At 67.0% G+C, this 57,195-nt stretch carries 51 protein-coding genes and 1 pseudogene (1 of these 52 only partly in view); 24 read left to right on the top strand and 28 right to left on the bottom strand.

Going from position 1 to position 57,195, the window contains the following annotated elements; all coding sequences use genetic code 11:
* A protein-coding gene (locus KDW55_RS09135) for a cytochrome ubiquinol oxidase subunit I (RefSeq protein WP_212161265.1) crosses the window boundary here: on the bottom strand, window positions 1-247 show its beginning. It extends 1,154 nt beyond the left edge of the window; only the first 247 of its 1,401 coding nucleotides appear in the window; the start codon lies at window positions 245-247; its stop codon lies beyond the left edge, outside the window.
* A 739-nt stretch (window positions 248-986) separates the two neighbouring features.
* Here KDW55_RS09135 and moaA point away from each other — a divergent pair.
* The 3 genes from moaA to moaD are packed head-to-tail and all read left to right on the top strand — an operon-like array spanning window position 987 to window position 3,024.
* A complete protein-coding gene (gene moaA / locus KDW55_RS09130) occupies window positions 987-2,108 on the top strand; it encodes a GTP 3',8-cyclase MoaA (protein ID WP_212161290.1) in 1,122 nt (373 codons plus the stop codon).
* A gap of 43 nt (window positions 2,109-2,151) precedes the next feature.
* Window positions 2,152-2,715 carry a molybdenum cofactor biosynthesis protein MoaE gene (locus KDW55_RS09125; protein WP_212161267.1) on the top strand — a complete coding sequence of 188 codons (564 nt, stop codon included), beginning with the start codon at window positions 2,152-2,154 and terminating at the stop codon, window positions 2,713-2,715.
* A gap of 51 nt (window positions 2,716-2,766) precedes the next feature.
* Window positions 2,767-3,024, top strand: a complete 258-nt coding sequence (gene moaD / locus KDW55_RS09120) for a molybdopterin converting factor subunit 1 (RefSeq protein WP_038570608.1) — start codon at window positions 2,767-2,769, stop codon at window positions 3,022-3,024.
* 21 nt (window positions 3,025-3,045) lie between these two features.
* On the opposite strand, the pseudogene KDW55_RS29385 reads toward moaD, so the two are convergent.
* Window positions 3,046-3,162: pseudogene (locus KDW55_RS29385) on the bottom strand (PAAR domain-containing protein); the annotation flags it as partial.
* Window positions 3,163-3,657: 495 nt separating this feature from the next.
* On the opposite strand from KDW55_RS29385, the gene acnB reads away from it, so the two are divergent.
* From acnB to KDW55_RS09100, 4 genes are all read left to right on the top strand, one after another.
* Window positions 3,658-6,243 carry a bifunctional aconitate hydratase 2/2-methylisocitrate dehydratase gene (gene acnB / locus KDW55_RS09115; protein ID WP_038570610.1) on the top strand — a complete coding sequence of 862 codons (2,586 nt, stop codon included), beginning with the start codon at window positions 3,658-3,660 and terminating at the stop codon, window positions 6,241-6,243.
* Between the two features lie 219 nt (window positions 6,244-6,462).
* Entirely contained in the window at window positions 6,463-7,059 is a 597-nt protein-coding gene (locus KDW55_RS09110) for a TetR/AcrR family transcriptional regulator (RefSeq protein ID WP_038570611.1), read from the top strand.
* A gap of 48 nt (window positions 7,060-7,107) precedes the next feature.
* On the top strand, window positions 7,108-8,583 hold the full coding sequence (locus KDW55_RS09105) for an MFS transporter (protein ID WP_069242165.1): 1,476 nt from the start codon (window positions 7,108-7,110) through the stop codon (window positions 8,581-8,583).
* A gap of 80 nt (window positions 8,584-8,663) precedes the next feature.
* Entirely contained in the window at window positions 8,664-8,972 is a 309-nt protein-coding gene (locus tag KDW55_RS09100; protein ID WP_038570625.1) for an EthD family reductase, read from the top strand.
* 72 nt (window positions 8,973-9,044) lie between these two features.
* Here KDW55_RS09100 and KDW55_RS09095 read toward each other — a convergent pair whose 3' ends face one another.
* Window positions 9,045-10,520 carry an HD domain-containing phosphohydrolase gene (locus KDW55_RS09095; RefSeq protein WP_069242166.1) on the bottom strand — a complete coding sequence of 492 codons (1,476 nt, stop codon included), beginning with the start codon at window positions 10,518-10,520 and terminating at the stop codon, window positions 9,045-9,047.
* Window positions 10,521-10,815: 295 nt separating this feature from the next.
* Between KDW55_RS09095 and KDW55_RS09090 the strand changes: the two genes are divergently transcribed.
* Window positions 10,816-11,391, top strand: a complete 576-nt coding sequence (locus KDW55_RS09090) for a DUF308 domain-containing protein (protein ID WP_212161268.1) — start codon at window positions 10,816-10,818, stop codon at window positions 11,389-11,391.
* Between the two features lie 102 nt (window positions 11,392-11,493).
* Here KDW55_RS09090 and KDW55_RS09085 read toward each other — a convergent pair whose 3' ends face one another.
* A complete protein-coding gene (locus KDW55_RS09085) occupies window positions 11,494-12,918 on the bottom strand; it encodes a PLP-dependent aminotransferase family protein (RefSeq protein WP_212161269.1) in 1,425 nt (474 codons plus the stop codon).
* Between the two features lie 786 nt (window positions 12,919-13,704).
* Window positions 13,705-15,117, bottom strand: coding sequence for a PLP-dependent aminotransferase family protein (locus KDW55_RS09080; protein ID WP_038570644.1), 1,413 nt, complete (start codon window positions 15,115-15,117; stop codon window positions 13,705-13,707).
* Between the two features lie 232 nt (window positions 15,118-15,349).
* Between KDW55_RS09080 and KDW55_RS09075 the strand changes: the two genes are divergently transcribed.
* Window positions 15,350-16,579: an FAD-dependent oxidoreductase gene (locus KDW55_RS09075; protein WP_212161270.1), complete on the top strand. Its 1,230-nt coding sequence runs from the start codon at window positions 15,350-15,352 to the stop codon at window positions 16,577-16,579.
* Window positions 16,580-16,615: 36 nt separating this feature from the next.
* Window positions 16,616-17,767, top strand: a complete 1,152-nt coding sequence (locus KDW55_RS09070) for a branched-chain amino acid ABC transporter substrate-binding protein (protein ID WP_212161271.1) — start codon at window positions 16,616-16,618, stop codon at window positions 17,765-17,767.
* A gap of 31 nt (window positions 17,768-17,798) precedes the next feature.
* Here KDW55_RS09070 and KDW55_RS09065 read toward each other — a convergent pair whose 3' ends face one another.
* The 4 genes from KDW55_RS09065 to KDW55_RS09050 form a co-directional block, all read right to left on the bottom strand.
* Entirely contained in the window at window positions 17,799-18,710 is a 912-nt protein-coding gene (locus tag KDW55_RS09065; protein WP_059545972.1) for a hypothetical protein, read from the bottom strand.
* A 146-nt stretch (window positions 18,711-18,856) separates the two neighbouring features.
* A complete protein-coding gene (locus KDW55_RS09060) occupies window positions 18,857-20,593 on the bottom strand; it encodes a site-specific integrase (RefSeq protein WP_059545974.1) in 1,737 nt (578 codons plus the stop codon).
* Between the two features lie 585 nt (window positions 20,594-21,178).
* Window positions 21,179-21,370 (bottom strand): DUF2964 family protein, encoded by a 192-nt coding sequence (locus KDW55_RS09055; RefSeq protein ID WP_038570660.1) that lies wholly within the window; start codon window positions 21,368-21,370, stop codon window positions 21,179-21,181.
* 13 nt (window positions 21,371-21,383) lie between these two features.
* On the bottom strand, window positions 21,384-21,863 hold the full coding sequence (locus KDW55_RS09050; RefSeq protein ID WP_059545979.1) for a universal stress protein: 480 nt from the start codon (window positions 21,861-21,863) through the stop codon (window positions 21,384-21,386).
* Window positions 21,864-22,127: 264 nt separating this feature from the next.
* Here KDW55_RS09050 and KDW55_RS09045 point away from each other — a divergent pair, with 264 nt between their 5' ends.
* The 4 genes from KDW55_RS09045 to KDW55_RS09030 all read left to right on the top strand — a co-directional run bounded on the left by KDW55_RS09045 (window position 22,128) and on the right by KDW55_RS09030 (window position 27,467).
* On the top strand, window positions 22,128-22,889 hold the full coding sequence (locus KDW55_RS09045) for a fumarylacetoacetate hydrolase family protein (RefSeq protein ID WP_069242173.1): 762 nt from the start codon (window positions 22,128-22,130) through the stop codon (window positions 22,887-22,889).
* 10 nt (window positions 22,890-22,899) lie between these two features.
* Complete coding sequence (locus KDW55_RS09040; RefSeq protein WP_069242174.1) at window positions 22,900-24,306, top strand: 3-deoxy-D-arabino-heptulosonate 7-phosphate synthase; 1,407 nt, start codon at window positions 22,900-22,902, stop codon at window positions 24,304-24,306.
* Window positions 24,307-24,580: 274 nt separating this feature from the next.
* Window positions 24,581-26,752: a hypothetical protein gene (locus tag KDW55_RS09035; RefSeq protein ID WP_212197923.1), complete on the top strand. Its 2,172-nt coding sequence runs from the start codon at window positions 24,581-24,583 to the stop codon at window positions 26,750-26,752.
* Window positions 26,753-26,759: 7 nt separating this feature from the next.
* Entirely contained in the window at window positions 26,760-27,467 is a 708-nt protein-coding gene (locus KDW55_RS09030) for a DUF3142 domain-containing protein (protein ID WP_212149363.1), read from the top strand.
* 95 nt (window positions 27,468-27,562) lie between these two features.
* Here the strand turns inward: KDW55_RS09030 and KDW55_RS09025 are convergent, their stop codons facing one another.
* Window positions 27,563-28,399, bottom strand: coding sequence for an alpha/beta hydrolase (locus KDW55_RS09025; RefSeq protein WP_038570678.1), 837 nt, complete (start codon window positions 28,397-28,399; stop codon window positions 27,563-27,565).
* Between the two features lie 236 nt (window positions 28,400-28,635).
* Window positions 28,636-29,469, bottom strand: coding sequence for an oxidoreductase (locus KDW55_RS09020; protein WP_038570681.1), 834 nt, complete (start codon window positions 29,467-29,469; stop codon window positions 28,636-28,638).
* Between the two features lie 94 nt (window positions 29,470-29,563).
* Here KDW55_RS09020 and KDW55_RS09015 point away from each other — a divergent pair, with 94 nt between their 5' ends.
* Entirely contained in the window at window positions 29,564-30,541 is a 978-nt protein-coding gene (locus KDW55_RS09015) for an AraC family transcriptional regulator (RefSeq protein WP_069242177.1), read from the top strand.
* 27 nt (window positions 30,542-30,568) lie between these two features.
* Here the strand turns inward: KDW55_RS09015 and KDW55_RS09010 are convergent, their stop codons facing one another.
* Both KDW55_RS09010 and KDW55_RS09005 read right to left on the bottom strand, forming a co-directional pair.
* Window positions 30,569-31,732: an aldose epimerase family protein gene (locus KDW55_RS09010; protein WP_069242449.1), complete on the bottom strand. Its 1,164-nt coding sequence runs from the start codon at window positions 31,730-31,732 to the stop codon at window positions 30,569-30,571.
* A gap of 175 nt (window positions 31,733-31,907) precedes the next feature.
* Entirely contained in the window at window positions 31,908-33,200 is a 1,293-nt protein-coding gene (locus tag KDW55_RS09005) for an MFS transporter (RefSeq protein WP_069242178.1), read from the bottom strand.
* A 274-nt stretch (window positions 33,201-33,474) separates the two neighbouring features.
* Between KDW55_RS09005 and KDW55_RS09000 the strand changes: the two genes are divergently transcribed.
* Entirely contained in the window at window positions 33,475-34,380 is a 906-nt protein-coding gene (locus KDW55_RS09000) for a ketopantoate reductase family protein (protein WP_059545993.1), read from the top strand.
* Between the two features lie 128 nt (window positions 34,381-34,508).
* Here the strand turns inward: KDW55_RS09000 and KDW55_RS08995 are convergent, their stop codons facing one another.
* The 5 genes from KDW55_RS08995 to KDW55_RS29745 form a co-directional block, all read right to left on the bottom strand.
* Window positions 34,509-35,972, bottom strand: coding sequence for a catalase (locus KDW55_RS08995; RefSeq protein ID WP_038570696.1), 1,464 nt, complete (start codon window positions 35,970-35,972; stop codon window positions 34,509-34,511).
* 319 nt (window positions 35,973-36,291) lie between these two features.
* Window positions 36,292-37,158: an anti-sigma factor gene (locus KDW55_RS08990; protein ID WP_212161279.1), complete on the bottom strand. Its 867-nt coding sequence runs from the start codon at window positions 37,156-37,158 to the stop codon at window positions 36,292-36,294.
* Window positions 37,155-37,703 (bottom strand): RNA polymerase sigma factor, encoded by a 549-nt coding sequence (locus KDW55_RS08985; RefSeq protein ID WP_212161280.1) that lies wholly within the window; start codon window positions 37,701-37,703, stop codon window positions 37,155-37,157. The genes KDW55_RS08990 and KDW55_RS08985 overlap by 4 nt, the downstream gene beginning before the upstream one ends.
* 215 nt (window positions 37,704-37,918) lie before the next feature.
* Window positions 37,919-38,335: an organic hydroperoxide resistance protein gene (locus KDW55_RS08980; protein WP_038570705.1), complete on the bottom strand. Its 417-nt coding sequence runs from the start codon at window positions 38,333-38,335 to the stop codon at window positions 37,919-37,921.
* A 103-nt stretch (window positions 38,336-38,438) separates the two neighbouring features.
* On the bottom strand, window positions 38,439-38,975 hold the full coding sequence (locus tag KDW55_RS29745; RefSeq protein WP_226209027.1) for a hypothetical protein: 537 nt from the start codon (window positions 38,973-38,975) through the stop codon (window positions 38,439-38,441).
* Between KDW55_RS29745 and KDW55_RS08975 the strand changes: the two genes are divergently transcribed.
* Window positions 38,859-39,989 (top strand): condensation domain-containing protein, encoded by a 1,131-nt coding sequence (locus KDW55_RS08975; RefSeq protein WP_349252599.1) that lies wholly within the window; start codon window positions 38,859-38,861, stop codon window positions 39,987-39,989. The genes KDW55_RS29745 and KDW55_RS08975 overlap by 117 nt on opposite strands.
* A gap of 49 nt (window positions 39,990-40,038) precedes the next feature.
* Here the strand turns inward: KDW55_RS08975 and KDW55_RS08970 are convergent, their stop codons facing one another.
* From KDW55_RS08970 to KDW55_RS08955, 4 genes are all read right to left on the bottom strand, one after another.
* Complete coding sequence (locus KDW55_RS08970; protein ID WP_249174049.1) at window positions 40,039-41,238, bottom strand: MFS transporter; 1,200 nt, start codon at window positions 41,236-41,238, stop codon at window positions 40,039-40,041.
* Between the two features lie 233 nt (window positions 41,239-41,471).
* Complete coding sequence (locus KDW55_RS08965) at window positions 41,472-42,548, bottom strand: HAMP domain-containing sensor histidine kinase (RefSeq protein WP_038570710.1); 1,077 nt, start codon at window positions 42,546-42,548, stop codon at window positions 41,472-41,474.
* Window positions 42,549-42,685: 137 nt separating this feature from the next.
* Window positions 42,686-43,069: a response regulator gene (locus KDW55_RS08960; RefSeq protein ID WP_038570712.1), complete on the bottom strand. Its 384-nt coding sequence runs from the start codon at window positions 43,067-43,069 to the stop codon at window positions 42,686-42,688.
* Window positions 43,070-43,199: 130 nt separating this feature from the next.
* Entirely contained in the window at window positions 43,200-43,853 is a 654-nt protein-coding gene (locus KDW55_RS08955; RefSeq protein ID WP_156432166.1) for a response regulator, read from the bottom strand.
* A gap of 14 nt (window positions 43,854-43,867) precedes the next feature.
* On the opposite strand from KDW55_RS08955, the gene KDW55_RS29380 reads away from it, so the two are divergent.
* The 3 genes from KDW55_RS29380 to KDW55_RS08940 all read left to right on the top strand — a co-directional run bounded on the left by KDW55_RS29380 (window position 43,868) and on the right by KDW55_RS08940 (window position 45,967).
* Entirely contained in the window at window positions 43,868-44,680 is an 813-nt protein-coding gene (locus KDW55_RS29380) for a DUF4148 domain-containing protein (protein ID WP_249174050.1), read from the top strand.
* Between the two features lie 108 nt (window positions 44,681-44,788).
* Window positions 44,789-45,337, top strand: coding sequence for an RNA polymerase sigma factor (locus KDW55_RS08945; protein WP_069242184.1), 549 nt, complete (start codon window positions 44,789-44,791; stop codon window positions 45,335-45,337).
* Between the two features lie 180 nt (window positions 45,338-45,517).
* Window positions 45,518-45,967 carry a universal stress protein gene (locus tag KDW55_RS08940; RefSeq protein ID WP_226208994.1) on the top strand — a complete coding sequence of 150 codons (450 nt, stop codon included), beginning with the start codon at window positions 45,518-45,520 and terminating at the stop codon, window positions 45,965-45,967.
* Between the two features lie 26 nt (window positions 45,968-45,993).
* On the opposite strand, the gene KDW55_RS08935 is transcribed toward KDW55_RS08940, so the two are convergent.
* From KDW55_RS08935 to KDW55_RS08925, 3 genes are all read right to left on the bottom strand, one after another.
* Complete coding sequence (locus KDW55_RS08935) at window positions 45,994-46,452, bottom strand: DUF3331 domain-containing protein (RefSeq protein WP_212161281.1); 459 nt, start codon at window positions 46,450-46,452, stop codon at window positions 45,994-45,996.
* Window positions 46,453-46,538: 86 nt separating this feature from the next.
* Window positions 46,539-46,928, bottom strand: a complete 390-nt coding sequence (locus KDW55_RS08930) for a BON domain-containing protein (protein WP_069242186.1) — start codon at window positions 46,926-46,928, stop codon at window positions 46,539-46,541.
* A 259-nt stretch (window positions 46,929-47,187) separates the two neighbouring features.
* Window positions 47,188-48,570 carry an ATP-binding protein gene (locus KDW55_RS08925; protein ID WP_212161283.1) on the bottom strand — a complete coding sequence of 461 codons (1,383 nt, stop codon included), beginning with the start codon at window positions 48,568-48,570 and terminating at the stop codon, window positions 47,188-47,190.
* 332 nt (window positions 48,571-48,902) lie between these two features.
* Between KDW55_RS08925 and KDW55_RS08920 the strand changes: the two genes are divergently transcribed.
* From KDW55_RS08920 to KDW55_RS08905, 4 genes are read left to right on the top strand one after another with little or no spacing between them, the layout of a single operon-like run.
* A complete protein-coding gene (locus KDW55_RS08920; RefSeq protein ID WP_080294419.1) occupies window positions 48,903-49,640 on the top strand; it encodes a TetR/AcrR family transcriptional regulator in 738 nt (245 codons plus the stop codon).
* Window positions 49,637-50,491, top strand: coding sequence for an FAD binding domain-containing protein (locus tag KDW55_RS08915; protein WP_038570724.1), 855 nt, complete (start codon window positions 49,637-49,639; stop codon window positions 50,489-50,491). The genes KDW55_RS08920 and KDW55_RS08915 overlap by 4 nt, the downstream gene beginning before the upstream one ends.
* Entirely contained in the window at window positions 50,472-53,294 is a 2,823-nt protein-coding gene (locus KDW55_RS08910) for a molybdopterin cofactor-binding domain-containing protein (RefSeq protein ID WP_212161284.1), read from the top strand. The genes KDW55_RS08915 and KDW55_RS08910 overlap by 20 nt, the downstream gene beginning before the upstream one ends.
* A 28-nt stretch (window positions 53,295-53,322) precedes the next feature.
* Window positions 53,323-54,600 carry an MFS transporter gene (locus KDW55_RS08905; RefSeq protein ID WP_052110904.1) on the top strand — a complete coding sequence of 426 codons (1,278 nt, stop codon included), beginning with the start codon at window positions 53,323-53,325 and terminating at the stop codon, window positions 54,598-54,600.
* A 314-nt stretch (window positions 54,601-54,914) separates the two neighbouring features.
* Here KDW55_RS08905 and KDW55_RS08900 read toward each other — a convergent pair whose 3' ends face one another.
* From KDW55_RS08900 to KDW55_RS08890, 3 genes are all read right to left on the bottom strand, one after another.
* Window positions 54,915-55,769 carry a 3-hydroxybutyryl-CoA dehydrogenase gene (locus tag KDW55_RS08900; RefSeq protein WP_059546007.1) on the bottom strand — a complete coding sequence of 285 codons (855 nt, stop codon included), beginning with the start codon at window positions 55,767-55,769 and terminating at the stop codon, window positions 54,915-54,917.
* A 38-nt stretch (window positions 55,770-55,807) separates the two neighbouring features.
* Window positions 55,808-57,001: a beta-ketothiolase BktB gene (gene bktB, locus KDW55_RS08895; protein ID WP_212161286.1), complete on the bottom strand. Its 1,194-nt coding sequence runs from the start codon at window positions 56,999-57,001 to the stop codon at window positions 55,808-55,810.
* A 48-nt stretch (window positions 57,002-57,049) separates the two neighbouring features.
* On the bottom strand, window positions 57,050-57,195 hold a 146-nt coding region (locus KDW55_RS08890), incomplete at its 5' end, for a 4Fe-4S dicluster domain-containing protein (protein WP_146123768.1).

Below are 57,195 nucleotides of genomic sequence, written 5' to 3'. Positions count from 1 at the left end.
AGTTCGTGCCGAACTCGTAGGCCATCACGACGCCGGAGACGACGCCCATCCCGAAGCCGATCGCGAAGATCTTCGACCAGAACTGGAACATGGATTTGTAGGCCGCGTCGCCGGTGACGAGATAACGCCACTCAAGCACCGCGAGGAAACTCGCCATGCCGATGCTGATCGCCGGAAACACGATGTGGAACGACACCGTGAACGCGAACTGCAATCGTGCGAGATGGAACGCATCGAAAATTTCCATGACCGAAATTTGCTCGTGGTTGTGAGGACGTCGGCTTGAAGCGGGAAATCGCGCGACGGCTTGGCGGCGGCACGTGCAAACCTCGATGGATCGCAGTGCACGGCAACAAAGCGTGAATGACGATATCGCGTTTCGAACGATACTCGCAATCGCGCGAACGTGCGCTGAAACTGTGCTTTCCCGTCGGGCGACCATGTGTGCACGTAATCGCCGTTTCGAGGGCCGGGGCCCGTCGGCTGTACTGCTTTCGGCGCTGCAACGCCGGATGTTCGCCGCGCGCGCGAAAGCCCGGACCATCGACTCGCCGGCCGCTCCGGGCGACCGAACGGGACACCGCGCCCCGCCGCGCAAAATCCGTTCCGGTCGCGCGATGCGCCGCCGATGCCGGGGCGCGCTGGCCGGGCGCGGCGTGTGCGGCGTGTGCGGAATCGACAGCATCGCGCGCTGCAGTCGTTGGTGCGGGCGAACGGGATCTCGCAACTGCGGGCCGACATATCGCACGCGGCGTCGCGCTGCCGCAATACGTGTTCGCACACCGGCTTCGCGCGAGCATCCGTATTCGTGCGACCGTCGCCGCTCATGTCCGCACGGCGACGAACTGTATTCCTGCATTTGGCGCCCGATTGTGCCTCTGCCGGCGACGTCCGGCCGCCTATGCTCACGATAAGCGTCGCCACGACTCGTGTGCCGACGTGCCGGCGCACACGCCGCCGATCGGCGACGCCGTTCCGCTCACTTCATACAAACCGAAGAACCGATCGTGAATGCCATCGCTTCAGCCGCGGCGTCCGCCGTTTCGACCGACGGCGCATCGCCGGGCAGCTTCCATCGCCCGCTCGACACGCTTGGGCGGCCGCTGCACGATCTGCGGCTGTCCGTCATCGACCAGTGCAATTTTCGCTGCGGCTACTGCATGCCGCGCAGCAGCTTCGGGCCCGACTACGCGTTCATGCCGTCTTCCGAGCGGCTGTCGTTCACGCAGCTCGAGAACGTCGCACGCGCGTTCGTGTCGCTCGGCGTCGGGAAGATTCGCCTCACGGGCGGCGAGCCGCTGTTGCGCCGCAATCTCGAAGCGCTGATCGAGCGGCTCGCGTCGCTGACGACCATCGACGGCAAGCGCGTCGAACTCGCACTGACAACCAACGGTTCGCTGCTCGCCGCAAAGGCACGATCGCTGCGCGATGCGGGCCTGTCCCGGGTGACCGTGAGCCTCGATGCGATCGACGATGCGGTGTTTCGCCGGATGAGCGATGCCGACGTGCCGGTCGCGCGCGTGCTGGCCGGCATCGAGGCCGCTCAGGCCGTCGGGCTTGCGCCGCTGAAAGTCAACGCGGTGATCGAGCGCGGCAAGAACGACGACCAGATCCTGCCGCTCGTTCGGCACTTTCGTCACAGCGGCGTGGCCGTGCGCTTCATCGAATACATGGACGTCGGCGGCGCCAGTGCGTGGGCAAGCAATAAAGTCTTGTCGGCCGCGCAGATGCGCGACCGCATCGAACGCAGCTATCCGCTCGTGCTCATCGGCGAGCCGGGTCACGACGCCACCGCGATCCGCTGCCGGCACATCGACGGCGCGGGCGAAGTCGGCTTCATCGCGAGCGTGTCGCACCCGTTCTGCGGCACGTGCTCGCGCGCGCGCGTATCGGCCGACGGACGGCTTTATACGTGCCTGTTCGCGACGCAGGGCACCGATCTGCGGCCGTGGCTCGACGAGGGGGCATCGATCGACCGTCTCGCCGACGCCGTACGCGCGCAATGGGCACTGCGCGACGACCGCTATTCCGAGCGACGGGCCGCACGCGCGGCCCGGCCGTCCGGCAAGACCTATCCGACCGTGCGCATGTCGCTCGTCGGCGGCTGACGGCTGCCGCGCGACGGCGCGCACCGCTAACTGGAGAACCGTCATGACGAGTTTCACCGAATCCCGTGCCGCGCTGCCCGACGATGCGTCGCCAGGCGGCGCTCATTCGGAACCGTGCGATCCGCATGCGGGACCGCCGCCCGCGATCGCGGCCGGCTTCGAGGTGCGCGTACAGTACGCCCCGATCGACCCGGGCGCCGAAATCGCGCCAATCGCGCGCAATCCGAATGTCGGCGCGGTCGTGAACTTCGTTGGCGTCGTGCGCAATGAAGGCGACGTAGACGACGTGATCGCGCTCGAAGTCGAGCACTATCCGACGATGACCGAGCAGGCCCTGTGGAGCATCGTCGAGGAAGCAAGCGCGCGCTGGCGGCTCGAAGCGGTCAAGATCGTGCATCGCGCCGGACGCATTCCGCTCGGCCATCCGGTCGTGATCGTCGTCGTGGCTGCCGCGCATCGCGCGGCGGCGTTCGACGCATGCGAATTCGTCATGGATTTCCTGAAGACGCATGCGCCGTTCTGGAAGAAGGAAATCCGGCACGACGGCGCGGCCGGCTGGGTCGCACCGAAGGCGCATGACGATCACGCGATGCGCCGATGGGGTTGAACGCGCCGCCCATGCCGTTTCGATTGCAGCGATTTCGCTCGAGATAACCTGATGAAACTGACGATCAAATACTTTGCGAGCATTCGAGAACAACTACACGTGGAAGAAGAAGCCGTCGAAATCGACGCATCGGAGCTCACCGTCGACGCGTTGCGCGGCATGCTCGCCGCACGCGACGCGCGCAGCGCGGAAGCGCTGCGGATGGACCGGCCCGTGCGTGCTGCCGTGAATCTGGAGATGGTGGCCGGGGGGTTCGTCGTGCGGGAGGACAGCGAGGTGGCGTTCTTTCCGCCCGTAACGGGCGGATGAGGCACTCGATGCGTCGACTCGCACATCGGTGTACGACATCGACTGCGACGCCACCAGCCTGGGCGAGCCTGGGCATGCGCACAGGCACAGACCGTCGCTCAACGCCGCCTCCCGCCCGTCGGGCCCGCCAGATGAAATCCAGTCCGGCCGACGGGCGTTTGCCTTGCCGGAGAATGCAGTAGCACCCGCTCGACATCCCGTTCCTCCCCCGCGGGGAGCGTGAAGCGCCCGGCCGACGGTCGCGCCGGATCTTCGCTCATCGATTCGCGCGCTTGTATCGCGAGCAGCGCCGGCCGCCCCGCAGCGGCGCGAATGACCGACCGCCCTGTTCCGGATAGTTGAAGAACCGGTGACGTCGGGCTGATCGCGCCTATGGCCGGGCACTCCCTCCCCAAAGCTTCGATTCACGTTGCGCAAGCCTCCACCGGCCGTCGCGCTCCTCCGCCTCTCGGGCAAACACGATCCGGCCCTTCTCCACGTTCCGCCCCAACTCTTATATAAGACATAAGACATTTGACGCGTGACCATATTGCGATTAGAATCCCGTCCAAGCAGTGAAGCAGTGTCCGGAACAGCAGCCTCGGCGTGCCTGGAAAGCCCTTCCCCTGAAACGCAATCTCAGCAGGTCCCCCCATGCTTGAAAACTTTCGTGCTCACGTGGCCGCCCGCGCCGCGCTCGGTATTCCCCCCCTGCCGCTGACGGCCCAGCAAACCGCCGAACTGGTGGAACTGCTGACGAACCCGCCCGCCGGCGAAGAGCAGACGCTGCTCGACCTGATCACCCACCGCGTTCCGGCCGGCGTCGACGAAGCCGCTCGCGTGAAGGCCGGCTTCCTGGCCGCCGTCGCGAAGGGCGACACCGCATGCCCGCTGATCTCGCGCGAACGCGCGACCGAACTCCTCGGCACGATGCTCGGCGGCTACAACATCCAGCCGCTGATCGAGCTGCTGTCCGACGAAGCCGTGGCCGCCGTAGCCGCCGACGCGCTGAAGAAAACGCTGCTGATGTTCGACCAGTTCCATGACGTGAAGGAACTCGCCGACAAGGGCAACGCGCACGCGAAGGCCGTGCTGCAGAGCTGGGCCGACGCCGAATGGTTCACGAGCCGTCCGGAAGTGCCGGAAAGCCTGACCATCACCGTGTTCAAGGTCACGGGCGAAACCAACACCGACGACCTGTCGCCGGCGCCGGACGCCACCACCCGCCCCGACATCCCGATGCACGCGCTCGCGATGCTGAAGAACGCGCGCCCGGGCATCACGCCGGAAGAAGACGGCAAGCGCGGCCCCGTCAAGTTCATCGAATCGCTGAAGGAAAAGGGTCACCTGGTCGCGTACGTGGGCGACGTGGTCGGCACCGGCTCCTCGCGCAAGTCGGCCACCAACTCGGTGCTGTGGTTCACCGGCCAGGACATCCCGTTCGTCCCGAACAAGCGCTTCGGCGGCGTGTGCCTCGGCGGCAAGATCGCGCCGATCTTCTACAACACGATGGAAGATGCCGGTGCGCTGCCGATCGAGCTCGACGTGTCGCAAATGAACATGGGCGACGTGGTCGAACTGCGCCCGTACGAAGGCAAGGCGCTGAAGGACGGCAAGGTCATCGCCGAATTCCAGGTGAAGTCCGACGTGCTGTTCGACGAAGTGCGCGCCGGTGGCCGCATTCCGCTGATCATCGGCCGCGGCCTGACCGCGAAGGCGCGTGAAGCGCTCGGCCTCCCGCCGTCGACGCTGTTCCGCCTGCCGCACCAGCCGGCCGACAGCGGCAAGGGCTTCTCGCTCGCGCAGAAGATGGTCGGCCGCGCGTGCGGTTTGCCGGAAGGCCAGGGCGTGCGTCCGGGCACGTACTGCGAACCGAAGATGACGTCCGTCGGCTCGCAGGACACCACGGGCCCGATGACCCGCGACGAACTGAAGGACCTCGCGTGCCTCGGCTTCTCCGCCGACCTCGTAATGCAGTCGTTCTGCCACACCGCCGCTTATCCGAAGCCGGTCGACGTGAAGACGCACCAGACGCTGCCGAACTTCATCAGCACGCGCGGCGGCATCGCGCTGCGTCCGGGCGACGGCGTGATCCACTCGTGGCTGAACCGCATGCTGCTGCCCGACACCGTCGGCACCGGCGGCGACTCGCACACGCGCTTCCCGATCGGCATCAGCTTCCCGGCAGGCTCCGGCCTGGTCGCGTTCGCGGCCGCCACCGGCACGATGCCGCTCGACATGCCGGAATCGGTGCTGGTCCGCTTCAAGGGCAAGATGCAGCCGGGCGTCACGCTGCGCGACCTCGTCAACGCGATCCCGCTGTACGCGATCAAGCAGGGCATGCTGACCGTCGCGAAGCAAGGCAAGAAGAACATCTTCTCGGGCCGCATCCTTGAAATCGAAGGGCTGCCGGACCTGAAGGTCGAGCAGGCGTTCGAGCTGTCGGATGCGTCTGCGGAGCGTTCGGCTGCCGGTTGCACGGTGCGCCTGAACAAGGAACCGATCATCGAATACCTGAACAGCAACATCACGCTGCTCAAGTGGATGATCGCGCAGGGCTACCAGGATCCGCGCAGCCTGCAGCGTCGCATCGCCGCGATGGAACAGTGGCTGGCCGACCCGCAACTGCTCGCGCCGGATGCCGACGCCGAATACGCGGCCGTCATCGAGATCGACCTCGCCGACATCCACGAGCCGATCGTCGCATGCCCGAACGACCCGGACGACGTGAAGACGCTGTCCGAAGTCGCCGGCGCGAAGATCGACGAAGTGTTCATCGGCTCGTGCATGACCAACATCGGTCATTTCCGTGCCGCGTCGAAGCTGCTGGAAGGCAAGCGCGACATTCCGGTCAAGCTGTGGGTCGCGCCGCCGACCAAGATGGACCAGAAGCAGCTGACGGAAGAAGGCCACTACGGCGTGTTCGGCACGGCCGGCGCGCGCACCGAAATGCCGGGCTGCTCGCTGTGCATGGGTAACCAGGCACAGGTGCGCGAAGGCGCGACGGTGATGTCGACGTCGACCCGCAACTTCCCGAACCGTCTGGGCAAGAACACGAACGTGTACCTCGGTTCGGCGGAACTGGCGGCGATCTGCTCGCGTCTGGGCAAGATCCCGACCAAGGAAGAGTACATGGCCGACATGGGCGTGCTCACCGCGAACGGCGACAAGATCTATCAGTACATGAACTTCGACCAGATCGAAGACTTCAAGGAAGTCGCCGACACCGTGCAGATCTAAGCGTGCTGTCGCGCTGCGGCGGGTCGCTCCCGTCGTGGCGACACTCACTATCGCCGCAGGCTGAATGCCTGCGGCGTTTTTTTTGCCCATCAGGTTTGATCGTGAATGATTGCCGGCGGGATCACTGGAATGCGGTCATCCCTCCCCGGCCGGATACACACGTTGACATAGGAACCGATTGGTCCATATAATCACGCCAAATTGCACGAGATTTCACTCATGGCACATCCGACCAGTCTTGGACGTCCACGCGAATTCGAGTTGGACGATGCCGCGCGCGACGCGATGCAGGTCTTCTGGGACCGCGGCTACGAAGGCGCATCGCTGCCGGATCTGATCGCAGGCACCGGCTTGTCGCGCGGCAGCCTCTACAAGGCGTTCGGCGACAAGAAAGGACTGCTGCTGGCGGCGCTCGACCTGTATATGGCCGACGGGCTCAAGGCAACAGCCGACCTCCTCTCGCAGCCGGGCGCGGTGAAGGACGCCATTCGGCAATCGCTGCTGCGCTATGCGCGTCTGTCCGTCGGCGAGGCCGGCCGGCGCGGGTGTCTCGCGGTCGCGATGACTACTGAAATGGCGTCCCGCGATCCGGATGTCGCGGAACGCACGGCACGCATGTTCCGCCGTTTGCAGCAGCTTTATGCCGGTGCGATCGTGCGCGGACAGGCAAGCGGCGAGATTCCCGAACGCGACGAACAGGCGCTCGCACGTTTCCTCGTCTGCCAGGTCGAGGGCATGCGCGTACTCGGCAAAACCGGTGTATCGGAAGCCGACATGCTCGCGCTCGTCGACAACACGATGCGCGTTCTCGATTAATTTTTTTGGCCAATTTGGAACTGATTGGTCCCATATGGAGGCTCACCCATGACCCAAAGCGATTCTGTCTCGCCCGACCCGCGGCGCTGGGCAATGTTCTCGGTCCTGCTCGTCGGCGCATTCCTGCCTCCGCTGGACTTCTTCATCGTCAATGTTGCGCTCCCGTCGATCCGGGCGGAATTGGGCGCATCGTCTTCGGCCGAGCAATTCGTCATCTCGTCGTACGCGGGCCTGTACGCCGTGACGCTGATTACCGGCGGGCGGCTCGGCGACTTGTTCGGGCGAGGACGCATGTTCTTTCTCGGGCTGCTCGGATTCGCGACGGCATCGGTGCTGTGCGGCCTCGCGAGTTCGCCGTGGACACTGATCGTGGGCCGTGCGTTGCAAGGTCTGACGGCGGCCATCATGGCACCGCAGGCGCTCGCGTCGATCCAGGCGATCTTCCCCGAATCGGAAAAGCCGCTCGCGCTCAGCCTGTATGGCGCGGTCTTCGGCCTCGCCGCGGTCGTCGGGCAGGCACTCGGCGGCATTCTGATTTCGCTGAACCTGCTTGGCCTCGGCTGGCGGACGATCTTCCTCGTCAACCTGCCGCTGGCGATCCTTGTCGTGCTGTTCGGCATCCCGCTGCTGAAGGAAACGCGCGCACAGCATGCGCGCAAGCTCGACCTCGGCGGCACGGCGCTGTCGATGGCAACGCTGGGCGCGCTGGTCGTGCCGCTGATCGAGGGGCGCGACGCAGGCTGGCCTGTGTTGGCGTGGCTGTCGCTGATGGCGGTACCGGCGCTCGGATGGTTCTTCTGGCGCTACGAGGGCCGGCTCGCCCGCAGCGGCGGCGCCCCGTTGCTCGATCCGGCCGCGCTGCGCGCACCGGGTCTGGGGCGCGCGCTGCTGATCGCGCTGTTGTTGTACTCGATCGGCGCGTTCTTCCTGCTGTTTTCGATCTATCTGCAAAGCGCGTTGCACGTCGATGCGCTCAGCGCAGGCCTCGTGTTCCTGCCGTTCGGCGTAGGCTTTCTGCTGGGGCCCTTGTCGACGCCGTACTGCTCGCGCTTCCTCGGCGCATACGTCAATCCGTTCGGCATGGGTCTCGAGGTCGCAGGGCTCGTCGGCCTGGCCGGGTTGATCGCCGCGACTCCGCGCGGCATGCCGCTCGCCGCGATCCCGCTTGCCGCCGTTCTGTTCATCATCGGTTTCGGGCAAGGGCTCGCGCTGCCGACGCTGATGCGAATGGTCACCGGCCGCGTCGCACCAGCGCTGTCGGGCATGATCGCCGGCATCGCCAGTTCGACGCTGCAGGTCAGCACGTCGCTCAGCGTCGCGATCATCGGCGGCATTTTTTATACGGTCCTCGGCTCGCGCCAGGATCCCGCCGCGATTGCGCACGCGTTCATCGTCGCGATTCTCGGTATCGCGTTCTTCCTGAGCATCGGCGCCGGGTTGGGCATCTCGCTCGGCCGGACATCGGCCGCGCGCCGCCCCGCGCACACCCCAACCGCTTTCCGCACCGAACGCAACGGGCCGTGACGCCGGCCGCCGCGTGAAACCGGTCGTGCGCCGCGCCGCACGATGCCGCTTGTTCCGTCGGTCCGACATGGAGGATGCACATGTACTTCGTCGTTTCCTATCGCCGAGCCGCAGGCACGCGGTTCGATTCCCGCTATTACGTCGAGCAGCATATCCCGCTGGTCGAGAAAACCTGGAGGCAATACGGGCTCGAATACATCGACGCGTTTTTCCCGTCACGAGAGGACAGCGAACTGATCGTCGTCGCCATGTGCCGCTTTCGAGATCGGGCCGCGCTGGATGCCGCGTTCGCGTCCCCGGAGACGGCGCGCGTCATGGCCGATGTCGACGCGTTCACCGATATCGAACCGGACCGGTGCATCGCGGAAGCGCTCGCGCCCGCCGAGTAACGCCCGATAGTGGCCCGGCACCGTCGCTCGCATGCGCGACGGCGCCGCGAAGCCTGCGCAATGCCGGTCTCGTCAGAGCAGCCCCATCATGGATGCCTTCAGCGTCGCCGCGGCGCGCGTCGAACATTCGAGCTTGCGGAACGCGTTCTCGACGTGGGTGCGCACCGTGCTCGGACTGACGTTCAGCGCCTGCGCGACCGCCTTGTTGCTTGCGCCTCGCGAAATCGCGCGCAGCACGTCGATTTCCCGCGCGGACAGGCGCGGGCCGTCATGCTGTGCGCGACGCGCGCCACGCGGGATGGCAGGCGCCTTCTCCGACAGCAGCGCACTCACCGCTTCGCCACATAGCCGGCCGCGTGCGACTTCTTCCTTCAGCACGTTCGCGGCCGCGGCGTCGCTCAATGCCGCGCGCCATGGACGCGCCGAGCGCAATGCAACCCACGCCACCGACGCCGCCAGCACACGCGCTTCCAGCGCCAGCGCCGGAGCACGCACACCGCGAAAATAGCCGGAACCGTCCTGCCGTTCGTACGCATGCGACGCGAGCATCGCGGCTTCGCGCAACGCACCGGTCTGCCGGCCCGCACGCTCGGTCCAGTAGGGCACGAGACGCACCTTTTCCCAGGCGCCGGCAGGCAACGGCGTCGGCAGATTCCACACGCCGTTCGCCACGGCGGCCCGGCCCATGCCGTGAATCAATCCGGCCCGGTAGACGAGTTCGCGCGCCGCATCGTCCGACGACAGGCGGGCATGGCACATGGCTGCCGTCGCCGCGACCGATCGCGAAAAACCGGTCATCCACGGCAGTTTCAGATCGACGATGTCGGCGATCACCTCTGCCGACGTCGCGCGCTGCATGTCGGCCGTGATCAATTCGGTTTCGAACGCGTCGATCGAGATGCGCGCGAGCTCCGCCAACCAGCCGCCGGCCTGGCACGCCGCCATCCCGGCGACGGGTGCCGGATAGCGTGCTCCCGCGCGTTGCCCGATCAATTCCAGCGCGCGATCGACACCGTACGCACGACTGAACACCTCGAGATCGCCCGCCACCGCGACGATCGACACGGGCGCCGGGACCTGTTCATGCACGAGCCCCGCAGGCAGTCCATTGCCATCCCACGCTTCGAAAATGTGACGCAGCGCGGTTTCCGTCGCGTTCGACAGCCCCAGTATTCGTGCGACTTCGCCCGAGACTTCGCAGTGAATCCGCGCAAGCGGCAACATCGCGGCGCCGGCGCGCCCGAGCGCCTCGGCCATGCCGGCCCTGCTTTCGAGCATTGAACTGCGGATAGCGACGTCGTCGCCGAACAACTGCGCGAAACCGGCCGCGTTAGCCGTGCAGCCCGACCAACGCAGCAGCGCGACCTCGCGGACCGTATCGCAAATCGCAGCGTCGAACCCTGTCGCTTCCGCGAGCCGCACCGCCAGCCAGGCGGTACGCAGAGAATGATCGGTCGGTTGCCCCATACTCAGATCGCCGATAAAGGCCAGCGCCCTGACGGAGTCGAATATGCGCAGCGGCGCGTGCGGTGCTTCGGCGTCGAACATCGGATGGAGCGAAGAAATTCACCTGAACGAGCAAACGATCATACGCGACGATGTCGAGCCGCGCATGAGCTCGCGCCCCGCGCAAGCGCGCGTTGCGGACGACCGCAACCGTGAGCGATTGCACGTCGGCCGCGTGCCGTGACGCGCCTATCGCCCGCCCTCGGTCATCTGACCGATGGTGGACAGCCGGGACGATGGCGATACTCGAACGGTGGAAAGCCCGTCGCGTTGACGTGCCGATCATTGAAACCGTCACGCCGGCCGGAACGATGGCCCGGCGTACCAAGGAGCGCAAATGGTTGATCGTTACCCTGAATTCAGTCGTCCCGGCGAAGAGCAATGGCTCAAGCGATATTATTTTTCGCGAGCGATATTCTCGGCGATCTGGGTCGTGCTGGCTTTTTCCGTCGGTCGCCAAAGCGCAGCCGCAGCAGCCATACTGCTCGTCGTCTATCCGGCCTGGGACGCTGTGGCCAACTTCGTCGATGGGCAACGCAGCGGCGGGATGGCCAGTAACCGCACGCAGACCGTCAACGTCGCGATCAGCGCAATCACGACGGTCGCGGTGGTTCCGGCGCTGAATGCCGGAATGGGCGCCGTGCTCGCGGTATTCGGTGCGTGGGCGATCGTCTCCGGTGTACTGCAGCTCGGCACCGCCGTCCGTCGCTGGAAGCATTTTGGCGCGCAGTGGGCGATGATCCTGAGCGGCGCGCAATCTGCGCTGGCCGGCCTGTTCTTCCTCGCGCAGCGCCACGCTGCCGCGCCGCAGCCGATCGGCAGGATCGCGGGGTACGCGGCGGTCGGCGCAATCTATTTTCTGATCTCGGCGATCTGGCTGCAGGTACGGCAGACGAGACGCAAGGTTTCATGAGCGCCGTGCATGCAGCCAAGCGCGCATCGCACGCGATATGCGCGCGGCCCCGATGCAGGACACGGCAATCCGCAGTGTCTGCCGGGTGAACCGACGCGTGCGTCACCGCATGCACGACGCCGCGAGCTTGCCGACCGAGATCACCGCCTGCTCGATCTCCGGCGACCACGGGCTGCTGTAGTTCAGCCGGATGAAGTTCCGGTAGTTGTCGGTGATCGAGAACATGTAGCCGGGCCCGATCGTGATCCCCTGCTCCAGCGCGAGCTGGTACAGGCGCATCGCATCGACCGTCGGCGGCAACTCAACCCACAACACGTAGCCGCCCGCCGGGCTCGAAATGCGCGTGCCCTCCGGAAAGAACCGCGACACCATCGCGCGCATCAAATTCGCCTGCTGCGCATACGCTTTGCGCAAACGTCGCAGGTGATGCTCGTAGCCGTCGCGTTCAAGAAACTCGGCGATCGCGAGCTGCGGCAGCGGCGGCGTCGCCAGCGTGTTCAGGAACTTCAGCTTCTCGACCTGATCGCGATAGCGGCCCGGCAACGCCCAGCCGATCCGGTACGCCGTCGTCAGGCTCTTCGAGAACGACGCGCAGTGCAGCACGATCCCGTTGCGGTCATGGGACTTCAGCGTGCTCGGGTGCGCATCGCCGAAATACAGTTCGTTATACACACCGTTCTCGATGATCGGCATGTCCGATTTGGTTGCGAACTCGACCAGTTCGTGCTTGCGGCCGTCCGGCATCTGGAACCCGAGCGGGTTCTGGAAGTTCGGCATCACCATGCACGCGGCGATCGGCTGCGACTTCGCAATTGCCGCAAGCGCCGCGATGTCGATTCCGTATTCCGGATGCGTGGCCACTTCGATCGCCTTCATCCCCATCCGCTCGATCGCGTGCAGCATCGCATAGAACGTCGGCGATTCCACTGCGATCGTGTCGCCCGGTTTCGCGACCGCCTGCAGGCACAGGTTGATCGCCTCGGTCGCGCCGACCGTCACGACGATCTCGTTCGGATCCACCGACATCCCGTTCTCCAGATAGCGTCGTGCGATCTGGCGGATCAGGCGCGGATGCCCAGGCGGAAGTCCGTCCGTCAGCCCCCGCAGCGACTGGTCGCGGCCGACAGCGTACGCGTATCGATTCAGCTTCTCGAACGGGAACAGGCTCGGGTCCGGATACGGCGAGCCAAGCGGCACCGCGTCGTCAGCGGCGATCGAGCGCAGCGTCGACAGCACCAGCCGGCTCATGTCCACGGACGACGAGATCGCGATCGGTTTCGACGGCCGCAGTTCACGCACCAGCGCGTGGCCGTCGTCGTTGCGCAGGTTCACGAAGTAACCCGATTGCGGACGGCTCTCCAGCAGCCCGCGGCTTTCGAGCAGCAGGTATGCGTGCAGCACGGTCGTGATGCTGAGCCGGTGCTGCTGGCTCGCCTGACGTACCGACGGAATCCGGTCGCCATGTCGATACACGCGCTGCCGGATCAGGCGCTCGATGTCGTCCGCGAGTTTTTCGTAGAGCTTCATCGCGTACGCCCCGCCGGCGTCCGCATGCGCGCCGCCGCTCCGTGCGCGTTCGACGCGCGCGTGTTCTGCCCGTCGGCCGGGCTGTCGTGACGCCCGATTGCGCTGTCTGATGTCGCCTTTTCCATCGCCGTAGCTCGCCTTTGAAGGTGCGCCGGAAGGCCCGAGACGTCCCGACTCGCGGCACTGTGCACTTGATGATGGAATCTTAGAAGAAGAACAGTTGGCGACGAGCACACACATTGAACGCGCGTACAAGAGTACAGTTCCGCGCGAATTGGCTTGAGATGGCGAACTGTACATCTGGAGAATGGTGCCCGTGGCCCGTGGCCGATGGAGTTCGGACCGTAAGGTTGCCGCGTGAAGGCGGGGCCGTTCGCCCGTGTACCGCCCCCCACGGCACCGCGCTCGGCGGTTCGGTGCTGCGAGGAGCACGGTTCCGCAACGACACGGCGGCCCGCTGGCGCCGCGCACACGCCAGCGCGAAGGGCGCGCGACTGCTGTCCGCCGCCGCGTCGAACGTGCAAACGATCGCACTGCGCGCCGGGCGCAAGGAGATTGACCGGTGGCGGTACACGGACGCCGTCTTTGGCAAACGGCGCCGCAGCCTGTCAATCGAAGCGCCGTGTGAAAGGTGAACGCCGGCCCGGCCCGGCGGGATACGAGCACGAGCACGAGCGGCGATACGCTCGCCGCCGACGGTGCGCACAGCGGCGCGCGGCGTTATGCCGAACCGCTTGTCGCGGCGGATCGGCGAGCGCGCCGAAGAGCAATCGTAAACGTCGACCGTCAGATCGAACCGAACAGCGCGCGCGGCCGATCCTTCAGCGTGCCGCCCAGAATCCGCAGTCCGTTCACGAGTTCGTCGCGCGTCGCCGGGCACGCGAGATTGATGCGCACGCCGTGCTCGATCTCGGCGCGATCGACGGCAAATGTCGACGACGGCATCACGATCACGCCGCGCGCCTTTGCGTTCGCGGCGAAGTCGTCGGCGCGCCAAGGCGGCGGCAGCCGCAGCCACACGAACATGCACGCAGGATCGGCTTTCAGCTGGCCGGCCGGCAGCAACTCCCGGGCGAGGTCGACGCGCGCGCGGATTTCCGCCTGCTGCGCGCCCATGATCCGCTCGGCGGTCCCGTTCTCGATCCATACCGTCGCGATCAGCATCGACGTCGGCGCGGGCATCCACGCGGTGGTGCGTACCGCCTCCGCGCACAGCGCGACGCTGTCGCGCGGACAGCTCAGATAGCCGAGGCGCAGGCCCGGTGCGAGTATCTTCGACGTCGCGCCGATGTGGAACGTGAGCTCGGGACACAATCCCGCGATCGCCGGCAGACGATCGCGCACGAGCGGCCCGTACACGTCGTCCTCGATGATCGTCACATGATGGCGGCGAGCGATATCGACGAGCGCCATGCGGCGCGCAAGGCTCATCGTCGTCACCGTCGGGTTCTGCAGGTTCGGCACGACGAAGATGGCCTTGACGGGCATGCGCTGGCAGATCCGTTCGATCTCGTCGGGCAGCAGGCCGTCGTCGTCGGCCGCCGCGCTGACGATCTCGAACTGGAACAATGGCGCAAGCGCCTTCAGTCCGTAATACGTGAGCCGGTCGGCGACGATCACGCCGTCGGTGCCGATCAGGCTGTTCAGCACCGCATAGAGGCCGTGCTGCGCGCCGCTCGTGACGACCACCTGGTCGTGCGACGGCGCGAACCCGGGTGCGGCGAGCCACTGCGCGCCGGCCGCGCGCGCCCAGTCGGGGCCCTGCGGCGGCTGGTATTCCTGCAGCGACGCGAAACGCGGATCGGCCGGCAGCGTGCCGAACGTCTGCGCGAGACTTGCGAGAAACTCGCCGGTCGCCGGCCGGTTCACCGTCAGGTCGATCACGCCGCTGCCGGCCGCGAGCGACGCACGCGCCGGCTCGATGCTCGGCATCGCCCCGCCGGTCACGAGCGACCCGCGTCGCTTGCTGCCGATCACGAGCCCGCGCAACTGCAGTTCCTTGTACGCACGCGACACCGTAGACACGTTGATGCCGAGTTCCGTCGCAAGCTGGCGTTGGGGCGGCAGGCGGCTGCCCGGCGGATACACGCCGTTGCGGATTTCCGCCTCGATCGAGCTCGATACCTCGACATAGGTCGGCCGCTTCGGCCGCGCTGGCGCACCGCTATCGCGCTCGCCGGAAAGTTTGTCTGCTGCCATGTAGCGCCTGTACCCACACAAAAAGCGTTTGTCTGCCGGTTCGATTTGCCCAGCGATTGTATCCGACATCCCCTCCCGGTCAAGCGTCTGCCGAAAAGTCTATCGAATCAGGCAGCTGGAAGCGGGTAAACGCCAAGGCCATACAATCATTTTTTGATTGCACACAAAAATTTACTGTGTGATTCTTTATCCCATCTTTGTATGAGTTTTGCGTGCCGAAGGAGAGAGCGTCATGGCGAACGTCGCCATCGTGGGTGCAGGCTTCATCGGGCTCGGCGCAGCCGCATGGCTGCAGCGCGACGGCCATCGCGTCACGCTGTTCGATCCGGCCGGCATCGGGCATGGCGCGTCGTTCGGCAACGCCGGGACGTTTGCGCCGTATGGCTGCGTGCCCGTCAACGGGCCGTCCGTGTTCCGCGACATTCCGCACTTCCTGTTCGGCGCAGACAGTCCGCTGCGCATCCGCTGGCCTTACCTGTTGCACGGCGCACCGTGGCTCGCGCGATTCCTCGCCGCATCGATGCCTGCACGCCATGTACGCAGCGCCGCCGCATTGGCCGCGCTGCTATCGCGCGCCGCCGACGGCTATGCGCCGCTGCTCGCGTCGTCGCGACTGTCGGCGTATGTGCGGCCGCGCGAGTGCCTGTATCTGTACGCACGGCAGGCGTCGTTCGACGCAGCGCAGCCGGCGCTTGCGCTGCGACGCCGGTTCGGCGTGCCGTTCGACACGCTCGACGCCAACGGGATTCGCCGGCTCGAGCCCGCGCTCGCGCCGATCTTTACGCGCGGCGTGCTGTTCCATGGCAGCTGGCATTTCTCCGATCCGTGCGGATTTCTCGCCGCACTGTTCGCGCATCTGGCAACGGAAGGCGCGACGCTCGAACGCACGCAGGTCGACCGGATCGAGCCCGTCGCCGACGGCGTCAACGTGCATGCGGGACACGCGGTGCGCAGCTTCGATCACGTGGTGATCGCCGCCGGCGCCCGCTCGCGCGCCTTCGCGTCGGCGTGCGGCGACACTGTGCCGCTCGACACCGAGCGCGGCTACCACGTGCAGTTCGGCGCACACGAACCGATCGTCACGCGGCCGGTCGGCTGGGCCGAACGCGGCTTCTACATGACGCCGCTGGACGAAGGATTGCGCGCGGCGGGCACCGTCGAACTCGGCGGATTCGACGCCGGCATGAACCGCTCGCTGATCGCGCTGCTCACGCGCTCCGCACGCGAAGCGCTGCCGTCGCTCGGCAAGCCGACCCGCGACTGGCTCGGCTTCCGTCCGACGCTCCCGGACGGCGTGCCCGTGATCGGACGCGCACGGGACAGCGAGCGCGTGATCCACGCATTCGGGCACCAGCATCTCGGCGTCACGCTCGCCGGCATCACCGGCCGGATCGTCGCCGATCTCGTCGCGCAGCGCGCACCGCCGCTCGACCTCGCTCCCTATCGCGCCACGCGCTTCTGACGCGCGCCGCACCTTTCATCCCTGCAAGGAGGCATCATGAATCGTCGTAACTGGCTGGCATGGCTGGCCGTCTGCTCAATCGGCACCGCCGCTGCGTCCGTGCAGGCCGCGGACCCGGAAACCATCAAGATCGGCTTTGCCGGGCCGCTGACAGGGCCGGTCGCGCGCGTCGGCAAGGACCTGCAATACGGCGCGCAACTCGCACTCGACGAGGAGAACGCGAAACATCCGACCGTCGGCGGCAAGCCGGTGCGTTTCGTGCTCGACGTTCAGGACGACCAGGCCGATCCGCGCATCGCGATCCAGGTCGCGCAGAAGCTCGTCGACGACGGCGTGGTCGGCGTGATCGGGCACTACAACTCCGGCTGCAGCATCCCCGCGTCGGCCGTCTACAAACAGGCGAACGTCGCGATGATCACGCCCGGCTCGACGAATCCGCAACTGACGATGCAGGGCTTCAAGAACGTATTCCGCACGATGGGGCACGACGGCGTCGGCGGCGTGGTCGCCGGACGCTTCGCGGTCGAGCAGCTGAAGGCCAAGCGGATCGGCATCATCGACGACCGCACCGCATTCGGCCAAGGCCTCGCGGACGCGTTCGAAAAAGGCGTGAAGGACGCGCACGGCAGCATCGTCGGCCGCGAATACACGAACGACAAGGCGGTCGATTTCCGCGGGATCCTGACGACGATGAAGAGCAACAACATCGACCTGCTGTTCTTCGGCGGCCTCGACGAACAGGGTGCGATGCTGGTCAAGCAGATGCGCTCGCTCGGCATTCGCGCGCAGCTGTTCGGCGCCGGTGCGCTGAAGAGCAATGCATTCGTGAAGATCGCCGGCAACGCGGGCGAAGGCACGCAGGATCTCGAACCGGGTCCGGCGCTCGACAAGCTGCCTTCGGCGATCGCATTCGCGCAACGCTACAAGGCGCGCTTTAACCAGGACGTCGAACTGTATGCGCCGTTCGCGTACGACGCGGCGCTCGCGATGATCGCGGCGGTCCACAACGCCGATTCGGGCGATCGCGGCAAGATCGTCGCGAGCCTCGCGCGCGTGTCCGTCACGGGCGTGACCGGCAAGATTTCGTTCGACGAACGCGGCGATCTGATCAAGCCGCCCTACACGCTGTTCCGCGTCGAACAGGGGCAATGGCGCAGCATTCGCATGGTCGGCGGCGCGTCGAACTGATCGACGCCGGGCAGCCCGGGAGCAGGCGGCGTCATCGCGCCGTCTGCTGCCGCTGCACTTCCTGCGCCTTCATTTGCAGATACGCGCCGCGCTCGACCTCGTGCAGTTGCTGCGGATATTGCTCGGTCGCATCGAACCAGCGCGCGAGGCGCTGGTCGAGCGGCTTGTCGAGCGTCGCGAGATACGCGTCGATCGCAAGGTAGTAGCGCATCGTGTTGCGCTCCAGCAATCCGCGCACGCCGCCGATGTATTGCGGCTGCGCGGCCGACGCGCCGCCGACGGTCGTAAACCCGACCTTGTCGCTGCCGACCGTCGCGAGGTAGGTCTTCATCGCCATGCGGCCGACCGTGCCGAAGCCGTATGAATACGTGAGGTGCAGGAACGTGCGCGACGCGCCGACCGGCACGGCCTCCAGCGCGATCCGGTAGTCCTTCGTGCCCATCGGGCCGCTGTCGGCGGTCAGGTCGACCTGAAAGTAGTCGGGCGTCGCGGCGGCCACGCGATAGCGGAACTGCACGCGGTAGGTATCCGACAGCTTCTGCTCGATCTTGCGGCCGATGTTCACGTCGAGCACCGGGCCGTCGCTGCCGGCGGACGCATGACAATACTTCGTGTTCAGGTGCAGGATCAGCACCGCGCACCAGTTCGCCGGCCCCTGCGCGGGATCGTTCAGCTTGCCGTTGACGACGGAGAACGGATAATCGACGACCGCGTAAATATCGCCCTTCAGCGATGACGACGCCTCGGACGATTCGAGGTACAGCGGGCGATGAAAAGGATTGTTCTTCAGTTGCTCGCCGAGGCCGCGATAGCGGTCGATGAGCGCCGCCGCGCCGTCCGCGCCGAACGACAGCGCGCTCCAGCTCATCCAGCACGCGGCGATCAGCGCGTGCCATGCGCGGCGGGCACGCTGCCGTGCCCGCGGGTGTGCGGATGTCTCCATTCGTGTTCTCCAACGGGGTGCGCGGCAGACGCGTGCCCGCGCCGTTATCGAATAAACCGTCTGACCGCCATCGGTACGCGTCGTTCCGTTCGCTTCGTACGCAACCGTTCGTGCATCGCTCGCTTGCAAATCCCTCTTGCAAGTTCCTATTTGTCGGCCGAAAACGCGCTCGACATCTGCCGTGCGCGCTTCACGTCGTCCCCGTGCAGATAAATCGACGTCGTCGAAATCGATGCATGCCGCAAGTTGTCGCGCACGGTCGTCAGTTCCGCACCGCGCGCGAGCGCATGCGTCGCATGCGTGTGGCGCATCCAGTGCGGGCTCGCCTGCCGCAGCTTCTGCGCGAGCGCCGGGTTGTCGTCGTCGACGAGCGCCGCGGTCTGCACGAAGAAACGCTGCATCACCTTCCACAATCGCACGCTCGTGATCCCGGCCGCGCCGTCTTCCGCGAGACTCGGAATCAGCGGCGTGTCGGGCCGCCAGCGTACCGGCGTCACCGGCAGTCGCCGCGCAACCAGATACCGGTCGAGCGCGGTACGCGCGAGCGGCGGCAGCGCGACGCGTGCAACCTTCCTGCCCTTGCCGATCACCTTCAGCCACGCGTCGCCGTGCGCGTCGGTCTCGATGTCGCCAAGCGTCGCGCCGACGAGTTCGCTCGCGCGCAGCCCCGTCGCATAGCCGAAATCGACGATGAAGCGCAATCGTTGTGCCGCGGCCGGCGTCCAGGCGGAAGGCGATGCGCCCGACGACGCGTGCTTGCGAAATTCGAGCCCGTCCGCGATCGTGCGCACGAGCAGCCACTCGCCTTCGGTGAACGCATGCGACGTGTCGAGCGCGTTCGCCCCGCGCGTGTCGCGCACCTTGACACCCGCGAACGGATTCGCGAGCAGATAGCGCTGTTCGATCAGCCAGCGGAACAACGCGCCGAGGACCGATAGCGCGTATGCGGCCGAACGCGCGGACAACGCGCCCGAAAACGGCCGCCAGTCCGGCGCGCCGCGCGGGCGCACGGGACCGACCCACCGTTCGTGCGGCGTCGGGTTGCGCAAGAACGCGCGATAGGCGACCGCGTCCTCGGTCGTCAGAGACGACAGCGCGCGCCCGCGTTCGACGATCGCCCACAGAATCAGCCGCTCGGCCTCCTTCCGGTACGCGCGGCGCGTCGCAGCCGATTCATGCAGCGACAGCCATGCATGCACGGCCGCATAATCGTTGTCAGCGTCGAGCGTGCTGGTGGCGCGCGGCGCACGGAACGTGCCGGCCGATCCATCGACTTCGTGCGGCAGCTTCAATCGCTCCCACGGAACGATGCCGCTGCGCGGCTGCGCCGCGATCAACGCACGCGCACGCTCGGTCAGATCGGGATACGCGGAAAAGAACGCCTCGATGCGCCGCGCGCTCGCAACGCCGAGCCCGGCGATCGCGCGCCACCACTGACGCCGGCGCGGAATCCGCACGGTCAGATCGGCGAGCGTCGCGATCCCGTGCGCGCGCAGCGCGACGACCGCGCGCGCCGGCAGCCACAGGCCGACGTCGTCGCCGATCTGCGGCACCGGCGGCCGCGCATGGCGCAGCTGGCCGATCGCGTCGGCCGCTGCGTTGGCCATCTGCATGCGTTCGCTGTCGTCATGACCGAGTTGCTCGGCCAGATCGGGCCGCCCCGCCTGACGTGCGACGCGCACGAGGCGCCTTCGAATTGCGCCGATCACGCCGCGCGCGGACCGTCGTTCGCCGAGCCGGTCGGGCAGATAGCGCTCGACGGCCTGGCGAACGGTCATGCCCGCGTACCATGCGCGCAGCGCGGCGAGTTCGTCGGCATCGGGAAAGCCTGCGGGCGCAGGCACGGGATCGGAAGAAGGCGGTAACGCAACGCGCGGTGTCATGGGCGCAAGTTTGACAGAAGCGCACGCCGCCGAAAACGGGGCCGCCCCGTCGAATACGCCGCGTGCATCGCCGGCAGCCGAAGCGCATCAGGCCGCCGACGCGCATGGCCCGGCGCCGAAGCGGGCCGCACCGGCGCGCGGCAATACCGCGACGCAGATGTACGGACAGATCGGGTTTTCGGGCATCGCGCCGTTTCACCGCTGGCGTCGCCGCGCCGGCGTCCCGGTCACGAAAAGGCCGCGCGGCATTTGCGTCGCGCGACGCTGTTGCGCATCGGAGATTGCCGCATGCGGATGATCCGCGGGCGCTGCAGCACGACGATGGTAGTGTGTTTGCCGCCGGAGAGCGGAGATCGATGCGAAAGCCGATCTGCCATCCCCCTGTGCGCGCATGCGCGAGTCGTCCGGCCGGGCGCGTATTGCGGAAGTTGCCGAACCCATTGAATGCAGATCGGCACGAGCAAAGATGCCGATCGGCCAAGGCGCCGCAAATACGGGGGAAGCGGCAGGACCGGAACCCGCGCAACCGCGCCGGCGATGCGGCGACGGCCGGCGTCGCCATCGCTCGCCATCGGCGTGCCGCCGTCACCCTTCGCCCTTCGGCCCCGGGTTCAGCATCACGACGAACGCCGCGACACCGGCGATCAACGCGATCGCGCCGCCGCGCAGCACGATCGCTTCGTCGAACAGCAAGCCGGTCACGACGGCCATCATCCCCGCGAGCGACACGAACACGGCGATCGCCGCGACGACGATCCGCGCTTGGCGACGTATCATCGTGCGGGCCGCGTCAGGCTGCCGCGGCGGATGCCGGCACGGCGGAATCGTTGCCGCGAATCAGCAGCACCGGGCAGCTCGATCCGCGCAGGAACCGCTCGGCCACGCTGCCGAGCAGCACGCGCTGAATCCCGCGACGGCCGTGCGTGCCGACCACCGCGAGATCGATCGCGCTCTCCTTCACGTAGCGCTGCAGGCGCTCCGCGACGTCCTCGCCGATGCTTTCGGTCTCGACGAGCTCGCCCTCGCCTTTGGCGCCGGCCTGCGCGATCGTCCGTTCGGCTTCAAGCAGCACCTTGCGGCCGTCGTCGCGGATTTCCTCGACGAGCGCATGCGGGTCGAAACGGCCGGCATACGTAAACAGCACCGACTTGTCGACCACATACACCGCGCTGACGTGCGCGCCGGTCGCGCGCGCGACCTTCAATGCTTCGGCAAGGGCCTGCTTCGACGACGCGCTGCCGTCGACGGCCACCATGATCTTCTCGTACATGCGAACCTCGCTGGGGTGAGCGGCCGCGCGCGGTAGCGCATGCGGCCATGTCCGCATCATCGGCGGAGCACGCGCCCGCAGCTTGACGGAGATCAAGATTCGCCGGCGGCCAGCTGTGCGGCAAAGCGCCGCGCGGCGCGATCGAAGCCGCACCGTGCAACGGACGTGAACCGAGCGGGCTACCCGCCGAAGGCGCTATCATCAGTTTTGCGACCTTCGTCCGGCCCCTTTTTCGCCGGCTCACTTTCAATTCGCTCAACCGACATGACAACGACTACCGAACGCGTGGACGGCGCCGCCCAGCATCTCGTCGCCGCCCGCCATGCCGGCGTGCCCGGCCCGCTGCTGCCCGACGCCTTTCGTCCGGAGGGCGTCGATACCGCGCTGGCGATCCAGCATCGCGTCGCCGATCTGCTCGGCGAAACCATCGGCGGATGGAAATGCGCGCTGCCGCCGCCCGATCGCGTGATCGTCGCGCCGATCTTCGCGTCGACGATCCGCGCAGCCGATGCGCCGTACCGCGTCGTCGGCGGCCCGATCGTGCGGATCGAGCCGGAAATCGCGTTCGTGCTCGATCGCGACCTGCCCGCCCGTGCACAGCCGTACGACGAGAACGACGTGCGCGGGGCGATCCGCGAAGTGCGCATCGTGCTCGAGGTACTCGGGTGCCGTTATGCGGAGCCCGCGCGCGCGTCGAAGTTCGAACTGCTCGCCGACGGCCAGTTCAACCAGGGGCTGTGCGTGGGCCCCGCCGTGCCGGACGGCCTGAACGTGCCGCTCGAAACGCTCGCGCTGTCGTTCGACGGCGCGCTGAATCGCACGATAGACGGCCGCCATCCGGACGGCGATCCGCTCAAGCCGCTCGTGTGGCTCGTGAATTTCCTCGCATCGCGCGGCGACGGCGTGCGCGCCGGCCAGATCGTGACGACCGGCTCGTATGCGGGCGCGATCGAAGTGCCGCTCGGCGACGCGCTGACGGTGCGCTTCGGCGAACTCGGCAGCCTGTCGGTGACGCTGACGGCCTGACGGATTCGCCATGCCGCCGACCCCGTTGCCCGCGCGGCTGGCCGAAGTGCTGCGCACCGTCGACCGCCGCTTCCGGCTGCCGCCGCTCGTGCGTGCGTCGTCGCTGACCGAGGCTGCGAATCCGGCCACCGTCATCGCGATCGTGATCGAGGAGGCGCGCCGGCTGAAGGCCGACGGCAGCACGCCCGAGCCGGCGCTGCAACAGCGTTTCGTCGATGCGCTCGCGCGGATGATCGGCGACGCAATGAACCCGCAATCCGGCGATCCGGCCTTCCAGGCCGCGGTGCTGCGGCATCGCGCAGCGGCCGTGCGCGAATACGCGTCGCTCGCCGCGCATGCCGAGCAGGATCGCCGCACGCTGCGCTCGGCGATCAACACGATCGCGCATCCGGCGAGGCTCGAACGTCACGCGCAGGCGTGGCAGCTGGAACCGCTCGCGCGACTGCATGCGGCGGCCGCGCGCGCGTCGTGGGACGACGTCGACGCAACGCTGCGGCACCTGCTCGCGCAACCGGAGATGGCCACCGCGACCGCGTTCGAACAGGACATCGTCAGGCTCGCGGACAACCCCGCGCTTGCCCGCCTCTTGCGCGCCGACGCGCTATCGACGGATCCGGACGTCCGGCGGTACCGGACGCTGTGGGCGCGCCAGGGGCCGCTCGTCGGGAGTGCGCCGGCGCTCGCGCAAGGCGTCACGTCGCAACAGCGCGGCGCAGCCGTCGAGGCGCTGGCCGCGCAGGCGCTGCGCGCATTGGCCGCACAACTCGATGCGGGCGATGCGCACAGCACGTATCGCGTGGTCACGTCGATGCGTGTGCCCGCGGCGATTCCCGGCAAGCACGATCGCGCGAAAACCGAATGGGATGCGGTGCTGCTCGAGCGCGCGCGCGGCGGCGATCCGTCGGCCGCATGGCACGTGCGGTTTCTCGTCGAGGCGAAGGCGTCGGCGGATGCCGCGACGACCGACCTGCCGCGCCTGCTGCGCGGCCTGCATCTTCTCGCGCAGGCCGATCCGCACACCGTTTATGCGTTCGACGCGCGCGAAGGCGCGGTGCGCCTGCACGGCGCGTCGCTGCACGCGCTGGCGAACGACGACGCGGCACTCGAACACCAAGTGCTGTATTGCTGCGACGCATCGGCCGATCCGGCGCCGCGCCTGCTCGGCGCCGCCAGTCGCATGCAACTGCTGTCCGCGCCGGCGAGCCTCGACTATGCCAGCGCGCTGGCGCAACACCGGAACCCCGACCCGCACGGCCTCGACGTCATCTGGCACGCACTGCTCGAATTGCCGTCCTGGCACGCGGTGCTGCATCAATACGAATCGCTGCGGCAGGTTCGGGCGCTGATGGTTGGCGTCGACGATCTGATGGCTGCGATCGAAGGCGACGTGAACGACAGCGCGGCCAACGACGCGTGATGCGCGCAGGGCTGACCGCGTGATCGGGCGGCGACGCCGGTTCGCCGCGCAGGCCCCTGCGGATCGTCGAGCCGCGCGTAAGGTCGCACGCATCGCCACACGCACACGCCGCCACGCACGACGGCGGCGTTGTGAGGTCCGGCCGCGTATCGTCGAGCGTCTGCGTCGCCCTGCGCGCGCCGCCTGCCGAGGCGGCGCGTGAGGTACGATACGCGCCGAGGCGAAATGCCCGCTGAGAGACCGGGCCGTCGCGGCCCACGCCAACAAAAGAAAAATGCCCAAAAATTCGACACTGCACCGAAACCTGCTTGCCGCGCTCGCGGCCGGCCTCCTTGGCGTCCCCGCCGCTCACGCCAGTTCGGACTACACCTGCAATGCGCCGCCCACGCTCCGACAGAGCGCGTACTCGTGCGGCAACGTGCCGATGCTGAGCCCCGCGAACGACACGCGCATCAATGCGATGCTGATGATGGTTGACAGCGGCAAGGTCGCGCAGGTGTTTCCGGACCCGAAGACGATCCCGGCGAAAGAGCGGATCGACCGGATCATCGTGCCGTTCCCGATGGATTTTTCCGGGTGGATCGATATTGGCCAGAAAGCGCCCGACGTAACCGAGGGTGCGCCGGGCGCCGATGCAGCGTCGAACCGGTACGCCGACGGCGAAGGCAGCATCTGCCTCAGCATGGAGTCGGGCGCCGCCGCATTCAATGACGCACTCGCGGGCGCCGCGAGCGTTCCCGCCGACGAAGCCGCACGGCTGCGCGCGGCACGCGCCGACATCGCGCAGAAAACCTGTGCGGCGGGCGGCGCGAGCGCCGCATGGACGCGGCCGCCCGTGAAGTCGCCGCTCGGCCAGCAGTTCGCGACGTACCTCGACGGCACGTACGCGTTCTACCGCGCCGACTTCCTCGCCGCGACCCGGGCGTTCGCGAGTGCGTCGCACAGCGCTAACCCCTGGCTGAAGGAAACCGGCCTCTACATGGCCGGGCGCGCGCAACTGAACGCGGCGCAGGCCAATGCGTTCGACCACGACAGTCCGACTCCGTCGCGCGCGCGCGTGACGAAGGTATCGCTCGATGCCGCGGACACCGTGTTTCGCACCTACCTGAAGGTCTATCCACAGGGCCGCTATGCGGTTTCCGCCGCCGGACTGTTGCGGCGCGTCGCATGGCTCGGCGGAAACGTATCGCAGCAGGCCGACCTCTACGGTCACGCGCTCGCCCGCTGGTCGCCGGCGACGTCCAACATGGCGCTGATCCAGCTGGCGAACGAATTCGACAGCAAGCTGCTGTTCGGGTCGGAACTCGACGAACGCCAGATCCAGTCGCCGACCGTGCTCGCGACCATCGATCTGCTGCGCATGCGCACGTCCGGCAGCAGCGATGCGAGCCGCGACAAACCGCTGACGCTCGACGAACTGCAAGCGCAGAAATCCCGTTTCGCGAACGCGCCCGCGTTGTACGACTACCTGCTCGCGACGTGGTACGTCCAGATCGGGCACAAGCCCCAGGCGGCACTCGCGTTGCTGCCGCAAACGCCTGCCGCGCCGCTCGACTATTTCGGCCTGAGCCAGCAGGCGCTGCGCGCGTTCGCGCTCGAAGACAGCGGACAGGGCGACAGCGCGCGCCGGCTGTGGCGCGATCTGATCCCCGCCGCGAAATTGCGCTTCCAGCGCGAAGCGCTGGAGCTCGCGCTGGCGATCAATCTGGAGCAGGCGGGCCTCGTCAACGACGTGTTCGCCGACGATTCGGCGGTGCAAAACCCCGCGATCCGGGCCGTCCTGCTTCAGCGCACGGCCGGTGCGGACCTGTTGCGCACGCAGGCGCAGAATCCGGCGAACGGCGGCGCAGTGCGCGACACCGCGCTGTACACGCTGCTGTACAAGGAACTCACGCGCGCGCGCTACGCCGAGTTCGTCGCCGATACCGCGCTGGTGTCCGGCGCACCGGCCGCCCCGTTGAAACCGTTCATCGCAGCCGGCTCGCGCAACGAGGACGGCTACGCGTGCCCGTCCGCCCGCGACATCGCCGCGGCGCTGCAGCAGAATCCGCACGATGCGAAAGGCCTCAACTGCGTCGCCGATTTCGTGCGCCTCCATCCGCCCGCGCCGGGCGTCGAAGGCGACCCGGTACCGTCGTGGATGCGCAACGCGTCGGCGGCCGCCGCCACGCGCGTGCCGCCGACGCTCGGCGGCGCGCCGTCGCAGTTCGCGGGCCAGCCGTACGAGCGGATGTCGAGCTACGTGACCGTGATGGCCGATGCGCAGGCAAATCCGAACGATCGCGCGTACGCGCTGTATCGCGCGATCAAATGCTATGCGCCGTCCGGCTACAACGAATGCGGCGGCAAGGACGTGCCGAAGAACACGCGCAAGCGCTGGTTCGATACGCTGAAGACCGCCTATCCGGGCACCCCGTGGGCGCAGAAGCTGCGCTACTACTGGTGAGCGCCGCGTGAAGCGCGCCGCCTGTATCGCGGTGCTGCTGGCCTGCCGCGTCGCGCTGGCCGGCACCGTCGATCCGGCGCGGTACGACGCGTTCTGGCTGTGGGCGGGCGTGAAGCCGCAGCCGGTGGTCAGCGGCGCCCGCACCGTCTACGTGCTGCAGGGGCAGATCGAAGCATCGCCGCGCGACGAATCGCTGGTGCGCGTGATCGCGCAGGGCGTCGCGCTGCCGCCTGCGCCGCACGCACGCGTGTGGCTCGTCTATCGTGCACATACGCTGCGCTGGACGCCGCGCGTCACGCAGATCATGCTTGCCCGGCTCGAGCGCTGGCGCGCGTCGGGCCGTACCATCACCGGCATTCAGATCGACTTCGACGCGCGCACGCGTCACCTGCAGGACTACGTGGAATTTCTGCGGACACTGCGGGAAACGCTGCCCGCCGATTGCCGGTTGAGCATTACGGGGCTGCTCGACTGGAGCAGTCGCATCGATACCGACCAGGTCAACCAGGTCCGGGGGATCGTCGATGAAGTCGTCGTGCAGACGTACCAGGGGCGTCGCACGATTCCCGACTATGCGGCTTATCTGCCGCGCGTCGCGCGGCTGCGGCTGCCGTTTCGGATCGGCTTGATCCAGGGCGGCGAATGGGACGCGCCGCCGTACCTCGCGGCAAATCCGTGGTTCCGCGGCTACGTCGTATTCCTGCGCAATGGCTAGCGGCGGACAGCGCGGCGATTCGGCCCGTGCAATAGCGACGCAGCCGGCCGGAGCCGGAGCGCGCCGCGACGTCACGCCGTCACGCCGCTACGCCATCACGCCTGCACGAACGCCAGCAGGTCCGCGTTCAGCACATCCGCATTCACGGTCAGCATCCCGTGGGAAAAGCCCGGATACGTCTTCAGCGTGCCGTTCTTCAGCAGCTTGACCGACTTCAGCGCCGAATCGGCAATCGGCACGATCTGGTCGTCTTCGCCGTGCAGCACGAGCGTCGGCACCGAGATCGACCGCAGGTCTTCGGTCTGGTCGGTTTCCGAGAACGCCTTGATGCCTTCGTAATGCGCCTTCGCGCTGCCGATCATCCCCTGGCGCCACCAGTTCTGGATCACCCCCTGATGGACGACCGCGCCGGGACGGTTGAAACCGTAGAACGGGCCGGACGGCACGTCCAGGAAAAACTGCGCGCGATTGTCGGCGAGCGCCTTGCGGAATCCGTCGAATACTTCGAGCGGCAAACCTTCCGGATTCGCGTCGGTCTTCAGCATCAGCGGCGGCACCGCGCTGACCAGCACGGCCTTCGCGACGCGGCCGGCCGGCTCGCCGTGACGGGCCACGTAGCGCGCGACTTCACCGCCGCCGGTCGAATGACCGATATGCACCGCATTGCGCAGGTCGAGCGCCTCGGCCACCGCGAATGCGTCGGCCGCGTAGTGATCCATGTCATGACCGTCGGAAACCTGCGCCGAGCGGCCGTGCCCGCGGCGATCGTGCGCGATCACGCGATAGCCTTTCTGAACGAAGAACAGCAACTGCGCATCCCAATCGTCGGAGGACAGCGGCCAGCCATGGTGGAACATGATCGGCTGCGCATCCTTCGGGCCCCAATCCTTGTAGAAGATGTCGACGTTGTCCTTCGTGGTGATGTACGGCATGGCGGTAGGCTCCTTTGGGGTAGATGAACATCGCGTGCCGGCCGACGGCCCGGGCGGGCTGCCGTCGGCGACAATCTGCGGCGCGGTGGCACACCGCGTCGGTCGACGCAGCACTCGTCGTTGTAGCGTAAATACGAGTCCGTGTCATGAAGCCGATAACATGCCCACCCCGAGCTAGCGCCGTCCACGTCTTTAACGCAACTAACCATGCGAAGCATCCCGCATCGCAACGCGCGTCAGCCGTCCGTCGACACGGTCACGGCCTCCCACGCGCGGATTTCGTCTTCGAGCGCAGCCCACTTCTCGCGCACGAGCCGAAGCGCATCGCTGCCGAGCAACAGATGCGCGGGCGGATGTTCGGCGTCGATCACCGCGAGCATTGCACGTGCAGCCTTGGCCGGGTCGCCCGGCTGGCGACCGCTTTTCTCCTCGCGCGCGCGGCGGATCGGATCGAAGATCGCGTCGTAATCGGCAATCGAGCGCGGCGTGCGCGTCATCGAGCGGCCGGCCCAGTCGGTGCGGAACGAGCCGGGCGCCACCGCCGTCACCGCGATGCCGAACGGCGCGAGCTCCTTGCCGAGCGTTTCGGAAATGCCTTCCAGCGCGAACTTGCTCCCGCAGTAATACGCGATGCCCGGCATCGTGATGTGGCCGCCCATCGACGTGATGTTCAGAATGCGGCCGCGCCGGCGTTCGCGCATGAACGGCACGACGGCCTTCATCATCGCGACGGCGCCGAATACGTTCACGTCGAACTGCCGGCGCATTTCCGCGAGCGGCGACTCCTCCATGATCCCTTCGTGCCCGTAGCCGGCATTGTTCACCAGCACGTCGACCGGCCCGACGCGCGCCTCGATGTCGGCGACCACGCCGTCGATGCGCTCGAAGTCCGTCACGTCGAGCACGCGCGCGATCGCCGCCTGCGGCGACAGCGCTTCGAATGCCTCTTTTGCCGTTTCGCTTCGCACGGTGCCGACCACCGTGTGACCGGCGGCCAGCGCCGCCTCGGCGAGCGCACGGCCAAAACCGCTGCTGACGCCGGTGATGAGCATGATGTTCCCGGATGCCATCTGAGCTTCTCCCGAATATCGATCGAAGCGTGCATACTAGTCTGACCCACTGCGCCGAATAAGCCCGATTCCGCTGATTTTCTTGCACAAAACTATGAGTGCCGCTTCTGCCTCGCCGTCACCCCGATCGCCAGCGACGCCCGCGCGCGGCCGCAAGCGCCTGCTCGCGTTGTTGCATGCGCTGGCGCCGGACGAAGGCTATAACCTGACCGCGCTGCCGAGCGTGCGCATCCTGCGCTCGAACCGCCCGCTGTCGCGCACGCCCGTGCTGTACGACCCCGGCATCGTGATCGTGTGCCAGGGATCCAAGCGCGGCTATTTCGGCGGCGAATGCTATCTGTACGACGACGATCACTATCTGGCCGTATCGGTGCCCGTGCCGTTCAGCATGGAAACCGACGCAACGGCAGAGCGCCCGCTGCTCGCGCTGTACCTGCATCTCGATTTCACGCTGGCTGCCGAGCTGGCCGCGCAGATCGACCGCGCGGGAATCGCCGAACCCGTGCAGGCGCCGAAGAGCATGATGTCGACGCCAATGGACGATGCGATGCACGCAACGGTGCTGCGTTTCGTCGAAGCGATGCACCGGCCGCTGGAAGCGGCGGTGCTTGGAACCGCGCTGCTGCGCGAACTGTATTTCCGCGTGCTCACCGGCGCGCAGGGCAGCGCGATGAGAAGCGCGCTCGCGATGCGCGGCCAGTTCGGCCGGATCGGCCGTTCGCTGCGGCTGATGCACGCCGAGTACGCGCGCCCGCTCGATGTCGCGCAGCTGGCCGCTGAAGCCGGCATGAGCGTGCCGAGCTTTCACAGCCACTTCAAGGCGGTCACGCAGGTGTCGCCCATGCAGTACCTGAAGTCGACGCGGCTGCATCAGGCGCGCCTGCTGATGGTGCGTCAGGATCTGACCGCCGAGGCGGCCGGCCACGCGGTCGGCTACGCGAGCCCGTCGCAGTTCAGCCGGGAATTCAAGCGGCTGTTCGGATTGACGCCCGCGCAGGAAGCGAAGCGCATGCGTGCGCAGTTCGCGATTCCTGCGGCGTTCGACGATCAGGTGTTCGTGTCGTCGCATTGACGCGTCGCTTGCCGCTTCAATGGCGCGTCATCGCGCGCCGACCTTCCACACCGTGACCTCGTGCAGCGTCTGCCCCGGCTTGAGCACGGTGGTCGGGAACGACGGATGGTTCGGCGAGTCCGGAAAGTGCTCGGCTTCCAGCGCGAACGCGTCAGTCTGCCGGTACACCGTCCCGCCCTTGCCCGCCACGCTGCCGTTCAATCCGTTCGACGTATAGAACTGCAGCCCCGGTTGCGTCGTGTATACCTCGAGGAACCGGCCCGACGCCGGGTCGTACGCGCGCGCGGCAAACGCGGGCGCGGACTGCCCGCCCTGGTCGAGCACCCAGTTCTGGTCGTAACCGTGCGCGAGCACGAGCTGCGGATACGCGTCGCGCAGATGCGCGCCGATCGGCGTCGATTCGCGCAGGTCCAGCGGCGTGCCCGTCACGCTCGCGAGCTGACCGGTCGGGATCGACGTGGCGTCGGTCGGCGTGAAGCGCGACGCGGCGATCTCGATCAATTGCCGCTCGACGCTGCCGCCGTCGTGCCCGGCCAGATTGAAATAGCTGTGATTGGTCAGGTTGACGACCGTGTCCTTGTCCGTCGTTGCGCGATAGTCGATGCGGATCAGGTTGTCGCGCGTCAGCGTATAGGTCACGTCCGTCGTCAACGTGCCGGGGAAACCGTTCTCGCCATCCGCGCTCACGTAACGCAGCGTCACGCTCGAACCGCTTCCGTCGCTGTGCGTGCCTGTCACCGTCCAGACCTTCGCGTCGAAGCTGGCGGGGCCGCCGTGCAACGTATTCGGCGGATCGTTGACGGGCAGCGTCCATGTGTTGCCGTCGAGCGTGAAGCGGCCGTGCGCGATGCGGTTCGCATAGCGGCCGATCAGCGCGCCGAAATGGATGTTGCCGTTGTGCGCTTCGTAGTCGCGCAGCGAATCGAAGCCGAGCACGATGTCGGCGACCTTGCCGGTGCGATCCGGCACTTCGAGCGTCGTAACGATGCCGCCGTACGTGATGATCTTCAACGTGACGCCGCGCGCGTTGGCCAGCGTGTACTGGCTCACCCGTTGCCCGGCCGCGGTCGTGCCGTAATCCGAGCGGCCGATCGATACGTCGGGTGTCGCCGGTGCGGCGGCCGCTCCCAGCGCGAACGTTGCGGATACACCAAGTGCGAGAATCGGGCGCTGCGGCCAGAGTCGGTTCATCGGACACCTCCGAAGCGTATGCATGCCGGGCGACGCGCAATCCGCATGCCTGCGCGACGCGCGGCGACACGCCGGCGCGATCGCTGCGGACGGCGCCGCGTCCACGCATGCGCGAGCTCGTGTCGCCGCGCGATCGACAGTGGCGGGGTCCGCTGTACATATTGCAGCGCGCCGCTTACCTCGCAGGACGCAGCGCGAAGCCCGCCAGCGCACCCGCGATGCACAGCACGCCCACGTACAGTTCAGGCGCGTGCGGATACGATTTGAGCAGTATCGACACGAACACCGGCGTGACGCCGCCGAACACGGCATACGCGACGTTGTACGAGAACGAGATACCCGAGAAGCGCACCGCCGCCGGAAACGCGCGGACCATCGCGACCGGAATCGCCGCCACCGCCCCGACGCAGAAGCCGCATAGCGCGTAAAGCGGCAACAGCAGCGCCGGATCGACGGCGAGTTGAGACGCCATCAGCCAGTACGATGCGCCGAGCAACAGACAACCGACGAAGATCGTGCGGCCCGTACCGAACCGTCCCGCGATCGAGCCGGCGACGACGCATCCGATGGTCAGGCAGAACGTCGCAGCGGTATTGGCCTGCAGCGCGAGCGCCGGTGCAATGTGAAATCGCTTCGCGACGAGCGTGGGGGTCATCAGGATCACGACGACGATCGCGGCGGTCAGCGTCCACGTGAGTATCATCGATACCAGCACGGCGCGCCCGTGATCGCGCAGTACCGCTTTCAACGGCACTTCGCGGGTCAGCGCCCGGCTGCGCTTCATGTCCTCGAATACCGGTGTTTCGGCGAGCCAGCGCCGCAGCATCGCGGACGCAATGCCGAACAGGCCGCCGACGACGAAAGGCAGCCGCCAAGCATACGCGCCGATCTCGGCGGGCGAGTAATGATGATTGATCGCCGATGCGATCAGCGAGCCGAGCAGGATGCCGAGCGTCAGGCCGCCGGTCAGCAGCCCGCACGCGTAGCCGACATGGCGCGGCGGCACATGTTCGGACACGAACACCCACGCGCCCGGCACCTCGCCGCCGACCGCCGCGCCTTGCAACAGCCGGCACAGCAGCAGCAGCACGGGCGCCGCGATCCCGATCGACGCGTAGGTCGGCAGCAGCCCCATCGTCAATGTCGGCAGGGCCATCATCATCACGCTCAGCGTGAACATGCGCTTGCGGCCGACGCGATCGCCGAAATGCGCGAGCACCACGCCGCCGAGCGGGCGAGCCAGATACCCCGCCGCGAAAATGCCGAAGGTCTGCAACTGGCGCAGCCAGTCGGGAATCGATGGCGGAAAGAACAATTGACCGATGACGGCGGCGAAAAACACGTAAATCACGAAATCGTAAAACTCGAGCGCGCCACCGAGCGCGGCGAGCGCGAGCGTTCGGTGATCGCTGCCGGTCAGCGGGCGGTGGGGTACGGCCGGAATCTGGAGCGAGTCTGGGAAGTTCATCTGGATGAGGTGCGGAATCGGGAACCGCGCGCCAACCCGATGACGCGCCATTGACGGACAACACCCGAGCACCGCGAGTCATTCCATTGCGCATCGATTTTCCGTGACGCCGGTGCAAGGCCGTTTCCGGCCGCCGCGGTTCGGCCCGCATGCGGAGCGACGCCGGGAATAAACCGCAACCGTCACGTGTTCCACAGGGATAGACGGCGCACGAACGCACCGTCTGCGCGCGCGTGACGATGCGCGACACCTTCACGCCTTCTCTGGAGCAATCATGCGCTTTGCGGTTCTTGGCGCCGGCGCGGTCGGCTGCTACTTCGGCGGCATGCTGGCGCTGCACGGTCATGACGTCGTTTTCATCGGCCGTCCGGTGCACGTCGGCGCGATCCGCGATCATGGACTGCGGATCCAGACACGCACGTTCGACAAGTTCGTGCCGGCCGACGCGTCGACCGACATCGGCGCCGCGAGATCGGCCGACGTGGTGTTCGTCTGCGTGAAGTCCGGCGATACCGCCGACGCAGCGCGCGCATTGAGCCGCGTGCTGGCGCCGAACGCGCTCGTGATCAGTTTGCAGAATGGCGTCGACAACGCGGCGCTGCTGCGTGCCGAGATCGCAAGCCCGGTCATTTGCGCAGCCGTTTATGTCGCAAGCGAAATGGCAGGCCCCGGGCACCTGCTGCACCATGGCCGCGGCGATCTCGCGATGGAGGCGTCAGCGTCGAGCGAATCGCTGGCGCAGGTGCTGCGGACGTCGGGCATTCCAACCCGGATTGCCGACGACGTGCGCGCGACCCTTTGGTACAAGTTCGTCCTCAATTGTGCGTACAACGCGATTTCGGCCATCGTGCAGTTGCCGTTGGGCGAGATGTCGCATCGCGATGCGCTGCGTGAAACGATGCGTGCGGCTGTCGCCGAATGCATCGCCGTCGCCGCAGCCGAAGGCGTCCATTTCGCCGACGGGCCGGCCGCGATCGTCGAGCAGATCGAAGCCACCATTCCGCCGGGCCAGTATTCGTCGACGGCCCAGGATCTGGCGCGCGGCAGGCGCGGCGAGATCGATTACCTGAACGGCGCGGTCGTTCGGCGCGGCCGGGCGGCGGGCATCGACACGCCGGTCAATCGGACGCTCCATCTGCTCGTGAAGATGCTGGAAGCAAAGACCGCCGCGCATGCGTGACGCGCGCCGTTCGCGCGTGCGGCGCGGCCGGCCTGGCCGTCGGCCATGTGCGCCAGGGCGCCGAGCGGGCCCGTCGGCCGCGATGCCACGCGGCGGCGGTGGCCGCCGCGCATGGCCGGTATCGCCCGCTATTCGCGTTCGGCGTCCAGTCGCGCGAGTGCCGCCGCGATTCCTGCGCCATAAGCCGGGTCGGCTCGCGAGCAGTTGTCGATGTGACGCTGCCGGATATGCTCAGACACGCCGGCAAGCTGTCGCGCGGTGGTCTCGAACAGGCTCTGGCGCTGCCGTGCATTCATCAGCCGGAACAGGTCGCCCGGCTGCTGATAATGATCGTCGTCGATACGATGATCCCAATGCGCGGCCGCGCCGTCGAGCTCGAGCGGCGGTTCGTCCAGCTGCGGACGGTCCGACCACGCGCCCTTGCTGTTGGGCCAGTACGAAGGCGCGGCGCCGAGATTGCCGTCGGTTCGCATCGCACCGTCACGGTGATAGCTGTGGAACGGGCACTTCGGCGCGTTCACCGGGATATGCGCGAAATTGACGCCCAGCCGATATCGCTGCGCGTCGCCGTACGAAAACAGACGCGCCTGCAACATCCGGTCGGGCGAATAGCCGATTCCCGGCACGACGTTCGCCGGCGAAAACGCGGCCTGCTCCGTCTCGGCAAAGAAATTGTCGGGATTGCGGTTGAGCTCGAATTCGCCGACTTCGATCAGCGGAAACTCGGCCTTCGGCCATACCTTCGTGAGATCGAACGGGTCGAACCGGAACGCTCTCGCCTGCGCGTCGCTCATCACCTGAACGTACAGCGTCCAGCGCGGAAAATTGCCGCCCTCGATACTGTCGAACAGGTCGCGCTGATGGGTTTCGCGGTCCCGCGCGATCAGCGCTTCCGCCTGTGCGTCGGTCAGGTTCTCGATGCCCTGTTGCGAGCGGTAATGGAATTTCACCCAGGTCCGCTCGTTCGCCGCATTGATCATGCTGTACGTATGGCTGCCGAACCCGTGCATGTGCCGGTACGATCGCGGAATGCCGCGCTCGCTCATGACGATCGTCACCTGATGCAGCGCCTCGGGCAGCAGCGACCAGAAATCCCAGTTGTTTTCCGCGCTGCGCATTCCCGTGCGCGGGTCGCGCTTGACCGCATGATTGAGGTCGGGAAAGCGCAACGGATCGCGGAAGAAGAACACCGGCGTATTGTTGCCGACCAGATCCCAGTTCCCTTCGTCGGTATAAAACTTCAGCGCGAAGCCGCGGATGTCGCGCTCGGCATCGGCCGCGCCGCGCTCGCCGGCCACCGTCGAGAAACGCACGAACATCGGAGTCTGCTTGCCGATTTCGGAGAAGAGTTTCGCCTTCGTGTAGCGCGTGATGTCGTGTGTCACGGTGAACGTGCCGTATGCGCCGGCGCCCTTCGCGTGCATGCGGCGCTCCGGGATCACCTCGCGATCGAAGTGCGCGAGCTTTTCGATCAGCCAGACGTCCTGCAGCAGCGCGGGGCCGCGTGCGCCGGCCGTCTGGATATTGACGTTGTTGCTGACCGGTGCGCCGTTCGCATGCGCTATGTCGCGCGGAATCGAATGCTCTGACATGTCCTGGTTCCCCCAAACGGTATGTAGTTTCAGTTCATCTGTCGCGCGGGCTGCCGTCGGTTCGGGCATCGCGCGTCGCGCGGACGGCCATCCGGCACGCCGCCCATCGGAGATTAGAAGTCGACGATGTATCCGGTGTTTGTCCGGTTTGTATCGCTTTGTACCCGGTTCCGCCGACGGCCGGTTGCCGGACAAGCCGCTCGCCGCGCGATGCGTTGCATCGCATTCGACCGGTATGGCCGCGCAGCCCACACGCGCACGATCGCGTGCAGCACGATACTTTTATGTGGAATCCTTTCTGCGCGGTCGCCGCCGCTCGTCACGATCGCTGGCTGTCGGCGATCCGGTCGCCGAGCGCGCCGAGGTCCGCATCGCCGCGTGCGGCGATCAGCGCATAGGCGACGCCCGAGCGGCGCCATGTAGCGACGTCCATGTTGCCGACCTGCTGGCGATCGAGCACGGTATCGGGCCGTTCGTCTTTCATCACGCACAGCGCGACGGGCGAGCCTTTGTCGGGCAGATAGACGATCTGCACCAGCGGTTTGCGATTGAAGTTCAGACGCTGAATGCGCTTGAACGCCAGCCCGGCCGGGCGCAGGTCGGGAATCCGTATCCCTAGTCCGTCGTCCCGGCGAATCGTGTCGAGCATATGCGCGGCGGCGGCGACGTTCGCCGAGTCGAACGCAACGGTGTCGCGCGTATAGAGCCGCTGATAATTGACGGCCGCCATGATCCACGGCGACATCTGCGTCTGCGCACTCATCGACGCGGGCCGCGGCGCGAACCGCAATATGGCGGCGCTGCAGAATGCCCCGGCGACGAACGCGGCCGCGAGCCACGGCGCGATCGCGCGCATACGCGGACGAAGCGGCGCGGAATGCCGCCCCCGCACACCGGGCTGCGCTGCGTGCGACGCGCGCCGAGACGCGTCGCCGGAGGCGCTGAGCGCCGCCGGCGACGCATGCGCATGCGCGATGTCCGCGACCTTCCGGATCAGGCTCTGCGGCACCGGCGGCCACGGATGACGCTGAAACGCGCGCCGATAGGGCAGCACCGACGCTTCGAACAGCGCCACCCGCGTCGCGATGTCGGCCGACGTTCCGATCGCCCGGTCGACTTCCTCGCGCTGGTGCGACGTGAGCTCTCCGTCCACGTATGCCATAAGCACGATGTCGTCCATATTCATGCCCCCTGATCCTCACTGGTCGCCGCGCTTTTCGCGGATCGTTCGTGCCGGTCGCTGAACAGCGCGCCGATCGCCTGGCGAGCGCGTGAAAGCCGGCTCATGATCGTACCGATGGGCACGTCCAGCACGTCCGCTGCTTCGCTGTAACTGAGGCCTTCCACGCCGACCAGCAACATCACCACGCGCTGCGCTTCGGGAAGCTGCTGAACGGCCCTGACGATCTGAGCATCCAGCGCCTGCTGCTCCAGTGTCGGTGCGGCAGGATCGGAGATGGTTTCGAGAAGGTCGTCGTCCCAGTCCATGCCCGAGCGCCGGCGTACGCTGCGTGCGCGGAGTTCGTTGAGCCAGGTGGACTGGACGATCGAGAACATCCAGCTGAGCGGCGCCGAGCCGGGCCGCAACTGATGCGCGCGTTCGAGTGCGCGCACGCACGCGCATTGCACGAGATCCTCGGCGTCGTGCCGATCGCCCGAGATGCGCAGTGCGAACGCCCACAGGCGCGGAAGCATCTCGGGCAGCATGGCGGACAGTTCGGCTGCGGTCATCTGCGTCGATCTCCGTAACATGCAACCGGCCCGACGCTGACAAACGGCCGTATCTGACGTGTATCCATGGGTTTAGGCGAAATTGAACGGGCAACACCCCTACAGCCCACGTAAACAGCTGGACGGCACCGATATTCCATCAGCCGTCGAGGCTCACCCGATCGGCCGGATCGCAGCACGCCGGCGCAACGCCGGCGGTGTTGGGGCGATGCGCGTCAGATCACCGAGACGACCACGTCGATGTTGCCGCGCGTCGCCTTCGAATACGGGCACGTCTGGTGTGCGGCATCGACGAGCGCGCGCGCGAGCGCCGCGTCGACGCCCGGCACGCTGACGTTCAGCCGGGCCTGCAGGAAGTACGCGCCGTCGGCCGTGGCCAGGTCGATTTCCGCGTCGACATGCGTGTCGCGCGGCAGCGCAACCTCCAGCCGTTGCGCGGCCAGCCCCATCGCACCGATGAAGCATGCGGACCAGCCCGCTGCCAGCAGTTGCTCGGGATTCGTGCCGGGCGCGGCCGAGCCTGGCCCGGACAGCTTCACGTCGAGGCGGCCATCGGCACTGCGGGCCGCGCCGTCGCGCCCGCCGGTGGTGCGAGTCTTGCCGGTGTACAGAACTTTGGTTTGCTGGCTCATGATCGGTATCGTCGTGGTGGGTGGTGAATGAACGAAGCACGTATTCCGTCTTCCGGATGCATTAGAGCGCGGCCACGTATCGGTCATGTGTCCCGACGCCGGGCTATTGCAACGTCGCGTATCCATTCCGGGCGCGTACACATTGAGAAACAAATTCGCTGCTCCAGGCTGCGAGCCATTCGCGAAGCGAAGCGTGTTGGCGGATACAGGTCGCGCCGAGGCCAGGCAACGCATCGTCGCCTGGAAAACGTGCGACGCATGGCCGACGTACCGATATGCAGAGGCTTCCGAACAAGTCGTCCGGCTCGCCCACCGATTCACGCTCATTGGAATAGCACGCCGCCATCGGGTGTTCTGTCGATGCGGACAACCCTTCGGGAGTGAAACGGTGCAGAACGGGCAGCAGGAAATCGACGATCGTATGGCGCACGCGCCGGCGCACATGCGCGCGCTTGGCAGCACGGAACATCTGTTCTGGTTGCTGGACCAGAATCGGCCGACGCATTTCGCGATGGTCGCGGAGATCGATCGGCGATTCGCGCCGGGCGCATGGCGCGCTGCGTTTCAGGCGCTCCAGCGCCGACACCCGCTGCTGTCGAGCTGTATCGCCATCGACGCGCAGCAGAATTCGGCGTTCCATTCCGTACCGGGGGCCACGGTGCCGTTGCGCGTGATCGAGCACGACGCAACGTCATGGCAAGCCGAAACGGCCCGCGAAATCGCGACGCGCTTCGACTGGGCGACAGCGCCGCTGCTGCGCGCGACGTTGTTGCAGCGCGAATCGACGTCGGCGCTGATTCTCGTCGCGCATCACTCCGTGCTCGACGGCATGGGCGCCGCGTATCTGATAGAAGAACTGCTGCGCACGCTGACGGGCGAGTACGCGGCGCCGCTGCCGCTGGTGCAGTCGCTCGAGACGCTGCTCGAGGCCGACCTGAATGACGCGGCCGTGCTGCCCGCGCCGCGTGCCGCTCCGCAGCCGAAGCCGTTCCGTGCGGACACACCGGAGCTGCCGCACGTCGACGCGGTCGCGCTTTCGACCGAAGCCACGCGCCGCATCGCCGCGCGCGCGCGGCAAGAGCGCACGACCGTGCACGGCGCACTTGCCGCGGCCGTTCATGAAGCGGGACGGCGCCTGTCGAGCGAATGGGCCGCGCGCGCATTGAGAACCGTCACGCCGATCGACGTACGCGATCTAGCCGGCGACGCGGGCGTCGCGAATGGCGTGTACATCACCCAGACCGTCACGATCGACGTTCACCCGCGCGGCACCGACTTGTGGACTGCCGCCCGCAAGATCAAGGAGGATCTCGCGCCCGCTCGAACGCGCGCCCGCATCGCAGCGGAGCTGAAGGCGCTGGATACCGCGATGGCGGCGCGGCCGAGCGTCGAACACGCGGCCGGTTTCCTGTCGGGCGTGCTCGCCTTCGACGTCCTGCTGTCGAATCTGGGCAATCAACCGATCGCGGCGGCGTACAACGGCGTGACGCTCGACGCGCTGTGGGGGCCGTTCGTGACGTCGGGTTTCGCTGACGATCAGGTCATCGGCGCGTGCACGATCGATGGCGTCCTGCGTGTCGCGCATACGAGCCATTGCGCCATTCCGGGGCTGCTCGACGAAGTCCGCACGATTCTCGAGAGAGCGGCCGGCTGAACGAGAGCATGGCGCGCCCGCACGCGGCGGGACGCCGGTTTCGTTCGTCTCAGAACGCCGCGAGCGACACCCGCTTGCGGTGCTCGACGACGGACAGCAGGAACGCCGCCAGCCCGCAGGCGGCGATGAGCGTCAGCAGCATCGTCCTGCCCATCGTGACCAGCACCAGGCTGCCGAGCGCCGGAAATCCGAACACGCCGACGAAGTACGATGCGACGAACCATGTGAGCACCGCGCGCCGATGCCGTGCATCGGCGCTGTTGACCGCTTGCGCCTGAACGATCGGATAGATGAGGCCGTAGCCCGTGCCGAGCAGCACGGCGCTGGCCGAATGCAGGAGTGCGTGATGCGGCACGGCGAACGTCACCGCGACGCTGAGGATCATGAAGCCGAGCAGGATCTGCGTGGTTGCATCGACGCGCATCCGGATCACCAGCGCGCTGAGCAGCCAGCGTATGACGACCACCGTGGCCGAATAGAGCCCGAAGAACGTTCCGGCCTTCACGCCGGTTTCCGGCGCCATCGACATCTGGAACGTCATCAACCCCGAGAAGACGCTCGAGCCGAGCGCGATGATCGCGATCGGATAGATTGCGTGCGTGCGGGCAATCGCGCCCATGTCCCGAACCCAGCGTTCGCGCACCGGCGGCGCAGCGGGCAATGATGCCGGCGACGCCGGCGACAGGCGCCCGAAGCATTCGAGCATGACGGCGGCCATCGCGCACAATCCGCCGACGGCGCAGAACACCGTCCCCGTCGTCCAGTGCAGGTTGCGTATCGCGAGCGCCGCGACGGCCGGGCCGCCGCCGACGCCTGCCATCTGAAACGATCCGAACCGCAGGAACCAGCGCTCGCGTTCGGTATCGGTGGTGCGCTCCGCGAGCATCATCGGTGCGGCGAGGTAGAACGCGCCCCAGCCGACGCCGACCAGCAACCCGGGCACGGCGCTCAGCGAACCGGTGCGATCGATCAGCGCGAAGCCGACAACGCCCGCGCCGACGACCAGCGCGGCCAGCGCCGTCGTACGTGCGGTGCCGATCGAACGGGCGAGCCATGCGACCAGCGGCAGGCCGATCAACGCGCCGACCATGGCCTCGACCAGCGCGACGCCGGTATCGAAGTCGCCGCCACCCGTCGAACGAAAATGCATCGACAGCAAAAACGTCGCGCCGTATCCGCATGCCGTCAACAGCGCGCCGAGCAGCACGAACGACGCAACGCGCGGCGACATCGTGTGAGGATCGGCCATCGTGCCTCCCGTTGTTTCGAAACCTTGCCTTCGTTGCGCGGTCATCTCTGGCAGCCGCGCCCGGCCTTCCGATTAAACACCTGCGATGTATCCCGCATATGTCGGCGGCGTATCGCAATGTACCGGACGAAACGCCGGCATCCGGCTCGGGCGACCCGCCATGCACGCGGCCGGATCGCGCTCGCCCGATGCCGAACGGGCTTCGAACGACGGACGGTTTCCGGGCGCTGCGTTCATGCGGGAGCGAGCGGCAGCGTCACCCTCGCCTCGAGGCCGCCGGTGCTGCGATTGTTCAGTTGCAGGTCCCCCTGCATCGCCCGCGTCAGCCGGCGCGCGATCGCCAGCCCCAGTCCTGAACCCGGGGCGCGGGCCGAGGTCTGCGGCGCGCGGTACCAGGGTTTGAACACCGCCTCCAGCTCCGCCGGCACGATACCCGGCCCCGAATCCAGCACGGTCAGCATCACGTGCCGTCCGTCGACCCGCACACACAGGCGCACCTCGCCCCCGTAGCGCAGCGCATTATCGATCAGATTGACGAGCACGCGGCGCAGCGCGTGCGGGAACGTCACGAGCGGACGCCCGACCCGTCCGTCGAGATCGACGGTCAGGCCCGCGTCGCGATAGCTGCCGACCAGCACACCGAGCATCTCGTCCGCGTCGACGCGGCGCGGCGGCTCGGGCACGCTGCATTGGAGCCGCGCGCACGCGAGGCTCGCGTCGACGAGTTCTGCCATCTCGGCCAGATCGCGCTCGATTGCATCGCGCAACACGCCGTCATCGAGCATCCCGCTGCGCAGCATCAGCCGAGTCAGCGGCGTGCGCAGGTCGTGCGCATAGGCGGCCAGCACGTGCAGCAATTCCGTCATGCGCTCCGCGTGCTGGCGGTGCGCGCCGTTGATCGCGCGTGCGAGGGTCGCGATCGACGGCGCGCCGCGTTCGGCCCACGTATCGGGGAGCGCTTCGATACCTTGCTTGTCGATCGCATCCGCGAGGTCGCGCACGGTCGCGTCCAGCCTCAGCATCCGCAACCACGCCCACAGCGCGGTCGCGACCAGCATGAACGCGAGTGTCGCGACGGCGGCGATCAGCAGGCCATTACCTGCCGCCGGGCGCAATGCGTTCGCGAACGTCGTGCGCGCGTCGTACATGCCGGCCGCGACCCATGCAACGCCGCCGACGATCATCAGGCACACCGCCAACGCGACGCGTTCGCGCGAATGCGGGAACACCGCGCGGGCGATGCCGCGCAGGCCGCGCGTGGCCCGAGATTCAAACAAAGTCGCTGACGATAAGGTGGGAAGGTGCGCCATCTTCGTTCTCCTGTCGCCGTCGCAGCGGACGGCACAAGACAGATGAAAACACGCGCGAGGGGGCCTGCACCATCAAACGAGCGGCCATTCACCCCCTACGAAGGTTTAGGTCGCCGGGCCAGGCTGCCGCCGATCGGTCAGCGCTGTCGCAGCGCGCGGGCGAGCCACCCTTCGAGTTCTCGCGCATCGATCGGTTTTTCGAGGAGGCACAACGCGGCGCTCGCGCGCACGCGCTCGCGTTGGCGGCCGGTGGCGAACGCCGTCGCGAATATGGTCGGAATGCGCACGCCGGCGGCTTCGATCCGCGCCAGCAAGTCGATCCCGTCCATCCCGGGCAGCTGGATGTCGCAGATCAGACAGCGCGTGCGTGCGACCATGTCGGACACGAGGAATGCCTGCGCCGACGCAAACTCGCGCGCATCGCCGCCGAGCGCACGCACGAAGCTTCTCACGGCGGCGCGCACGAACGGATCGTCGTCGACAATCGCTACGAGATCGGTGACTGAGAGTGAAAGAGGCATTCGTACTTATGGCCAGGGGAACGAGCGCGCTCGTCCCAAATGCAGCAACACAAGTTGCCAGCATACCGCCTAGCCGCCCGACCGCCACCATATCTACGTATGGGTCGGCTTTCTCCCGATGGCGCCGTCGCTAGCGCGACGGCAGTTCAATGCCGAGCGCGGTCATCTTGCGCACGAGTTCAGCGACCGAGCGACACTTCATCTTGCGCATCGCCTGACCGCGATGGATCTTGGCCGTGATCTCGGCGATGCCCATGTTGCCCGCGACCTGCTTGTTCATCAGGCCTGTCGCGACGTGTTGCAGCACTTCCCGCTCCCGCGGCGTCAGCGATTCCCAGCATTCGCGCAAATCGAGCAGCGACTGGCTGGCCTCCAGCCGCTGCGCGTCGCGGTCGAGCGCCGCGACCACCGCGTCGATCATTTCCTGATCGTGAAACGGCTTCGTCAGGAAGTCCATCGCGCCGGCCTTCATCGCCTTCACCGTCATCGCGATGTCGCCGTGCCCGGTCATGAAGATGATCGGCATCTGCGGACCGCCATTCTCGACCAGCGACTTCTGAAACGCGATCCCGCTCTGCCCGCGCAATCGAACGTCGAGCACGAGGCAAGACGGGCCCGTTGCCTTCGGCGCCGCGAGAAACGCCTCGGTCGACGCGAATGCGTACACCTCCAGATCGATCGAGCGCAACAGGCTGACGAGCGCGGCACGCACGAATTCGTCGTCGTCGACGACATAGACGACACGGGCACTCCGATCGCCGGATGAAGTCGCGATGTTGGGCATGGTGATCTCGGGCATTGAACTATTCGCTGGTGAATTTGCTGGGATGGCCGCGCGGCGGCGCGATGGCATCGCGACGCATGCACTGCTGCAGCCGCATCGAAGCGGGATGCCCCGTTCGCACCCGTTCGGGCGGGCACGTCGCGGCCGTGCATGCGGACGACGACCCAACGATCACCCACTTTGCCGGCACCAATGAAAACACGCGAACCCCCGAATTATTCCAGTCGCGATTCACCGATGCAACCGCGCATGCGAACGGCTGCGCGGTTCACCGAATTCGCGACATCGTCGAGCGCATGACCGCACGTCGTGCATCGGCGTGCGCGCGGGAACACACCCGCGAACCGCTCGCACCGCGCGTCCCGCGTCGTGCGGACATGCGTCGCCCCACACATTGGTATCCGAATGTATCGGGCTTCGGCGCGGATACACGGCATTGCAAAACGCCGCGCCCGGGACACACGGGAGATACCTTCCCGGCGCTCAATACACACACGGCGGCACCTGATGCAAACACGACGCCACGGGCCCGTCAGGCTCGCGCGCCATCGGGTGACGCGAACACGTTCCGATCCATCCCACTTCAGGAGCCTCGCATGAGCATGTCAAAAATCACCTTCGCGTTTGCCGCACTCGCACTGACCGCATCGGCATACGCGGCATCGCCGGCGGAAACGGTCGCCGGAAATTACGACGTGCAGGCAGCAAGCCATTGGTCGCCGCTCGCGCCGATGGCAAAGACGCGCGCGGAAGTCCGTCAGGAGCTCGCTGCGGCGCGACAGAACGGCGAGCTGGACGCGCTGCGGAAACTCTATTCCGGGCATTGAACGGCCCTCTTCGTGTCGGCCCCGGCTCGCGCGCACACCGCAGGCGCCCGTGCCAGCGCGCGGGCCGTGACCGCATTTCGCCCGATGTATCCGCACGCCCGTCAGCCAATGAAGCAAACCGAATTCTCAGCGATGCTTCCCGACATGCTGCCGCGCCTCCGTTCGTTCGCGCTGCGTCTGACCGCGAATCGACACGACGCGGACGAACTGGTGCAGCGTGCATGCATTCGCGCGCTCGAGCGGGTTCATCAACTGCGAACCGACACGGCGCCGGTCAGTTGGGTCTTCTCGATCGTCCATTCGATCTGGCTCAACGAGTTGCGGCGACGCAATCGTCGCGACCGCCTGCTGCTCGAATACAGCGACGCGCTGCTGGAAACGGTCGCTGATCCGCGCGCCGCATCCGAAACCGCAGTCGCCGTCCGCCAGATCGTCGATGCCGTCGAGCGGTTGCCGGAGCCGCAGCGCGTCACGCTACTGCTCGTCAGCATCGACGGCCTCAGCTACCGCGAGGCCGCGCACTCGCTCGACATTCCGGTCGGCACCGTCATGAGCCGGATATCGCGCGCACGCAATGCGATCCGCATTGCGCTCGGCGGCGCCGACGCAACACGAACGCCGCGCGGCAATTTCGCGGGCTCCGCGAGCGACGGCTGACGCCCGCTGCCCGCTGTCGCGTGCCGTTCGATTCACGTTGATCCGCATCGCGCACCGCGCCGCGCCGCGCGAAAAATGCACGAACGGCGACGGAATAAACGACGTGCATCGCGTGTTCAGTGTAGGCAATCGCATCCGCCGCGGTGAATGCGGCCGGGCGCCTACTATTCGACACGAAACATGTCAGCACTTTCCAGAATGCTACTCGTCTATGACGGAACCGACGAGGCACAGGCCGCGCTCGTGCGATGCGCGGCACTGTCGCGCGCACTGTCCGCCGCGGTCGACATCGTGACCGTGGTCGATCCCGTCACCGCGAACGCGCAGTCGGCGGGACTGCTCACCGATCTCGCGCACCATCGCCTCGAGGAATTCGCGCGCGACGCGCTTGACCGCGCGATTGGCAAACTGGCGAACGACGGCATCGTCGCGCGCGGCTTCCTGCGGTTCGGACGCGCGGTCGACGCCGTCGCCGCGCATGCGTTGACCACACGTCCGGACATGATCGTCGTAGGGCACCGCGCCAGCAGCGGGTTCGCGCGCTGGTGGCGCGAACGACCGGTCCATTTCGATCTGGCCGAGCGCCTTCGCGGTGCGGCGCTGATCGTCGTGACGGTACCACCGGCCTAAAGCCGCCGCCGCACGCGCCACCCGCATCACGCGTGCGGCTCGAGCGTGTCCGGCGCCGCGACGCCGGTGCGCGGCTGAATGGTCGACGCGAGAATCATGCGTTCCCGGTTCGCGGTGAGGCACACGTCGCTGGAGCGCGGACGGAACACGCGATCGCCGCGCGCGATCGCGCTTCCCGTCAACGCGCAGACCGCGGGCGCGCGTGCGCGGCTGCTGCACCAGATCTGCTCGGTATACCGTCCCGAACGCGGGTCGCTCCATGAAACGCTGATCATGGACGACGACAGGCACTCGATCACCTCGATCGCGTAAAGCCGTTCGTCCCGCGTGAGCGTGTCGCCGTCGTCGCATCGGCGCAGGCCGAGGCGGCGCGCCTTGTAGCGCGTGCGCTGCGCTTGCCGGCAAACATCGCGTTGTTCCAGCGAAGGGTCGAGGACATTGATCAACGTGCGAATCATGATGTCCGCTTCAGGCAGTGTCGCCATCGCCGTTTCTCCCATCCAGTCGTGTCGGTCGTGTGAAAGCGGACGCCCGTCCGCGCGCTGGCACGGCGCGTGCGGGCGTCCGTCGCTCAGGCGCCGCCTTCCGCGCGCAGCGTGATCTTGCTGTTGACCGACGTGACGCCGCGCACTTTCCGCGCCGCGTCGACCGCCAGATGATCCTGGTCTTCGCTGTCGACCTGGCCGGTCAGCGTCACGCGTCCGGTCGACGCGTTGCCGAACACGACGATCGGCGTCCCTTCAAGGCCCTTCGTCCGGGACAGCGCCTTCTGAACGGAGCGCGAGAACGTGCGATTGGCGGCGCGCACCGCCTTCTTCGACGAGCCGGCTGCGGGCGTCGAAGTCTGCGCTGCATCCGCCGCGGCTGTATCGGGGCGTTCGTCTGCGAACGCGCGCACATTCACGCCGGCGAGCAGGGCGACGGCCAGGCCGCCGGTTACGACGATGTGTCGGAGTTTCATGATGGGTTCCTTGGATGTCTGGTGTCGTATCGACAAGCACGTGTATTCCGGCCGGCTCGCCGACGTGTCGGCCGAGCCGCCGTCTACGCGAATCGTGACCGGTGCAGCCAGCATACGGTGACGTGTGGACGCGCTCCATAGCATCTGCAGCTAGCCGAGTGACGCGTCGGCATAAGGCGCCGCATACGTTTGTATAGGCACCGACGCGATCTCCGCATGCGCCCTTTCGGGCGACGTACGGCGATCGCGCCGCGTCCGCTCATATCGAAACAACCGGCAGCGTGACCGTGGCCCGCGTTCCACCGTCGCCGCGAGGCGCGAGGTCGAGCTGCCCGTGGTGTGCTTCGACAATGGACTTGCAGATGGAAAGCCCCATCCCCATTCCGTGCGGTTTGGTCGTAAACAACGGCTCGAACAGACGCGCCGCCAGCTGCGGATCGAAGCCGTCGCCGTTGTCGTCGATCCGGATGCGCAGCAGGCTCGTGTCGGACTCACATGTCAGGACGATGACACGCGCGTCTTCACGGGTGCCCATCATCGATTCCGCGCCGTTCATCAGCAGACTGATGATGGCCTGCTGCAGCTGCACGCGTTCGCCGCGCACCGGTATCGCGGACGCACATCCGTCGACGCGCAATTTCACCTTCATCGCGTCCAGCGTGCTTTCCAGTATCTCCCCGGCCTCGCGCAGCGCATCCGCGAGGTCGAACACCGCGAACTCGGGCGCCGCGCGCCGCGCCCGCGCACGCAGCGCACCGATGATGGTCCGCGCGCGCACCGTGCACGCACAGATGTGCGCCAGCATTTCCCGGGCGGCTTCGAGATTCGGTGCGGTGCGATCGAGCCATTTCAGCCCGGCACGCGCGGACGTGTCGATCGCGGTGATGGGCTGGGCGACCTCGTGCACGATCGACGCGGCTAGCTCTCCATACGCCGTCAGCCGACTGTTGCGATCCATTTCCGATCGGGTTTCGCGCATCGCGGCTTCGACGCTGCACAGGCGCGCGCGCTGCGCGCGCAGCTCGTCGCGCAGCCGCAAATTCTCGAGCACGCAGCCTGCATGAAGCGCAACGACCTCGACCAGCGCGGCCTTCGCCGGCGTGAACAGGCCCGGCACATCGCGATGCTCGAGATACAGCGCACCGGTCAATTCGCCATTGCACCGTATCGGCATGCAGATCACGGCGCGCGGCTTGCGGCGGCGCACATAGTCGTCGGTTCGCCAATGGTCGGCGGCGCACGCATCGCGCAGCACCATGCCGTTGCGCAGGTGCACGGCGGCGGCAATGATCGGCACGGGCAGCCGGTCGACCGGCCGCCGTTCGGGGTGGGCCGCGTTCGCGGCCGTCGCCTCGGCGACCGCCTCCCAGCCGCCGTCGCGCAGGACGGCGATCACGCCCCACGTTGCCGCCGCGCCGCGCAGCGCGGATTCGAGCAGTGTCGCGACGCGCGTCGCGGGCGGCGCATCGTGCGCCATCGCGCGCGAGACGTCGCGCAACACGTGCATGTCGGACGACGGCAGCGATTGAGACGTGACTGCGTCAAAGGCCGGCGCTGCTTCGGCGCCGCCCGGGTCGGCAAGCGGTTTCCATGGCGTCCGCGCAGCGAGCGTGCTGCAGGCATCGTCGAGTTCGTTGTTCATTCGTCTATCTCCTGCTTGCCGGCATCGGCCTCTGCCAACCTGAAATTAACATTTCATGTAGTGAGTACTCCACAAACGAATGGTAGCAGCAGTTTCTCAAAATAAAAATGTGAAGATTTCGATTGCTCGCACTTCATGCCCAAGAAGGTGTCCCTGATGATGACTGCAATATCTTGAATTTATTGAATATTTATGATTTGTTGCGAAGCCGACAAGAGTTCCGTAGAATCCGGAATTCATGTAGCGTTCCCTGTATGAAAGTTCGAGGAATGCCGCTGTTTCAGGTTTCTTTCAGGCGGCAAGATGAGGTTGCCGGCCGTCACAGGAGCGGTATGACTCAAGCAGCAAAACCCAAGGCGGTGCGCGGAACCGGTGTCCGGGAGGCAGCGGCCCAGGAAACCCGCGACAAGATCCTGCGCGCGGCCACCAAGGTCTTCGCGCGCTACGGCTACGAAGGCGGCAGCGTGGAGCGCATCTCCAGGCTGGCGAAGTCGTATGACCGGATGATTTATTACTACTACGGGAGCAAGGAGGGCCTGTTCGTCGCGGTGCTCGAAGGCATCTATCGGCGCATGGACGAGGCGGAGCTGAAGATGGCGCCCGATCCGTCGGATCCCGTGGAAGCGCTCAAGACCGTGGTCCGCTTCAAGCTGGACTACTATTGGCGCAATCCGGATTTCATCACGCTGCTCAACACCGAGAATCTGCACCAGGGCAAGCATTTGTCCCGGCTCGAACGCCGCGGCGAATATTCGTCGCATGCGGTGCGGACCGTGGCCAGGATTCTCGACAGCGGCGTAGAACAGGGACTGTTCCGCACGGACCTGAACCCGCGCGACGTTTTCCTGCTGATCATTTCGGCCGCGTATTTTTATACGTCGAACCGCCACACGTTGTCCGCGTTCCTCGGCGAGGATCTGACCGCGCCGGAGGCCGTGCGCCGCTGGGAAGCGTTCGTCATCGACAGCGTGCTGCGGGTCGTGCGCAAGGATGCGGCGGCCGACGCTCGCGCGTGTGCCGGCGCCGATGCCGCCCTTCACGATCATGACGATGCAGACGGCTTGAGATGAACTACATTCGCGCCACTACGGTCGACGAAGTGCTCGATACGCTCGCCGCGCAGGCGCGGCCGCGCATCGTGTGCGGCGCCACCGACGCATTTGCCGATATCGGGCTCGTGCCGGCGCGCTCGGCGTGGCTGGACATCAGCGGCGTCGACGCGCTGCGCCGCATCGAACGGCATGACGGCGTCGTCCGTATCGGCGCGGCCGTCACGTGGGACGCCATCGCCCGCACGGCATGGCTGCCCGTCGCGCTCACCGACGCCGCCGCTTCGATCGGCCCCCGGCAAATCCGCGTCCAGGGCACGATCGGCGGAAACGTGTGCCATGCGTCGGCCGTCGCGGACGGCATCCCCGCGCTGCTCGCGCTCGATGCGAGCGTCGAGCTGGCCAGTGTGCGCGGCGTGCGACGCCGGCCGTTGGCCGAATTCGTGCTCGGCAACCACCGGACTGCGCTGGCCGCCGACGAATTGCTGGTCGCGCTGCAGTTCGCGCTCCCGCGCGCGGGCGCGCGCACGTCGTTCATCAAGTGCACGAATCGCGACGGCGCGGCGATCGCCGTGGTGTCGGCCGCCGCACGGTTGCGCGTGCGCGCCGGGCACACGATAGAGGAAGCCGCCGTCGCCGTCGGCGGCGCCTCCGACGTTGCGCGCCGGATGCCGGTGCTGGAAAATGCGCTGGCCGGCCGGCGTCGCGACGAATTGGCCGACGTGATCGCCACGTCGCCGCTGGCGGAGCTGTCGCCGGCCGACGACTGCCGCGCGACCGCGCTGCACCGCCTCCATCTCGCGCGGCTGGCGATCGCACGCGCTTTCACATGCTGCATCGAGGAGAACGCCCGTGGCGCATTCCCCGCCTGAACCGCTCGCCGATGTTCGCGAAATCAACTCGGCCGACCGCGCCGCACATGCGCCGGAACCGGACTGGTTCGACCTCAACGGCACGCGGCGACGCCTGCCGGCAGACCGTTCGCAGCGCCTCATCGACCATCTGCGTGCGGATCTGCGCCAGTTCGGCACCAAGGAAGGCTGCCGCCAGGGCGACTGCGGCAGCTGCACGGTAATCGTCGACGGCGACGCACGTTATGCGTGCCTGATCCCGGTCGGACAAATCGCCGGGCGCCGTATCGTCACCGTCGAGGGCCTTGCCGCCGGCACCCGCTGCGGCAGCAGCCTGCAGCAGGCGTTTCTCGCCCATCAGGCCGTGCAATGCGGCTTCTGCACGCCCGGCATGCTCACCGCGGCAGCGGCGGCTATCGATGCCGGCGACGTGCGCGACCGCGCCGGTGCACAGGCTGCGATCGACGGCGTGCTGTGCCGCTGCACCGGCTATCAGAAAATCGTCGACGCGGTCACTGAAGTCGGATGCGGCGCGGCCGCGCGGTGCCGCACGCATGCGCCGGCCGAAGGGCCGTCCGTCGGCGTGCCGCTCACGCGTCTCGACGGCCCCGAAAAAGTGGATGGCAGCCAGCGCTTCGGCGCCGACGACTATCCGGCCGACAGCCTGTTCGTGCGCGCGGTGCGGTGCCCGCATCACCGCGCACGTTTCACCTTCGGCGACCTCGCCGCATTCGTCGACGCGCATCCGGGCGTGCACCGCGTGCTCACCCGCGCCGATGTGCCGGGCCTGAATCTGCACGGCGTCGCCACGCCGTATGCGGACCAGCCGGTCCTGCCGGATACCGAAACACGCCACCATCTCGAGGCGGTCGCGCTGGTCGTCGGCGAGCGCGCCGCGATCGCGGCGCTGGACCTCGATCGTTTTCCGGTGCGGTGGGAACCGCTGACGCCGGTGCTTGCGGTCGCCGATGCCGTGCTGGACGACAGTCCGCGGCTGCACGCCGATCGCCCCGGCAACGTGCTGATCGAGGGCGTGGTGTGCCGCGGCGACGCGGAGCGCGCGATACGGGACGCCCGGCACGTCGTCAGCGCAACCTTCGAATCCAGTTTCGTCGAGCATGCGTACCTCGAGCCGGAGGCCGGCTGGGCGCGACGCGTCGGCAACGTGATCGAAATCCATTCGTCGACGCAAGCGCCGCATCCGCATCGCGCCGATCTCGCGCGCATTCTCGGCGTCCCGCCGGAGCAGGTGCGCGTCGTCGCAACCGCGGTTGGCGGCGGCTTCGGCGGCAAGCTCGACATGACGGTCCAGCCGCTGCTCGCGATCGCGGCGTGGCATCTCGACCGGCCCGTCGCGATGGTGTTATCGCGCGAGGAGTCGATGGCCACGTCGACCAAGCGTCATCCCGGCCGCATGACGTCCAGCATGGCCGCCGATGCCGACGGCCGGTTGCGCGCTGTGACGTTCGACGGCGACTACAACACCGGCGCGTACGCGTCGTGGGGCACGGCCGTCGCGAACCGCGTGCCCGTGCATGCGGGCGGCCCTTACGTGATCCCGCACTACACGGCGCACACGCGCGCAATTCATACGCATGTGACGCCGGCCGGCGCTTTCCGCGGCTTCGGCGTGCCGCAGACGACGATGTCGCAGGAACAGTTGATCGACGAATTGGCGTTCGCAGCGGGCATCGATCCGCTCGAGTTCCGCGCGCTGAACGCGCTGCGCCCCGGCGATACGCTGCCGACGGGACAAGTGCTCGACGACAGCGTCGGCCTCGTCGCCTGCCTCGATGCGCTGCGTCCCGCGTGGCGCGACGCACGGGCGCGGATCGCGACGCTCGACGCGGCGGCGTCCGGCCACATTCGTCATGGCGTGGGCATCGCGGCCTTTTTCTACGGCTGCGGCAACACGGCTCTGCCGAACCCGTCGACCGTGCGCTTCGGCATCCGCCGCGACGGCACGATCGTGCTGCACCAGGGCGCGGTGGATGCCGGGCAAGGCGCGAACACTGTCATTCCGCAAATCGCGGCCGACGCACTGGGCGTACCGGTCGACCGGTTGCAGTTCGTCGGTCCGGATACCGCACTGTCGCCGGATTGCGGCCGCACGTCGGCGTCGCGGCACACCTTCATCACCGGACGCGCGGCGTTCCTTGCCGGCACGGCGCTGCGCCACCGGCTGCTCGCGTTCGCCGGCGCGGCGCCCGCCGCGCGGATTTCATCGGATGCGCGCGGCATAATCGTCGACGGCCGCCCGCTGGATCTGCGGACGCTGCCCGTCGACGCGCACGGCTACGTCATCGCGGCCGAGGAACGCTTCGACCCGCCGACCACGTCGCTCGACGCGTCGGGGCAAGGCACGCCTTATGCAACCTACGCGTTCGGCGCGCAAATGGCGGAGGTCGCGGTGGATTGCGAAAGCGGCCGCGTGCGGGTACTCAAGGTCGTGGCCGCGCACGACGTCGGCAGGATGGTCAATCCGACGCTGCTCGAAGGACAAATCGAAGGCGCGGTCGCGCAAGGCATCGGCATGGCGCTGATGGAGAAGTATCACCCCGGCCGGCACAACAATCTGCACGACTACGTGATTCCGACCGTGCACGACATGCCGGACGTGCAGTCGATCTTCATCGAAGCGCCGACGGCGATCGGGCCGTACGGCGCGAAGGGCATCGGCGAGCCCGCGCTCGTTCCGACGGCCGCGGCCATCCTGAACGCGATCCATCACGCGACCGGCGTACGCATCCGCGAGGCGCCGGCCACGCCGGATGTCGTGCGGCGCGCACTCGCGGGCGGCAAACGGTCTTCCGCGCTTCGATAGCGCCATTCCTACTTCGCGAACAACAACAATGACGACAACGAGAGATGCCGACGAAGCCGCACTGCGAATCGTGCCGCGCGCGTCGTGGTACGCCGAACTCGATTCCGCCGGAAAGCGCGCGTTCAAGGCCGCGTTCGCCGGCTGGGCAACCGATGCGTTCGACTTCATGGTGTTCAGCTTCGTGCTGGCGTCCCTGATCGACCTGTGGGGCCTCGATCGCGGCAAGGCCGGCCTGTTGAGTACCGTGACGCTGATTTTTTCGTCCGTGGGCGGCTGGATCGCCGGCATCCTCGCGGACCGATACGGTCGGGTCAAGGTGTTGCAGGGGACGATCCTGTGGTTCTCCGTCTGCACGCTCGCCATCGGTTTCGCGCAGAACTTCGAGCAGATCTTCGTGCTGCGCGCGCTGCAAGGGCTCGGCTTCGGCGGCGAATGGGCCGTCGGCGCCGTGCTGATCGGCGAGATCGTCGCACCCGCACATCGCGGCAAGGCGGTCGGCCTCGTGCAGAGCGGCTGGGCGATCGGCTGGGGCGGCGCGGCGATTCTCTACAGCATTGCGTTTTCCGTCCTTCCCGAGTCGCTGGCCTGGCGCAGCCTGTTCTGGGTCGGTATCGTGCCTGCCCTGCTCGTGCTGTACGTACGCAAGCACGTGCCCGAGCCGGCGGTATTCGTCCAGGCGGACGCCGCGCGGAAACAACACGGGAGCCGCCCGTCGGTGTGGGCGATCTTCTCGCGCGCGCACGCGCGGCGCACGGTGCTGGCCGCGCTGCTCTGCACCGGCATCCAGGGCGGCTTCTATGCGATGTCGACGTGGCTGCCGGCGTTTCTCAAGATCGAGCGACACCTGTCCGTGCTCGACACCGGCGCGTATCTGTTCGTGATCATCGTCGGGTCGTTCTGCGGCTATGTCGTCGGCGCGTACCTCTCCGACTGGTGGGGGCGCCGCCGCAACTTCATGCTGTTCTCCGCGCTGTCTCTCGTGTCGGTATGCGTGTACCTGGCCGTCCCGCTGTCGAATGCGCAGATGCTGTGGCTCGGATTTCCGCTCGGCTTTTCCTCATGCGGCATCTTCAGCGGAGTGGGCGCGTATCTGACGGAACTGTATCCGTCGAACTTCCGCGCGAATGCGCAAAGCTTCACCTACAACTTCGGACGCGGCATCGGCGCGCTGTTCCCGAGCCTCGTCGGGATGCTGAGCCATTCGCTCGGCCTCGCGTTGGCCATCGCGCTCTTTTCGGGTGCAGCCTATGGGGTGGTGCTGCTCGCCGTGCTGCTGCTGCCGGAAACGAAGGCCCGGTCGCTTTGAATGGCGAAGCGGGTGGCGCAATCCCGATGCGTGGAGTCGCACTCACCCGTGACGGCGTTACGCGCGGTGTGCGGCCGCGTCGTCGGACCGCTCGACGCATCTGCGCAACGACGCACGGTTGCCGAGCGGACGACGATCGGCAATGTGGCGGCGTTGAGCCACGCGATGACGTCGCCGCCGAAGGTGGCGTGACGGATTGTCGCGATGCAGAAGCGGCGGTTATTGCGGGGCTGCCCGCACTCGATGCGAAGCCGCGCCCTTCAATGCACACGGCCGCCCGAAGGCGGCCGTAAGAACAAGCACCGATGCGCGGCTTACTTGCTGTAGTCGTACACGCCGCGCCCAGTCTTCCGCCCCAGCCTGCCGGCCGCCACCATCTCGCGCAGCAGCGGGCACGCGCGATATTTCGGATCGCCGAAGTCCTTCAGGAACACGTCCATCACCGCGAGGCACACGTCGAGCCCGACGAGGTCGGCCAGCGCGAGCGGCCCGATCGGATGGTTCGCGCCGAGCTTCATCCCCGCGTCGATCTCCTCGGCCGACGCGATGCCTTCGGCCAGCACGAAGAACGCTTCGTTGATCATCGGCACGAGGATCCGGTTCACGACGAAGCCCGGCGCATTGCGCACGCCGATCGGCGACTTGTCGAAACGCTCGGTCAACGCACGCACCGCGGACGCGGTCGCGTCGCTCGTCTGCAGCCCGCGGATGATCTCGACGAGCGGCATCAGCGGCACCGGGTTGAAGAAGTGCATGCCGACGAAGCGCGACGGATCGGCCAGCAGCGCAGCGAGCGCAGTGATCGAGATCGACGACGTGTTGGTCGCGATGATCGCGTCAGGGCGCGCGACCGACTCGATCTGCTTCAGGATGCGGCTTTTCAGCTCGACGTTTTCGGTCGCGGCTTCGATCACGATATCGACCGTGGCGAGCGTTGCGTAATCGGTCGACGTCGCGATGCGCGCAAGCGCGGCATCGCGTGCGTCGGCCGCGAGCTTGTCCTTCGACACGAGCCGCTCGAGGCTGCCCTTCAGTGCGGCGACGCCCTTGTCGAGCGCCGCGTCGCTGACGTCGATCATCACGACGTTCAGTCCTGCAACGGCGGCGGTTTGCGCAATGCCGTTGCCCATGGTTCCGGCGCCCACGACGCCGACGGTTTCGATGGCCATGACGATTCCTGTGTATGCGGATACTGAGCGGTCGATTATCAGATGTTCTCGAAGATCGCCGCAATGCCCTGGCCGCCGCCGATACACATCGTCACGAGCGCGTAACGCCCGCCGATGCGCTTCAGCTCGTACAGCGCCTTGACCGTAATCAGTGCGCCCGTCGCGCCGATCGGGTGACCGAGCGAAATGCCGGAGCCGTTCGGATTGACCTTGGCCGGATCGAGGCTGAGTTCCTGCGTGACCGCGCATGCCTGCGCCGCGAACGCCTCGTTCGCCTCGATCACGTCGAGATCCGCGACCTTCAGGCCGGCGCGCTCGAGCGCCTTCTGCGTGGCCGGCACCGGGCCGATGCCCATGTAGGCCGGATCGACGCCCGCATGCGCATACGCGACGAGACGCGCGAGCGGCTTCACGCCCTGCGCGCGCGCGGCATCCGCGCTCATCATCAGCACTGCAGCAGCTGCGTCGTTGATCCCCGACGCGTTGCCGGCCGTTACCGTGCCGTCTTCCTTCACGAACACCGGCTTCAGCTTCGAGAAGTCGTCGGGGCCCGCATCGTGACGCACGTGCTCGTCGGTGTCGAACGCGACCTCGCCCTTCTTCGTACGGATCGAGATCGGCAGGATCTGATCCTTGAAGCGGCCTTCGGCGATCGCGCGCGCCGCGCGACGATGCGATTCGAGCGCGAGCGCGTCCTGCGCGTCACGCGAAATGCCGTATTTCTTCGCGACGTTCTCGGCGGTCACGCCCATGTGGATCGTCTGAAACGGATCGTGCAGCGCGCCGAGCATCATGTCGACGAGCTTCGCGTCGCCCATGCGCTGGCCGAAACGCGCGGACGGCACGCTGTACGGCGCGCGGCTCATGCTCTCCGATCCGCCGCCGATCGCGACGTCGGCATCGCCGAGCATGATCGTCTGCGCGGCCGACACGATTGCCTGCAGGCCCGAGCCGCACAGGCGGTTCACGGTCAGCGCCGGCGTGTGCTGCGCGACGCCGCCGTTGATCGCCGCGACACGCGCTAGATACATGTCCTTCGGCTCGGTGTTCACGACGTGGCCGAACACGACATGACCGACCGCATCGCCCGGCACGTTCGCGCGCGACAACACTTCGCTGACGACCTTCGCCCCGAGATCGGTCGGCGAGAAATCCTTCAGGCTTCCGCCGAAATCGCCGATCGCGGTGCGGACACCGCTCACCACCACGACTTCCTTCGCTGCATTGCTCATCGTCTCACTCCGGTTCGTTCGCGCCCGCGGGCGCAGGATGCGTTTGCGTTACATGTTCGGGTAATTGGGCCCGCCGCCGCCTTCGGGCGTGACCCACACGATGTTCTGCGTCGGGTCCTTGATATCGCAGGTCTTGCAGTGCACGCAGTTCTGCGCGTTGATCACCAGCCGGTCGCTGCCGTCGTCGTTCTTCA

The sequence above is a fragment of the Burkholderia sp. AU19243 genome (assembly GCF_018148075.1).
In the GTDB taxonomy this organism is placed as follows: domain Bacteria; phylum Pseudomonadota; class Gammaproteobacteria; order Burkholderiales; family Burkholderiaceae; genus Burkholderia; species Burkholderia latens_A.
Note: the sequence above shows the minus strand (reverse complement) of the source record. Positions and strands in the feature narration are given on the sequence as shown.

Excerpts from the sequence above, each read along its gene's own strand:
- KDW55_RS09125 (WP_212161267.1), top strand. The coding sequence starts at position 2,152 with ATGACGAGTTTCACCGAATCCCGTGCCGCGCTGCCCGACGATGCGTCG.
- moaD (WP_038570608.1), top strand. The coding sequence starts at position 2,767 with ATGAAACTGACGATCAAATACTTTGCGAGCATTCGAGAACAACTACAC.
- acnB (WP_038570610.1), top strand. The coding sequence starts at position 3,658 with ATGCTTGAAAACTTTCGTGCTCACGTGGCCGCCCGCGCCGCGCTCGGT.
- KDW55_RS09110 (WP_038570611.1), top strand. The coding sequence starts at position 6,463 with ATGGCACATCCGACCAGTCTTGGACGTCCACGCGAATTCGAGTTGGAC.
- KDW55_RS09105 (WP_069242165.1), top strand. The coding sequence starts at position 7,108 with ATGACCCAAAGCGATTCTGTCTCGCCCGACCCGCGGCGCTGGGCAATG.
- KDW55_RS09100 (WP_038570625.1), top strand. The coding sequence starts at position 8,664 with ATGTACTTCGTCGTTTCCTATCGCCGAGCCGCAGGCACGCGGTTCGAT.
- KDW55_RS09095 (WP_069242166.1), bottom strand. The coding sequence starts at position 10,520 with ATGTTCGACGCCGAAGCACCGCACGCGCCGCTGCGCATATTCGACTCC.
- KDW55_RS09090 (WP_212161268.1), top strand. The coding sequence starts at position 10,816 with ATGGTTGATCGTTACCCTGAATTCAGTCGTCCCGGCGAAGAGCAATGG.
- KDW55_RS09085 (WP_212161269.1), bottom strand. The coding sequence starts at position 12,918 with ATGAAGCTCTACGAAAAACTCGCGGACGACATCGAGCGCCTGATCCGG.
- KDW55_RS09080 (WP_038570644.1), bottom strand. The coding sequence starts at position 15,117 with ATGGCAGCAGACAAACTTTCCGGCGAGCGCGATAGCGGTGCGCCAGCG.
- KDW55_RS09075 (WP_212161270.1), top strand. The coding sequence starts at position 15,350 with ATGGCGAACGTCGCCATCGTGGGTGCAGGCTTCATCGGGCTCGGCGCA.
- KDW55_RS09070 (WP_212161271.1), top strand. The coding sequence starts at position 16,616 with ATGAATCGTCGTAACTGGCTGGCATGGCTGGCCGTCTGCTCAATCGGC.
- KDW55_RS09065 (WP_059545972.1), bottom strand. The coding sequence starts at position 18,710 with ATGGAGACATCCGCACACCCGCGGGCACGGCAGCGTGCCCGCCGCGCA.
- KDW55_RS09060 (WP_059545974.1), bottom strand. The coding sequence starts at position 20,593 with ATGACACCGCGCGTTGCGTTACCGCCTTCTTCCGATCCCGTGCCTGCG.
- KDW55_RS09055 (WP_038570660.1), bottom strand. The coding sequence starts at position 21,370 with ATGATACGTCGCCAAGCGCGGATCGTCGTCGCGGCGATCGCCGTGTTC.
- KDW55_RS09050 (WP_059545979.1), bottom strand. The coding sequence starts at position 21,863 with ATGTACGAGAAGATCATGGTGGCCGTCGACGGCAGCGCGTCGTCGAAG.
- KDW55_RS09045 (WP_069242173.1), top strand. The coding sequence starts at position 22,128 with ATGACAACGACTACCGAACGCGTGGACGGCGCCGCCCAGCATCTCGTC.
- KDW55_RS09040 (WP_069242174.1), top strand. The coding sequence starts at position 22,900 with ATGCCGCCGACCCCGTTGCCCGCGCGGCTGGCCGAAGTGCTGCGCACC.
- KDW55_RS09035 (WP_212197923.1), top strand. The coding sequence starts at position 24,581 with ATGCCCAAAAATTCGACACTGCACCGAAACCTGCTTGCCGCGCTCGCG.
- KDW55_RS09025 (WP_038570678.1), bottom strand. The coding sequence starts at position 28,399 with ATGCCGTACATCACCACGAAGGACAACGTCGACATCTTCTACAAGGAT.
- KDW55_RS09020 (WP_038570681.1), bottom strand. The coding sequence starts at position 29,469 with ATGGCATCCGGGAACATCATGCTCATCACCGGCGTCAGCAGCGGTTTT.
- KDW55_RS09015 (WP_069242177.1), top strand. The coding sequence starts at position 29,564 with ATGAGTGCCGCTTCTGCCTCGCCGTCACCCCGATCGCCAGCGACGCCC.
- KDW55_RS09010 (WP_069242449.1), bottom strand. The coding sequence starts at position 31,732 with ATGAACCGACTCTGGCCGCAGCGCCCGATTCTCGCACTTGGTGTATCC.
- KDW55_RS09005 (WP_069242178.1), bottom strand. The coding sequence starts at position 33,200 with ATGAACTTCCCAGACTCGCTCCAGATTCCGGCCGTACCCCACCGCCCG.
- KDW55_RS09000 (WP_059545993.1), top strand. The coding sequence starts at position 33,475 with ATGCGCTTTGCGGTTCTTGGCGCCGGCGCGGTCGGCTGCTACTTCGGC.
- KDW55_RS08995 (WP_038570696.1), bottom strand. The coding sequence starts at position 35,972 with ATGTCAGAGCATTCGATTCCGCGCGACATAGCGCATGCGAACGGCGCA.
- KDW55_RS08990 (WP_212161279.1), bottom strand. The coding sequence starts at position 37,158 with ATGAATATGGACGACATCGTGCTTATGGCATACGTGGACGGAGAGCTC.
- KDW55_RS08985 (WP_212161280.1), bottom strand. The coding sequence starts at position 37,703 with ATGACCGCAGCCGAACTGTCCGCCATGCTGCCCGAGATGCTTCCGCGC.
- KDW55_RS08980 (WP_038570705.1), bottom strand. The coding sequence starts at position 38,335 with ATGAGCCAGCAAACCAAAGTTCTGTACACCGGCAAGACTCGCACCACC.
- KDW55_RS29745 (WP_226209027.1), bottom strand. The coding sequence starts at position 38,975 with ATGGAACGCCGAATTCTGCTGCGCGTCGATGGCGATACAGCTCGACAG.
- KDW55_RS08970 (WP_249174049.1), bottom strand. The coding sequence starts at position 41,238 with ATGGCCGATCCTCACACGATGTCGCCGCGCGTTGCGTCGTTCGTGCTG.
- KDW55_RS08965 (WP_038570710.1), bottom strand. The coding sequence starts at position 42,548 with ATGGCGCACCTTCCCACCTTATCGTCAGCGACTTTGTTTGAATCTCGG.
- KDW55_RS08960 (WP_038570712.1), bottom strand. The coding sequence starts at position 43,069 with ATGCCTCTTTCACTCTCAGTCACCGATCTCGTAGCGATTGTCGACGAC.
- KDW55_RS08955 (WP_156432166.1), bottom strand. The coding sequence starts at position 43,853 with ATGCCCAACATCGCGACTTCATCCGGCGATCGGAGTGCCCGTGTCGTC.
- KDW55_RS08945 (WP_069242184.1), top strand. The coding sequence starts at position 44,789 with ATGAAGCAAACCGAATTCTCAGCGATGCTTCCCGACATGCTGCCGCGC.
- KDW55_RS08940 (WP_226208994.1), top strand. The coding sequence starts at position 45,518 with ATGTCAGCACTTTCCAGAATGCTACTCGTCTATGACGGAACCGACGAG.
- KDW55_RS08935 (WP_212161281.1), bottom strand. The coding sequence starts at position 46,452 with ATGGCGACACTGCCTGAAGCGGACATCATGATTCGCACGTTGATCAAT.
- KDW55_RS08930 (WP_069242186.1), bottom strand. The coding sequence starts at position 46,928 with ATGAAACTCCGACACATCGTCGTAACCGGCGGCCTGGCCGTCGCCCTG.
- KDW55_RS08925 (WP_212161283.1), bottom strand. The coding sequence starts at position 48,570 with ATGAACAACGAACTCGACGATGCCTGCAGCACGCTCGCTGCGCGGACG.
- KDW55_RS08920 (WP_080294419.1), top strand. The coding sequence starts at position 48,903 with ATGACTCAAGCAGCAAAACCCAAGGCGGTGCGCGGAACCGGTGTCCGG.
- KDW55_RS08915 (WP_038570724.1), top strand. The coding sequence starts at position 49,637 with ATGAACTACATTCGCGCCACTACGGTCGACGAAGTGCTCGATACGCTC.
- KDW55_RS08905 (WP_052110904.1), top strand. The coding sequence starts at position 53,323 with ATGACGACAACGAGAGATGCCGACGAAGCCGCACTGCGAATCGTGCCG.
- KDW55_RS08900 (WP_059546007.1), bottom strand. The coding sequence starts at position 55,769 with ATGGCCATCGAAACCGTCGGCGTCGTGGGCGCCGGAACCATGGGCAAC.
- bktB (WP_212161286.1), bottom strand. The coding sequence starts at position 57,001 with ATGAGCAATGCAGCGAAGGAAGTCGTGGTGGTGAGCGGTGTCCGCACC.